Source organism: Lacibacter cauensis (assembly GCF_007830055.1).
In the GTDB taxonomy this organism is placed as follows: domain Bacteria; phylum Bacteroidota; class Bacteroidia; order Chitinophagales; family Chitinophagaceae; genus Lacibacter; species Lacibacter cauensis.
The window spans coordinates 1-51,650 of sequence record NZ_VLLE01000009.1 but is presented as its reverse complement, the minus strand read 5'-3'; the positions used below and the strand labels follow the sequence as shown (position 1 = coordinate 51,650).

At 38.8% G+C, this 51,650-nt stretch carries 46 protein-coding genes and 1 pseudogene; 42 read left to right on the top strand and 5 right to left on the bottom strand.

The window, feature by feature from the left end; translation table 11 throughout:
• The first annotated feature begins 66 nt into the window (after window positions 1-66).
• From IQ13_RS21235 to IQ13_RS21215, 5 genes are all read left to right on the top strand, one after another.
• Complete coding sequence (locus tag IQ13_RS21235) at window positions 67-465, top strand: single-stranded DNA-binding protein (RefSeq protein ID WP_144884992.1); 399 nt, start codon at window positions 67-69, stop codon at window positions 463-465.
• A 66-nt stretch (window positions 466-531) separates the two neighbouring features.
• Window positions 532-1,566: a DUF932 domain-containing protein gene (locus IQ13_RS21230; RefSeq protein ID WP_144888757.1), complete on the top strand. Its 1,035-nt coding sequence runs from the start codon at window positions 532-534 to the stop codon at window positions 1,564-1,566.
• A gap of 134 nt (window positions 1,567-1,700) precedes the next feature.
• Entirely contained in the window at window positions 1,701-2,579 is an 879-nt protein-coding gene (locus IQ13_RS21225; protein ID WP_144884989.1) for a caspase family protein, read from the top strand.
• Window positions 2,580-2,774: 195 nt separating this feature from the next.
• On the top strand, window positions 2,775-3,248 hold the full coding sequence (locus IQ13_RS21220) for a JAB domain-containing protein (RefSeq protein WP_144888756.1): 474 nt from the start codon (window positions 2,775-2,777) through the stop codon (window positions 3,246-3,248).
• A gap of 54 nt (window positions 3,249-3,302) precedes the next feature.
• Entirely contained in the window at window positions 3,303-4,472 is a 1,170-nt protein-coding gene (locus IQ13_RS21215; protein ID WP_144888755.1) for a DUF3375 family protein, read from the top strand.
• On the opposite strand, the pseudogene IQ13_RS21210 reads toward IQ13_RS21215, so the two are convergent.
• Window positions 4,462-5,840, bottom strand: a pseudogene (locus tag IQ13_RS21210) (IS3 family transposase). The gene IQ13_RS21215 and the pseudogene IQ13_RS21210 sit on opposite strands and share 11 nt — an antisense overlap.
• Window positions 5,841-5,903: 63 nt before the next feature.
• On the bottom strand, window positions 5,904-6,638 hold the full coding sequence (locus tag IQ13_RS21205; protein ID WP_144888754.1) for a hypothetical protein: 735 nt from the start codon (window positions 6,636-6,638) through the stop codon (window positions 5,904-5,906).
• Between the two features lie 281 nt (window positions 6,639-6,919).
• On the opposite strand from IQ13_RS21205, the gene IQ13_RS21200 reads away from it, so the two are divergent.
• The 13 genes from IQ13_RS21200 (at window position 6,920) to IQ13_RS21140 (ending at window position 19,969) form a co-directional block, all read left to right on the top strand.
• The gene (locus IQ13_RS21200) at window positions 6,920-7,489 is read left to right on the top strand and encodes a helix-turn-helix domain-containing protein (protein WP_144888753.1); all 570 of its coding nucleotides are present in this window, start codon (window positions 6,920-6,922) and stop codon (window positions 7,487-7,489) included.
• 76 nt (window positions 7,490-7,565) lie between these two features.
• Window positions 7,566-8,306 carry a heavy-metal-associated domain-containing protein gene (locus IQ13_RS21195; protein WP_144888752.1) on the top strand — a complete coding sequence of 247 codons (741 nt, stop codon included), beginning with the start codon at window positions 7,566-7,568 and terminating at the stop codon, window positions 8,304-8,306.
• 226 nt (window positions 8,307-8,532) lie between these two features.
• Window positions 8,533-8,931, top strand: coding sequence for an HYC_CC_PP family protein (locus IQ13_RS21190; protein WP_144888751.1), 399 nt, complete (start codon window positions 8,533-8,535; stop codon window positions 8,929-8,931).
• Between the two features lie 95 nt (window positions 8,932-9,026).
• Window positions 9,027-9,398 (top strand): ATPase, encoded by a 372-nt coding sequence (locus IQ13_RS21185; RefSeq protein ID WP_144888750.1) that lies wholly within the window; start codon window positions 9,027-9,029, stop codon window positions 9,396-9,398.
• Between the two features lie 15 nt (window positions 9,399-9,413).
• Window positions 9,414-9,878, top strand: coding sequence for a heavy metal-binding domain-containing protein (locus IQ13_RS21180; RefSeq protein ID WP_144888749.1), 465 nt, complete (start codon window positions 9,414-9,416; stop codon window positions 9,876-9,878).
• A 37-nt stretch (window positions 9,879-9,915) separates the two neighbouring features.
• The gene (locus IQ13_RS21175) at window positions 9,916-11,205 is read left to right on the top strand and encodes an efflux RND transporter permease subunit (protein WP_144888748.1); all 1,290 of its coding nucleotides are present in this window, start codon (window positions 9,916-9,918) and stop codon (window positions 11,203-11,205) included.
• 2 nt (window positions 11,206-11,207) lie between these two features.
• Window positions 11,208-13,133, top strand: coding sequence for an efflux RND transporter permease subunit (locus tag IQ13_RS21170; protein WP_144888747.1), 1,926 nt, complete (start codon window positions 11,208-11,210; stop codon window positions 13,131-13,133).
• Between the two features lie 6 nt (window positions 13,134-13,139).
• Window positions 13,140-13,349, top strand: a complete 210-nt coding sequence (locus IQ13_RS21165; RefSeq protein WP_144888746.1) for a GDCCVxC domain-containing (seleno)protein — start codon at window positions 13,140-13,142, stop codon at window positions 13,347-13,349.
• 11 nt (window positions 13,350-13,360) lie between these two features.
• Window positions 13,361-14,626 carry a TolC family protein gene (locus tag IQ13_RS21160; protein ID WP_144888745.1) on the top strand — a complete coding sequence of 422 codons (1,266 nt, stop codon included), beginning with the start codon at window positions 13,361-13,363 and terminating at the stop codon, window positions 14,624-14,626.
• Window positions 14,623-16,002: a heavy metal-binding domain-containing protein gene (locus IQ13_RS21155; protein ID WP_242009599.1), complete on the top strand. Its 1,380-nt coding sequence runs from the start codon at window positions 14,623-14,625 to the stop codon at window positions 16,000-16,002. The genes IQ13_RS21160 and IQ13_RS21155 overlap by 4 nt, the downstream gene beginning before the upstream one ends.
• A 2-nt stretch (window positions 16,003-16,004) precedes the next feature.
• Window positions 16,005-17,201, top strand: coding sequence for an efflux RND transporter periplasmic adaptor subunit (locus IQ13_RS21150; RefSeq protein ID WP_144888744.1), 1,197 nt, complete (start codon window positions 16,005-16,007; stop codon window positions 17,199-17,201).
• Between the two features lie 431 nt (window positions 17,202-17,632).
• Entirely contained in the window at window positions 17,633-18,484 is an 852-nt protein-coding gene (locus IQ13_RS21545; protein WP_199758332.1) for a tyrosinase family protein, read from the top strand.
• Between the two features lie 237 nt (window positions 18,485-18,721).
• A complete protein-coding gene (locus IQ13_RS21140) occupies window positions 18,722-19,969 on the top strand; it encodes a type II restriction enzyme NmeDI-related protein (protein ID WP_144888743.1) in 1,248 nt (415 codons plus the stop codon).
• A gap of 38 nt (window positions 19,970-20,007) precedes the next feature.
• Here IQ13_RS21140 and IQ13_RS21135 read toward each other — a convergent pair whose 3' ends face one another.
• Complete coding sequence (locus tag IQ13_RS21135; protein ID WP_144888742.1) at window positions 20,008-22,212, bottom strand: TonB-dependent receptor family protein; 2,205 nt, start codon at window positions 22,210-22,212, stop codon at window positions 20,008-20,010.
• 199 nt (window positions 22,213-22,411) lie between these two features.
• Here IQ13_RS21135 and IQ13_RS21130 point away from each other — a divergent pair, with 199 nt between their 5' ends.
• The 24 genes from IQ13_RS21130 to IQ13_RS21680 all read left to right on the top strand — a co-directional run bounded on the left by IQ13_RS21130 (window position 22,412) and on the right by IQ13_RS21680 (window position 50,341).
• Window positions 22,412-22,939, top strand: a complete 528-nt coding sequence (locus IQ13_RS21130; RefSeq protein WP_144888741.1) for a hypothetical protein — start codon at window positions 22,412-22,414, stop codon at window positions 22,937-22,939.
• 93 nt (window positions 22,940-23,032) lie between these two features.
• Entirely contained in the window at window positions 23,033-24,223 is a 1,191-nt protein-coding gene (locus IQ13_RS21125; protein ID WP_144888740.1) for a TolC family protein, read from the top strand.
• On the top strand, window positions 24,220-25,887 hold the full coding sequence (locus IQ13_RS21120; protein WP_144888739.1) for an efflux RND transporter periplasmic adaptor subunit: 1,668 nt from the start codon (window positions 24,220-24,222) through the stop codon (window positions 25,885-25,887). The genes IQ13_RS21125 and IQ13_RS21120 overlap by 4 nt, the downstream gene beginning before the upstream one ends.
• Before the next feature lie 15 nt (window positions 25,888-25,902).
• Window positions 25,903-26,352: a YybH family protein gene (locus IQ13_RS21115; RefSeq protein ID WP_144888738.1), complete on the top strand. Its 450-nt coding sequence runs from the start codon at window positions 25,903-25,905 to the stop codon at window positions 26,350-26,352.
• A gap of 23 nt (window positions 26,353-26,375) precedes the next feature.
• A complete protein-coding gene (locus tag IQ13_RS21540; RefSeq protein ID WP_199758331.1) occupies window positions 26,376-26,732 on the top strand; it encodes a heavy metal-binding domain-containing protein in 357 nt (118 codons plus the stop codon).
• A 25-nt stretch (window positions 26,733-26,757) separates the two neighbouring features.
• Window positions 26,758-27,756 (top strand): DUF8832 domain-containing protein, encoded by a 999-nt coding sequence (locus IQ13_RS21105; RefSeq protein ID WP_144888737.1) that lies wholly within the window; start codon window positions 26,758-26,760, stop codon window positions 27,754-27,756.
• Window positions 27,757-27,792: 36 nt separating this feature from the next.
• Entirely contained in the window at window positions 27,793-28,221 is a 429-nt protein-coding gene (locus tag IQ13_RS21100) for a hypothetical protein (protein ID WP_144888736.1), read from the top strand.
• Window positions 28,222-28,313: 92 nt separating this feature from the next.
• Window positions 28,314-31,481: an efflux RND transporter permease subunit gene (locus tag IQ13_RS21095; protein ID WP_144888735.1), complete on the top strand. Its 3,168-nt coding sequence runs from the start codon at window positions 28,314-28,316 to the stop codon at window positions 31,479-31,481.
• A gap of 40 nt (window positions 31,482-31,521) precedes the next feature.
• A complete protein-coding gene (locus tag IQ13_RS21090) occupies window positions 31,522-32,172 on the top strand; it encodes a class I SAM-dependent methyltransferase (RefSeq protein WP_144888734.1) in 651 nt (216 codons plus the stop codon).
• A 13-nt stretch (window positions 32,173-32,185) separates the two neighbouring features.
• Window positions 32,186-32,755: a DUF2911 domain-containing protein gene (locus IQ13_RS21085; protein ID WP_144888733.1), complete on the top strand. Its 570-nt coding sequence runs from the start codon at window positions 32,186-32,188 to the stop codon at window positions 32,753-32,755.
• Between the two features lie 24 nt (window positions 32,756-32,779).
• Window positions 32,780-33,739: a DUF2231 domain-containing protein gene (locus IQ13_RS21080; protein WP_144888732.1), complete on the top strand. Its 960-nt coding sequence runs from the start codon at window positions 32,780-32,782 to the stop codon at window positions 33,737-33,739.
• Between the two features lie 11 nt (window positions 33,740-33,750).
• Window positions 33,751-36,012, top strand: a complete 2,262-nt coding sequence (locus IQ13_RS21075; RefSeq protein WP_144888731.1) for a multicopper oxidase domain-containing protein — start codon at window positions 33,751-33,753, stop codon at window positions 36,010-36,012.
• A gap of 27 nt (window positions 36,013-36,039) precedes the next feature.
• Window positions 36,040-38,325: a copper-translocating P-type ATPase gene (locus tag IQ13_RS21070; RefSeq protein WP_242009598.1), complete on the top strand. Its 2,286-nt coding sequence runs from the start codon at window positions 36,040-36,042 to the stop codon at window positions 38,323-38,325.
• A gap of 16 nt (window positions 38,326-38,341) precedes the next feature.
• Window positions 38,342-38,671: a DUF6122 family protein gene (locus IQ13_RS21740; protein WP_144888730.1), complete on the top strand. Its 330-nt coding sequence runs from the start codon at window positions 38,342-38,344 to the stop codon at window positions 38,669-38,671.
• Between the two features lie 11 nt (window positions 38,672-38,682).
• Window positions 38,683-39,456: a hypothetical protein gene (locus IQ13_RS21060; protein ID WP_144888729.1), complete on the top strand. Its 774-nt coding sequence runs from the start codon at window positions 38,683-38,685 to the stop codon at window positions 39,454-39,456.
• 94 nt (window positions 39,457-39,550) lie between these two features.
• Window positions 39,551-39,871 (top strand): DUF6660 family protein, encoded by a 321-nt coding sequence (locus IQ13_RS21055; RefSeq protein WP_144888728.1) that lies wholly within the window; start codon window positions 39,551-39,553, stop codon window positions 39,869-39,871.
• 262 nt (window positions 39,872-40,133) lie between these two features.
• Complete coding sequence (locus IQ13_RS21050; RefSeq protein ID WP_144888727.1) at window positions 40,134-44,507, top strand: CusA/CzcA family heavy metal efflux RND transporter; 4,374 nt, start codon at window positions 40,134-40,136, stop codon at window positions 44,505-44,507.
• Window positions 44,508-44,533: 26 nt separating this feature from the next.
• Window positions 44,534-45,748 carry an efflux RND transporter periplasmic adaptor subunit gene (locus IQ13_RS21045; protein ID WP_144888726.1) on the top strand — a complete coding sequence of 405 codons (1,215 nt, stop codon included), beginning with the start codon at window positions 44,534-44,536 and terminating at the stop codon, window positions 45,746-45,748.
• Between the two features lie 108 nt (window positions 45,749-45,856).
• A complete protein-coding gene (locus tag IQ13_RS21040) occupies window positions 45,857-46,324 on the top strand; it encodes an MgtC/SapB family protein (protein ID WP_144888725.1) in 468 nt (155 codons plus the stop codon).
• 38 nt (window positions 46,325-46,362) lie between these two features.
• Window positions 46,363-46,980 carry a hypothetical protein gene (locus IQ13_RS21035; RefSeq protein WP_144888724.1) on the top strand — a complete coding sequence of 206 codons (618 nt, stop codon included), beginning with the start codon at window positions 46,363-46,365 and terminating at the stop codon, window positions 46,978-46,980.
• A gap of 10 nt (window positions 46,981-46,990) precedes the next feature.
• Complete coding sequence (locus IQ13_RS21030; RefSeq protein WP_144888723.1) at window positions 46,991-48,985, top strand: heavy metal translocating P-type ATPase; 1,995 nt, start codon at window positions 46,991-46,993, stop codon at window positions 48,983-48,985.
• Between the two features lie 71 nt (window positions 48,986-49,056).
• The gene (locus IQ13_RS21025; RefSeq protein ID WP_144888722.1) at window positions 49,057-49,434 is read left to right on the top strand and encodes an ArsR/SmtB family transcription factor; all 378 of its coding nucleotides are present in this window, start codon (window positions 49,057-49,059) and stop codon (window positions 49,432-49,434) included.
• On the top strand, window positions 49,431-50,120 hold the full coding sequence (gene merTP / locus IQ13_RS21020) for a mercuric transport protein MerTP (protein WP_144888721.1): 690 nt from the start codon (window positions 49,431-49,433) through the stop codon (window positions 50,118-50,120). Before IQ13_RS21025 ends, merTP begins: the two co-directional genes overlap by 4 nt.
• A gap of 5 nt (window positions 50,121-50,125) precedes the next feature.
• Window positions 50,126-50,341, top strand: coding sequence for a GDCCVxC domain-containing (seleno)protein (locus IQ13_RS21680; RefSeq protein WP_144888720.1), 216 nt, complete (start codon window positions 50,126-50,128; stop codon window positions 50,339-50,341).
• Window positions 50,342-50,363: 22 nt separating this feature from the next.
• Here the strand turns inward: IQ13_RS21680 and IQ13_RS21010 are convergent, their stop codons facing one another.
• Both IQ13_RS21010 and IQ13_RS21005 read right to left on the bottom strand, forming a co-directional pair.
• The gene (locus tag IQ13_RS21010) at window positions 50,364-50,798 is read right to left on the bottom strand and encodes a hypothetical protein (protein WP_144888719.1); all 435 of its coding nucleotides are present in this window, start codon (window positions 50,796-50,798) and stop codon (window positions 50,364-50,366) included.
• A 52-nt stretch (window positions 50,799-50,850) separates the two neighbouring features.
• Window positions 50,851-51,650: DUF1524 domain-containing protein (locus tag IQ13_RS21005; protein WP_144888718.1), on the bottom strand; the 800-nt coding region annotated here is incomplete at its 5' end.

Sequence of the window (51,650 nt, the reverse complement as noted above, 5' to 3'; positions counted from 1 at the left end):
ACAATTTTTTTTTCATCATCAGAACACAGTTAAACAATCATTTTTTAAACATTTAAAATTTCAGTTATGGAAATCATCGGAAGAATTACAGCAGACGCAACCGTTAGCGAAACAAAAGCAGGGAAAAAAGTAGTGAACTTTTCCATTGCGATCAATGACACTTACAAAACAAAAGGAAGCACGGAGGTACAAAAGTTTACGACGTATGTAAACTGTTCGTACTGGATTAATCCGGGTGTATCGGCGTATTTAACCAAAGGCACGTTGGTGGAGTGTTATGGCCGCATTGGTGCAAATGCCTGGACAAACAAAGAAGGGGAAGTAAAGGCCAGTCTTACATTTCATGTAAACACAATCAAACTGCATGGCCGTTCCACAGGGGGCAATACAGCATCTGCACCGGTAGTGCCAATGAACACCGCACCGGCAGCAGTTTCAGAAGTTGCAGAGGACTTACCATTTTAACTTTCATGGCATCCCGTTAAATGGCGGGATGCTTTCATTTTTTTTAAACAATCAAAATTTACAACTATGGCACACAATATTAATTTCAATGAACAGACAGGTAAACACAGTTTCTTTTCAGTAAAAGAAAAAGCATGGCATGGTTTGGGGCAAATTGTGGAAGACTATCCCAACAGTAAAGAAGCATTGCAATTTGCAGGGCTTGATTTTGAAGTATTGAAACGACCCAATACACACCGTTTAGATGATGGTACAGAAGTGATCTCTAAAAGTTCATTCTACACTTACCGTCCTGATACGGGTGCAGTATTGGGCGACCGATTGGGTAAGGATTATGAAGTGGTGCAAAATGCAGATGCTTTCAGTTTCTTTGATGCTATTGTAGAAGGTGACGGCATTCAATACGAAACTGCCGGAGCATTGGGCAAAGGCGAAAAGATTTTTATTACAGCTAAACTGCCCGGTTATATTAAAGTGGGTAATGACGATATGATTGAAAAGTATTTATTCCTTACCACTTCGCATGACGGGTTTGGTAGTATCATGGCGGCCTTTACACCTACAAGAATTGTTTGTAACAATACTCTCAATGCTGCTTTGAAAAACTGTAGTAATTCCATTAAGATCCGTCATACTGCCAATGCTAAAGAACGATTAGAAGAAGCTCACAAAGTAATGGGTATAACTAACCTGATTTCTGTACAGTTAGAAGGGATTTTTAATCAATGGGCAAAGGTTCGTATTACAGATAAAGAAGTACAGAAATTGATACAACTCGCAATGGTTCCCAATAAAGAAGTATTGCAGAATATTGAAAAAGGTGAATTGGATGAATTAAGCACCTGTTTTAAAAATATGTGCGATGATGTATATGAATACAACGTGAGCAGCCCATCCCAGCAATATGAAACAACAAAGGGAACAGTGTTTGGCGCTTATAATGCTATCACTGGCTATTTTCAAAATGTAAGAAATTACAAAGATGACGAAGCCAAAATGAAATCATTGTTATATGGCGGCACAGCACAGTTAAGAACACAAAAAGCCTTTCAGCTTTGTGAAGACTTTGTAAAGAGTGAAATGGTGGGTATTTATAATTAATGGTTATTAAGGGGCATTGCAAAATGCCCCTTAAACTTGCAAAAAAGCTGCCCCGCAACATTATGGTAGAGTTTAGAAAATGGCGGGGCAGCTTGGGGTTTGGTGAAGATTAATTGTATCGGTAAATTTGGATAATGCGCTATACTAATCAAATAGAACCCGTCAGGAAAGCCCTGATAATTGGTAGCCCTGGTACTGAGGGTGTGGATTATTTGTATAGTGCCTCAACAGATGTTACGAATATCACCAATCACTTGCTTTCTTCAAGAGGAGGTAAATGGAAGGATAACGAGATACAAGTGCTATGGAATCCGGGCATTGCAGAATTAGCTGCAATTATTGAGAACATAATCGCAGATTATCTTTTTGTTTATTATGCCGGTCATGGTTATGAGAATACTATCGGAGAAAGAAAAATATGCTTATGTGATGCAGATGTTTCTGACTTTTTTCTGCTGAATAATAGCCCCCGGCAATTAATAGTAATTGACGCCTGCCGTGAAAAAGAATATCCTGCAATCAGTGGTATTCCGGAGGAGGAAGAATGGTTGCCATTTGATGGTTATTATCCGGAAAGAGAGGCTTTTGATAATTATATTTTACAATCGCCGGTTGGAAAGAAAATAATCCATGCTACAAAAAGCGGGTTTGCCTCATGGGAGGATAAAAAAGGGAAAGGTGGTGTATTCACCACAAACCTCATATTAAGTACAAGGAAGATCCAGTGTAATGATTTATATGCACCCATTAGTATAGAGCAGTCAATTTGGAAAGCCAGGAAAATGATTAAACAGGCAGGCGATGAACAAGAACCCGAAATTGTTTATTCAATCGGCAATCTCCAGGTTCCGTTTGCTGTGTATGTTAAAAGCGAAGCAAAGACAGTTTATTCAAATCCCTCCAATTACAATAAACCCCGAACGATGCCACGAAGAGAGCCATCAAATTCCGGAGCATTAACCTTTGGCTTACTCTTAATTGGGATTGCTTTAATAGCAAATAATTCTGATTAATAGGTTCTGATTTTCCCTTTCATTAATTCCTCACAAAGTTCGCCTTTTGTCTCCGTGGCGGCAATGAAATTCCGGCATAAGGAAAACTATTCCTGCATTCTATCAGATACTATTTATTCCGTTGCTTCATTGCCTTGGTCGCCAAAAGGCGGATGATGTTCCATAATTAATTTTTAAATCATTAAATGAAATGTTATGGAACAGTTAGCAATGCAATTTCCGGAATGGACAAGAGTAGCAGAAGTAGAATTGGTTTATAAAACAAAAGTGAAAGCTTCCGAACGACCCAAAGTAAATTCTTCAAAGGATATTTATAACATACTCAAGCAGGTTTGGGATGAAAACAAAATTGACATGCTGGAAGAGTTTAAAGTAATATTTCTGAACAGGGCTAACAGGGTTACCGGCGTTTACGATGCCTCATCAGGCGGCATTACGGGCACAGTAGCTGATCCAAGATTGATTTTAGCCGCCGCTATTAAGTCCCTGTCTGTATCAATTGTATTATCGCATAACCATCCCAGCGGCAACTTAAAGCCCAGCCGTGCCGACGAGGAATTAACGCTTAAAATAAAAGAAGCGGCCAGCTACCACGATATTAAGGTGCTGGACCACATAATCATATCCAGTGAAGGTTACTATTCCTTTGCTGATGAGGGGCTTATATAGCTCCTTTAAACCATTCTATTTCATTCTTTTAATCAAAATTTGCTATTTTGAGGAATGACCTTTGAGGAAATCCTTCTACAGTTTAAAACTGCTAAACCTTTATTGCTTTTACGGGCAAAAAATGCTGCGTTTATTATTTCTTTTTTTCAAAAAGTATTTTCTGATGCTAACATAACTACTATTACCAATAGCGAACTGCGAAGTAAACTGGAAGGCTACATGGAAGAACTGTCGTATGAAGAAAGAGATGAAGAACTGGAGGCAGGGACACTATTTGATGATTTTTCGGTAAGAGCCGCTCAGTATATCGATAAATGGAGCAATAGCGGTTTTTTAAGAAAATACCCCAATGACGAAGGAGAAGATCTGCATGAGTTAACGCCTGATACCATCAAAGCTTTGAAATGGCTTTCTGATCTCGAACGCAGAGAGCATGTTGGAACCAACAGCCGGTTCAAGGATATTTTTTTCAAGCTTCAGAAAATGATTGAACAAACCAATGAAGATGCAGAAGCAAGAATAGAAGAACTTCAAAAGAAAAAATGGGCCATTGAAGATGAAATAAACCTGCTGAAATCAGGAAAGAAGCCGTCGGTATTTGACGAAACGGAAATAAAGGAACAGTTTTACGATTTAAATAAAATGGCAAGGGAACTGCTTGCCGACTTTAGCGAAGTAGAACAAAACTTTGAGCAAATACGAAAAGATATTCAACGGAAATACACGGAAAAGGATGTAGCTAAAGGAACACTGTTAGTATTTGCCCTTGATGCTCTCGATGATATTGACCAGAAACCGCAAGGAAAAAGCTTCAAAGCATTTTGGGAGTTTTTGATGGATGAAAGAAGGCAACAAGAATTTACACAACTTACAGAAAGGCTTTACCAACTTTTAAATGAACACAATATTGATTATAATAATGATCGATTTTTAAAACACCTGAAACGTTTCCTGCATGTGTCTGGCCGAAAAGTGATTGATTCTAACCGGAAGCTAAGTGAAAAAATTAGCCGGGTGCTTTCTGAAAAAAATCTTTTGGAAAGAAGAAGGGCTATGGAATTGATTGGTGATATACGACAGATGGCGTATTCCCTTATTGAAACAAAAATTAAGGACGATGATTTTATAGTTATTGAAGATGAGCCATACATTAATCTTTTTGACAGATGGGAACCTGGTGAGGAGAAAGTGTATGTCGTCAAACCAAAGTGTACTAGTTGTTAGAGAGTATTTCTTTGTTTAAATGTAAAAGTTTTTGTTGTAAAAAAAGTTGTCTCCTTTTTTTTAATGATGCTTTTTTTATTCGTTCACGTTCTTTTAAAACCTCTTCCTGTCTCCCAAAATATACATCTGCAGGCGTTACGTTGCTCAGTGATTCATGATAACGTTGGTTGTTGTAGTACTCTACAAATTCGCTGATAGCTTCTTTCAGTTGTTCAGGATGATAATAGTTGTCCAGCTTAACTACATTTTTCATGGATCGATGATACCGTTCAATTTTCCCCTGTGTTTGCGGATGAGCAACTCGTCCGTGAATTGATTTTATTTTAACCGCAGAAAGATAATCTTTCAACTCACCTGATACATAACAGGCACCGTTGTCGCTCAACAAAACAGGTCGTTGTCTTTTGCCGAGCTTTGCTTTTTTGATCGCCTGTTTAACGGTTAATTGAACATCTTCTGCCTTCATCGTATTACACAACTCCCAGTGAACAATGTAGCGGCTGTAATCATCCAGAATCGTACTCAGGTAATACCAGCCCCAGCCAAGTATTTTGAAGTACGTAAAATCGGTTTGCCACATCTCATGTACAAACAGCGTTTTCTTGTCGAACTCATTACCTGCTGCTAACAGAATATGAGCCGGAGATGTAATTAAGCCCTTTGCTTTCAGGACCCTGTATACACTTGATTCAGAGATAAAAATCTTTTGCTCATCACTTAGCTTACAAGACAGCTCCCTGGGTGACAGTTCACTGAACTCAAGAGCAATTGAAACAACCAAATTCTTTTCGACCTGTGGGATTGTATTCCACTGTTGACGGCTTCCTGTATTTTTATATTCCAAGCCAATTAGTCCATTCGCTATATATGCCCTGTACCACTTGTAAAAAGTGCTTTTCGGTATACCAAGCTGATGAAGTGTTCGGTTTACCCCAAGATCAGATCGTTCAACCATCCAGATGATTTCCTGCTTTTCTGCTGCTGTCAATCGCATATGCTTCTGATAGTTTTCGTTTAGTCCAGCATGTCCAAGCTTTTTTTTACAATTGTATACCGCAGCATTAAATCTGCAACCATTTCTTTTAGCCGTTGATTTTCTTTACGCAGATCGGCCACTTCATCGCTGGTTGCTTCTCTGGCTGTATCACCGGCCAGTCTTTTTTTCCCAGCTTCCATAAACTCTTTATTCCATTTGTAAAATACACTCTGAGCAATTGAATGGTTACGACAGATCTCTGCAACGGAAGATTCTCCACGTTGTGCTTCCATTACAATCATGATCTTTTGTTCTGAGGAAAATATCCTGCGTGTTTTACGGCGGATATCCTTAATGAAGTTTTCTGTGGACTGCTTGACTTTCTTTTCCATGTTACTCTTTTTAAAAATGAATAATGGAAACACTCTCTTAAAATTAAACCTATTTAGTCCACTTTATGCTGACGATTTACAGATAGAAGGTGGTTTCTTAGATATGTATGATTCAAGAATATCTCTTACTTCGTGAATACGGGCTATTTCAAATGGCGTAAAGTATTGCTGTGAGGGATTTTTTTTAAATGTTGTTTCGAGTAATTGATACAAAAGTTCCCTCACTTTCAAATCAAAATAAAATTGCCTGGTAGCTTTATCATAAGGGCAATTAAGAACTTGGTTGATAATTTCTTTCATACATGGCAGGCTCCAGCACGGTTTCCCAGGTAATATTATTCCCGATGATGAAAGCAACACATTCTTCAGTTCAGGAAAGAAAGGCAGCAGTTCTTCTAACAATTTTGGCGAATAAAAAACATCGAGTGCCCTGAATTCATTAGTCTTTTCAAATACTGCACTGCAGTCTGAAGATTCTGTATAGAAACAGGCATATTGATCTTGCCTTATGTGCAGGTTCCCGATAGTATTGATCCGTTTGCGGGTTCCATTCTTAAGCATAAAGTAACTGTACAGCCCGTTGGAATGTATCCAACCTTTTGCATTAACTTTTTTCAAAAACTTTCCAATAAGAAAACGAATCGTATAATACTCCCCGTGCAATTCCTGGATAACCAGCTCCGCAAGATTTGATTTGGCTTGAAATGAAGTAGCTCCACGAAGAATTGGTCCGGAGTAATCAGAAGGTAATCCAGATTCAAATTTCAGGGGATTCCCATTGGATAAAGTTAATTCCATACTCAAGTATTTTCATTTAGCAACAAACAACTAATCAAAACCCTATAACAGTCAGGTGTGTTATGTTCACGGATTTACAATATGGAACAACCGATTCAAAATTAATATTTCTGATTGAAAGCTTATAGGGTAATGGAAATTGTTTATTTATTTTAATAGCTCTGCCTAAGAAGACTGCGCTTTGGATTTCTTTAGTTTTTTGCTGTTTAAAGGGGTTGAAATTCAACTAATTAACGGGAGCCATAGACTTAGTATCTTCGCCTCCTTAATAAATAGTATCAATGATCCTGTATATCAAAAACATGGTCTGCAATCGTTGTATCCTGGTTGTAAGACAAGAACTGGAAAAACTACATCTTCAAATCAATAATATCAGTTTGGGAGAAGCAGAACTTGCAAAAGTTCCAACGAAAAAACAAATCGAACAGCTTAACGAAGCCTTGGAAAAGTTGGGTTTCGAATTATTAGATAACCAGAAGCAGAAACAAATTGAACAAATAAAAAACCTGCTGATCAAGAAAGTGCAGTCTGGTGAGGTAGAAGAACATTTTAGCATTAGCGGTTTTCTAAGCAAATCACTGAATAAAGATTATAGTTATATCTCCCGTTTGTTTTCTGAAGTTGAAGGCATTACGATTGAACAGTTTTTTATTTTGCAAAAGATAGAAAAGGTAAAAGAATGGATTGTATATGGAGAATTAAACCTTAGTGAAATTTCTTACAGGTTAGGTTATAGCAGCGTTTCTCATTTATCTGCACAGTTTAAGAAAGTGACCGGCCTTACGCCACGTCATTTTAAAAAAATTGGTAGTACCCATCGCCAATCATTGGATAAGGTTCATTACAAATAGGTATAACTCTTTCCCATAATTCTATAACATTGTTACGGCCCTGCTGCGGGAACTTTGTGTCATTAATATTATTACTATGACACATACTTATAACGTTAGCGGAATGACCTGCGGTGGTTGCCAGGCTAAAGTGCAGGGACTTTTATCAAAAGTCTCAGGAGTTAAAAATGTTAGTATTGATTTATCAAAAGGAGAAGCGGTTATTGATATGGATAAGCATATAGCAACTGAGGATTTGAAAGCTGCCCTAAATGATTATCCTAAATACCAATTATCAGAAACGCATCCTCAAATTCATACTGTTGTTTCGGCGATAGAAAAAGAAGAGGGAAAGTCATGGATAGCGACTTATAAACCAATCTTGTTGATATTCGGTTATATTACGGGTGTTACTTTTCTTACAGAGTATATAAATGGAAATTTTATCTGGATGCGTTGGATGAATCATTTTATGGCCGGGTTTTTCTTGGTGTTTTCATTTTTTAAGCTGCTTAACCTGAAAGGTTTTGCTGAGAGCTACAGCATGTATGATATTGTTGCAAAAAAATGGAATGGCTGGGGTTACGTGTATGCTTTCACTGAACTGGCTTTGGGTATAGCCTTTCTTGTCGGCTTCAATCCCATCCTCACCAATTCTGTTACCTTTGTGGTGATGACGGTAAGCATTATTGGAGTTTTACAAAGTGTTTTAAATAAACGTAAAATAAAATGTGCCTGCCTTGGTGATGTATTTAATTTGCCTATGAGCACCGTCACTATTATTGAAGATGCACTTATGATTGGTATGAGTGCAATTATGTTAACAACAATGCTGTAATGACCATAGCAAAATCAATAGGACAATTTTTCTGGAAAGTATTCAAAGCGATCTTTGTAAGAAAGAAGGATTGCTGTAAATAATTGTCTTATAGTCGATATACTTACAAAACTCATGTGCCGGGCTGATATTTGTCATATACTTAATAGAGTTAAATTTATCCCTTTGTATCGGGGTAATAGAAATGGGGGAAAAATCTAAATAGATTATTATAACTTTGATATAGATGAAAAAGTTCGCAGCAGTCATATTAGCAGTCTTGTACATCAGTACTTCCGCTGGTGCTACTGTGCATATGCACTACTGTATGGGCAAGCTTTCTGAATGGGGTTTGGGGCATAAAGAATCCAAAACCTGTGGCAGCTGCGGAATGAAAACCAGTGAGGCCAAAGAAAAGGGGTGCTGCAAGGATGAACTTAAATTTGTAAAGAATAGCAGCGATCAGAAAATTGTCGAATCTTCATTTCAGTTGATGGGAATAATGGGAACAGCCTTTATTCCTGAATATGTTGAATTACCTTCTATAAAAATTTCTTCTGTAACTGAAGAAAACCCCGTCAGCAATGCACCTCCCCGAAGTAATGCTGTTGCTGTTTATATTCTCCACAGAACTTTCCTGATTTAAAGATTATATTTTTTTAGAAGCCGGACAATCCCTTTGTCGGGCTATTGGCATTTCCATGTGTCAAAAAAAATTTCCTAACATTTAAAATTTAAAAAATGAAAACGCTAAAAACGCTTTTTACTGTAGCCGTTTTAGTAGTTACAGTGTCATTTGCCAATGCACAAAGCGACAAAACAGAAAGAACCATTGGCATCAAAACAGAAAAAATAAAAGTCTCTGGTACATGCGGTATGGATAAAAGACGAATTGAAACTGCGGCATATTCTGTAGATGGAGTGAAGTCGGCTGTATGGAATGAGTACACACAAATACTTGTTTTGAAGTACAGCGTATTCAAAAAAGATGCTGGAGATAAAGCCCAAAGAAGCATAGCATCTGCGGGTAATGATACCGAAAAGTACAAAGCTGAAGATGCAGTTTACAACAAGCTGCCAGATTGTTGCCATTACAGAACTATGAAAATGTAACAATTCAAGATTGAGATGAATAACTTAAAAAATAAATTATCAAACAACATGAAAGCTTTCAAAATGCTGGTGATGGCAGCGTTAACCATCATGACCGTTTCTGCCCATGCCCAAGAAAAAGCAGGCAAAAAAGACACACTAAAACATGTTACACTTTATAGTTGCCCAATGCATGATACAGTCGCTATGAAGAAACCAGGCAATTGTCCTGTTTGCGGCATGAAGCTGGAACGTTCGAAAAAAGAACAAATGAAGGCAGCGGTAACAAAGAATTACTCATGCCCTATGCATGCTGAAGTTACCAGTAATAAACCCGGAAAGTGTTCTAAATGCGGCATGGATCTTAACTTATCACCGAAAGAAAAAATGAAAAGGGAGGTAATGAAAACGTACTCATGCCCCATGCATTCAGATATTACAAGTGATAAACCAGGCAAGTGTTCCAAATGCGGCATGGACTTAAAAAAGAAAACTAACTAAGTACGGTTGTACTGCTTTGAATACCTAAAATCAAGTTATGGTTCAAAAATTTATTGAGCTGGCTTTACGCAACAGGCTTATAGTTCTGCTCCTGGCAGGCGGCCTGTTTGCGTATGGCATTTACTCGGTCAGGCAAAACCCCATTGATGCCATTCCTGATTTGAGTGAGAACCAGGTAATCGTTTTTACAGAGTGGATGGGTCGCAGTCCGCAGGTGATGGAAGACCAGGTAACATATCCGTTGGTGAGCAATTTGCAGGGCATTCCGAAAATCAAAAACATCCGGGGCTCTTCCATGTTCGGGATGAGTTTCGTGTATGTGATTTTTGAAGACAATGTTGATATCTATTGGGCGAGAACAAGAGTATTGGAACGTTTAAATTTTGCACAACGTCTATTGCCGCAAGGAGTAACACCATCACTTGGACCTGATGGAACAGGGGTTGGTCATATCTATTGGTATCATCTTGATGCACCGAAAATGGATTTGGGCGAACAACGTGCATTGCAGGATTGGTACATCAAGTTTGCATTACAAACAGTGCCGGGTGTTGCTGAAGTTGCATCATTCGGTGGTTTTGAAAAACAATACCAGTTAATCGTTGACCCGGTGAAGTTGCAGTATTATAATATTTCGCTGATGGATGTAATGAACAAAGTAAAAGCAAATAACAATGACGTTGGCGGCAGGAAATTTGAAATGGCTGATATGGCTTATATCATCCGGGGGTTGGGCTATATCAAAAACAAAGAGGATGTAGAGAATATTGCATTGAGCAACTACAATGGCATTCCTGTTCGTGTAAAAGATATTGGTTCTGTACAAATGGGTGGTGATTTACGTCTTGGCATTTTTGACATGGACGGCAAGGGCGAAGTGGTAGGTGGTATTGTAGTTATGCGTTATAATGAAAATGCCAATAAAGTAATTGAAACAGTAAAAGCAAAAATGAAAGAAGTTGAGAAAGGACTACCTGACGGCGTAACCTTTAAAACTTCCTATGATCGCAGCACCTTAATTCAGGAAGCCATTGATTCTGTAAAAGGGACGTTGATTGAGGAGATGATTGCAGTTTCCTTAATAGTGCTCATCTTTCTTTTCCATTGGCGCAGTGCAGTTATCATTCTTATCCAATTGCCCATTTCAGTTGCCGCCGGTTTCATTTTTCTTGAACTATTTGGTATCTCTTCCAACATCATGTCATTAACTGGTATTGCACTCGCAATTGGTGTTGTGGTAGATGATGGCATTGTGATGGTAGAAAATGCGTACAGGCATATCAGCGAGTCACAAACAGCTAAAATTAATTCATCAGATAAAGCATAAACATGGCAAAGTGGTTCAAACGAAATAAAGACCCGCTGACATCAGAAGAAAGAAATGACATTATTGAAAAGTCATCTAAACAAGTAGGCCCTGGTGTTTTCTATTCTACCATTATTGTGGTTACTTCTTTCCTTCCTGTTTTCCTGCTTACAGGCATGGAGGGCAAACTATTCCATCCGCTGGCCTGGACTAAAACTTTCATCCTTTTAATAGATGCCTTTTTAGCAATTACATTGACACCGGTATTGATTTCCTTTTTTTTGAAGGGTCGATTAAAACCAGAAAGCGCCAATCCAATTACAAGAACATTGGAAAGAATTTATACACCGATATTGAAATGGTGTTTGAAATGGCGTAAAACAACCATTGGTATCAATATAGTCGCACTCACTGTGGGCATTGTTATGATGACCCGCCTGGGTTCAGAATTTATGCCACCATTAGATGAAGGTTCTTTGTTGTTCATGCCGGTTACCTTGCCGGATGTTTCTAACTCAGAAGCAAAACGATTGTTGCAGGTACAGGATAAACTCATTCGCACAATTCCTGAAGTAGTACATGTGTTGGGTAAAGCTGGGCGTGCTAATACTGCAACCGATAATTCTCCCATCAGCATGATTGAAACCATCATTCTCTTAAAACCAAAAAGTGAATGGCGGAATGGCATGACCAAAGATGGCATCATCAATGAGCTGAATGCAAAAATGCAGATACCCGGTGTTACCAACGGATGGACACAGCCCATCATCAACCGTATCAATATGCTTTCCACAGGTATCCGTACCGATGTAGGATTGAAAGTATACGGACAAAACCTCGACAGTATTTATGTATTTGCGCAAACCATCAAAAAACAACTGGAAGGAATTGATGGTGTGAAAGATCTGTATGTTGAACCGATCACCGGCGGTAAATACATCGATATTGAAGTGAAGCGTGAAGAGATCGGACGTTATGGCTTGAGTGTTGATGATGTAAATCTTGTCATTGAAAGTGCATTGGGTGGTATGAAACTCACAACAACGATTGAAGGCCGCCAACGCTTCTCTGTAAATGCTCGCTATGGACAGGATTTCCGTAATAATCTCTCAGCATTAAAACGTTTACAGGTACAAACAATGGACTTCGGCCCCATTCCATTAGAAGCAGTGGCAGATATTAAATTGAGTGATGGCCCACCGATGATCAACTCAGAAAACGCAATGTTAAGAGGAACCGTATTGTTCAATGTTCGTGAAAGAGATTTGGGCAGCACTGTTAAAGAAGCGCAGACAAAGCTGAACCAAATGATCACTAAACTACCCAAAGGTTATTTTCTTGAATGGAGCGGTCAATGGGAAAACCAGATTCGGGCCAACCAAACGTTAAAGACGATTCTGCCCATTGTGCTTATCATCATCTTCATGGTGTTATATTTCACGTATCATTCATTTAAAGAAGCAGCAGTAACCATGCTCACTGTTCCGTTTGCATTAATCGGCGGTGTGTTTATGGTGTACTTCTATGGTATTAATTTATCAGTGGCTGTTGCTGTTGGCTTCATCGCTTTATTTGGTATGGCCATTGAAACAGCGATGCTGATGACGATCTATCTCAATGAAGCCATGCAGAACATGGTGGCCAAACATGGTAACAGTAAGGCAACACTTACACCGGCCATCATTCGTGAATTTGTAATTGAAGGTTCTGCAAAAAGATTAAGGCCCAAACTAATGACGGTATCTGTTGGGCTGTTTGGTTTGATCCCCATTCTTTGGGCTACAGGGGTAGGCAGTGATATTATGCGCCCAATCACCATCCCATTAATTGGCGGCACCATTTCATCTACTATTTATGTGCTACTAATTACTCCGGTGATTTTTGAAATGATAAAGGAAAGAGAATTAAAACGTAACGGTAAAATTGATTTGATTGATGTTAAAGAATAATAACCAATGAAGATGTTACTTACATCAACCATTACCTGTCCTTATTGCAAACATCAGCAAGAGGAAGAAATGCCCGTTGGTGCTTGTCAATATTTTTATGAGTGTAAAAATTGCAAAACGATTTTAATGCCAAAGCAGGGTGATTGTTGTGTGTTTTGTTCTTTTGGTTCCGCCGCATGTCCGCCTGTTCAAAAAGATAAAGATTGTTGTTCTTAAATTAGTTACTAATGAAGAAGATCCTATTCATGCTTTTGTTTATTCTATCTGTTTCAACCATTTCGGCTCAGCAGGTAATGAGCCTGCGTGAGATAACAGACAGCATCAGGACACAACATCCTGTTGTAAAAATGTACAACTATGAGATCCGCTCGATGGATGAAGCAGCAAAAGGTGCAAAAAGCTGGATGCCGCCTGAATTCAGTAGTGGCTTGTGGATGACGCCATACAATCCCAATCGTTGGAAAAAAATGGATGATGGCATGGGTAGTTTCAAAGAAGGTATGGGTCAGTATATGATCGGTGGGCAACAAATGTTTCCCAATAAACAAAAACAAAATGCCGATGCAAAGTATATGGAAGCCATGTCATCTGTGGAGAAAGAAAAAAAGAATGCGTCGCTTAACGAATTGATAAATGATGCAAAGCAGTTTTATTATGAATGGATCATTTTGAAAAAGAAACTGGTAATTCTTGATCAAAACGAGAAGCTGCTGGATTTCATGATCAAAAATGCGGAGATACGTTATAAAAATGGTTTAGAAAAAATAAGTGCTTATTACAAAGCCAAAGCTGCATTGGGTAATGTGCAGAACATGCGTTTGATGTTTGAAAACGACATTAAAGAAAAACGCATTCGCATCAACTCATTAATGGGTCGAAATGCAATGATCAATTTCGATATTGATACTACTTATAAACTGAACGATTACTCATCACTTGTATTTGACAGCACACTCCTGTACAACAACCGAAGTGATCTGAAAGCAATTGATAAAGACATTACGCTTACATGGTTAAAGCAGGAAACAGAAAAGCAAAGTCTCAAACCCCAATTCGGTATCCGCTATGAACACATGTTTGGCTTTGGAGGGTTACCCATGCAATTTTCATTAATGGGCATGATGAAATTGCCACTTACCAAATGGTCATCCAAAATGAATAAAGCAAATATGGAGAGTTTGAAGTGGAAAGCCAGCGCCCTTCAATCGCAAAAAGAAATGATGTTAAATGAATATAGTGGCATGGCTTATGGCATGCGCAACGAACTGGAGTTGAAAAGCAAACAACTCAAGCTCTATGATGATAACATTATTCCTGCATTGAAGAATAATTACAAAACCATGCAGTTGGGCTATGAACAAAATACAGAAGAACTGTTTATGCTTTATGATGCATGGGAAACTTTGTATATGACGCAACTGGAATATACAGAGTTGCTCAACCAGGCTTTGAAACTGCAGGTAACAATTGAACGGTTAATTGAAAAGAAATGAAACAACTGATTTATATAACAGCAATTCTCTTTGTATTCATTGCAGGTGCCTGCAAGAATAACAAAGACCCGCATGACAGCCATCAGCAAGAGGTTACAAAAGACATGTACACATGTCCCATGCCAGAGGATTCCGTATTCAGAGATAAGCCTGGCACTTGCCCCAAGTGTGGAATGGAATTGGTAAAGATGAAGCAACCTGCTATGCCGCAAAATCATGAGCAGGAGAATAAAGCAGTGGAATATACCTGTCCCATGCATCCGGAAGTTATTCGGGATAAACCCGGGCAATGCCCTATTTGCGGAATGGATTTGGTCAAGAAAGAAACTGGTGGCACAGCATCAACTGAAATTGGTTTGGATGCCTTACTTAAACCAACCAACGAGTTTGTAGTTTCTTCCATTCCTGTTACTGCAATTGAAAAAAGAGAGGAGCAGATTGAAATAGAAGCATTGGGAACCATTGCTTACGACACAAAAGAAGTTGGAACTATTTCAGCGAGAGTAAACGGACGGATTGAAAAACTGTACGTACGTCACCGTTACCAGAAGATTAGTAAAGGACAGCGCATCATGGATATCTATAGTCCGGAAATATTGACGGCTCAACAGAATTTATTGTTCCTGTTGAAGAATGATGCAGCTAACGAAACGATGATTGAAGCAGCGAAAGAAAAATTATTATTACTGGGCATGAGCAGCCGGCAATTGCAAGAGGTGATACAAACCAAACAAACTGCTTTTACAATTGCTGTGTACAGTAATTACAGCGGACATATTCATGAATCAGCCGGTGCTTCAATGAATTTATCACCCGAACGAATGAAAGATGTATCGCAATTAACAGAAGAGCTTTCACTAAAAGAAGGCATGTATGTAAACAAAGGCCAATCGGTTTTTATCGTCTACAACCCAAATAAAGCATGGGCATTACTAAACATTTTTGGAGACAACCAGGGCTTGGTTAAAAAAGGAAACAGCGTAAGAATAGTTCCCGAAACAGCACCCAACAAAGATTTCAGGGCAAGTGTTGATTTTATTGAACCTTTCTACCGGAAAGAGAGTAAAACTTTAACAGCAAGAGTGTACTTTAATAACAACAATTTAAAAATTCCTATCGGCAGCCAGGTAAGAGCCTTCATTTATGGTAATTCAAAAGATGCTTACTGGTTACCTAAAGAAGCAGTGTTATCACTTGGGCTTGACAAAGTGGTGTTTCAAAAAGTGGACGGAGGGTTTAAAGCACACAAAGTGAACACCGGGATTTTACACATGGAACATATTCAAATCATCAGCGGATTAACATCAACTGATTCGGTTGCTGTTAATGCTCAATATTTAATGGACAGCGAAAGCTTTATTAAAGTAAAACAATAATTATGCGGTATCTTTTTATACTTCTGATTTCTGCTTCTGTTCTTTTTTCATGCAAGAGCAAATCTCATGAGCATACAGAAAGCGATGTGTACTATACCTGCTCAATGGACCCGCAGGTGATTGAACATAAGCCCGGCAAATGCCCCATCTGTAAAATGGATCTTACGCCAGTTAAGAAAAGCAACGGGGAAAAGAAAGATGAAATACAGTTGAGTGAACAACAGATACAGTTGGGCAATATTCAAACCGACACTATTCGCAGTGGTACAATCGGTGATCAGTTGGTATTAACTGCCAGCCTCAACTTCGACCAGATGAAAACATCATCTGTGAGTTCAAGAGTAATGGGAAGAGTTGAAAAGCTATATTTCAAAAACCTGGGCGATTATGTAAGCAAGGGGGCAGCGTTATATGCGATCTACAGCGAAGACCTCAACAACGCCAAGCAGGAATACCTTCTTGCATTGGATCGGAAGGGAACATTTGCTAATGAAACAGCTATCGACTTCGATCAGTTATTGCAGAGTGCCAAAAACAAATTACTGTTGTGGGGATTGAGTGAATCCCAAATCAATGAACTGGCGAAAATAAAGAAAAACCCGGCTCTTACAACGTTTTACAGTACGGCATCTGGCTACATCACTGCACTCGATATTCGTGAAGGCGATTATGTGATGGAAGGAGGAACTATTGTAAAGCTGGCTGATCTCTCTACTCTCTGGGCAGAAGCACAAGTGTACACTTCGCAACTTTCAGAAATTGATCTCAACGGAACAGCTACTGTTCAATTGCCCGATATAGAGGACAAAGAAATTAAAGGACGTATTGAATTTGTAAACCCTGAGATCAACCCTGATACAAGAATCAATCTCATTCGTGTATCTATTCCAAACACCGGCAATCAATTGAAACCCGGCATGCCAGCTTATGTGTTACTGAAAAGTTCGCAACGCAAAACACTTGCATTACCTATCAATGCTGTCATCCGTGATGGAAAGGGTGCAACAGTATGGATACAAACAACCAGCAAAACCTATAAAAGTGTGATGGTTGAAACTGGTTTGGAAAGTGATGACAGAATAGAGATAAAATCCGGATTAAATGTTGGCGATGTGGTAGTAATAACAGGTGCTTACCTGTTGCAAAGCGAATATATTTTTAAAAAAGGAGCCAACCCGATGGAGGGTATGAAGATGTAAAACCGGACATAAGTATTATTGGATTAATGTTGTTGAAAAAACTTACAGCATTATTTCTTTTTTTTTGATTTATATGAACAACTGATAAAAGAAATTGAATTTTTAAAGCTATTATATCAGGCTAAAAAATGCTACTGCTGCATCTGCACCGACTATCATTAAATGAGAATGTTTGAGAAAAAGAAGACCCCGCTACAAGCAAAATATACCACTTTCGTGGTATTGATATCTTCATACATCGGTGGTATATTTAAGTTTCGAATAGTGTAATGTCGCTTGACACCCCTTCTTCGCTATAAGTAATACGAGACGTTTATTCTTTTTTAGCATTAAAATAACGTAAACCTTAAACCTTTCATATCATGGCACACGGTAAATTATTCCCCCGCAAAACAAAAAGTATAAAGGAATGGACAATCAGCCCAGTTCAAATGAGGCAACTTTTAAAAGAAGCTCCAAAAGAAATTGGCAAACAAAAAATCAAATCACCTGGATTAAAAATCGACGTTGAAGATTTACAGTTTATTCCTGAAAAGTTTTCGCATAAAGATTTACTTGACCCACATTGGTTTTGGCATAAATATTTTTGCAGGCCAAAATACCGCCGTCGGAAAAATCAAAAAAATCTTACTCCATTAGAATGGAGTCGTTTTATTTATGCTATTGAAGCATTAGCCGATACGGATACACCTGCACCAACTTACCAGGAATTTGTACAAATACATGTGCAGGCAATGACAACACCTGCCGGGCACATGTGGGGTGCACATGGAGGTGTAAATTTTTTAACATGGCACAGGGAATACATGGCAAAATTGGAAGCAAGATTAATAGCTATCAATCCCTTGGTAACAATTCCTTACTGGAACTGGATAGAAGACAGGTATATACCACCTCAGTTAAACAACAGTGCTGACTTTACCCGTTGGGGAATTACAAGAGGCGGTTCATTCAACGATACTTTATTGCCAACGGCCGCCCAGCATGCTGCCCTTATGACGAATACCGCTTTTGCTTCTTTTTCTTCTCAGTTAGAAGCATCACCTTTCCATAACAGGCTGCATGGTTTAGTAGGCGGCACCATGGGAACGGCTTCATCACCTGCCGATCCAATCTTCTGGTTACATCATGGTTTTATAGATAAGTTATTTGCAGACTGGCAGGTGTTAAACCCCGCTGCTACACATCCTAATCCTTCAGAAGTATTAAAGCCATCGCCCATTATGACAAGAACAAATGCACAAGTATGGAGCACATTGGCATTAGGATATGTATATGCTTAATCTTTAAAAAAATAAAGCCAGGTGCAGACTTATTTTAGAACAGGTAATTCTTATTATAAAAACATTTATTCAGGTAGCCAGGGATATAGCAAGAACAGTTTGTGAATGGGCATGAAGTTCAAGATCTGTAACATTCTGCTTAATGGATATTTATAACTGATACAAAAGATTTACTTAAATTACCGCTGTTTAAAAGGAGCGGTAATTTTTTTAAATGCTAACTTATTAAGTAGTCAAATGTCTGAAAATCCTTCCCAACTCATACGGCAATACAAAGAGGATAAACAATCAGTTTACAATACCTGGTTTATCAATAATGAAGAAAGACTTAAAGCTTTTCGTTCCATCCGGCGAGGAGTAATGCAGGTGATTGAGGATATTAAGAGTAAAAAATTCCCCAACGATTTCAAAGGTTCCTCCCTTGAGTTTGTCCTTACCTGCATCACTGAGCAAAAGCAGGTATTTGAAGGAGCATCTCATCCGTTTTACTGGAAGCCTAAACTTAGGATACCCGATATATATGAGAACGAAAACAATAAGCAGGCTTTCGGACAGTTTTTAGAAAACTGTTTGAATGCAAAATCAGAAGAACAGATTATTAAAGAAATCATCAGGCTTGATAGTTTAAAAATAAAAGGACTTGGACCTGCAGTTGCAAGCATTCTTTATTTTCTGCATCCCACTATTATTCCCCCGTTTAACACAGCTATCATTAACGGCTTTAATTTTTTATACAAAGACAAAAAGAAATTAGGTAGCTGGAGTGAATACCTGAAGCTGAGAGAGGTAATGATTGATACCAATAGCCAGCACCGATCCGAATTATCATCCGATCTGGGAGCTATTGCAGGCTTATTGTTTGAGATTGGAACACAGAAACTGATTTTAGGAAGTGATGTATATTTATCAGAACCCGAACGCAAAAAGTTAGAAAAACTAATAGAGAAGCGTCAGGAAAGTGTGCAGCAGGAAAAAGACGAAGAAAATCTGCATACAGAAATGCAATATCATTTGTTAAAAATTGGGAATGCTTTGGGCTATGACGTTATTGCTGCATCGAATGACCGTTCCAAATCACATTGTGGTAACAGTTTTTCATTTATGAGTTTACCGCAATTCCCTGAAATTGATTTGGAAAGAGACACTTTGAATACGGTAAAGCTGATTGATGTATTGTGGTTTCAGAAAGGAACTAATAATGTTACCGCAGCTTTTGAAGTGGAAAAAAGTACCAGTATTTATTCAGGTATTTTGCGGCTGACCGATTTAAGCTATACTATAGCCGATGGTGATGAAGTATTCTACCTGATAGTACCTGATAAAAGAGAGAAGGACGTTTGCCTTCAACTTTCCCGCCCTGCAATTAAACAAAACAATGTAGTAATTAAATACATCCTGTTTTCGGAACTCCGCAGTCATTGCGATGCACTTTGTAAGTTTGGAGAAAGTCATCACATTATGGAAAAAATAGCGAAGGCTGTATAAATAAAAAAGCGGCAGTAAATATTTCTGCCGCTTTTCTTTTAGAGTTTTGCCCCGACTGATATAAAGAACGTTCTTCCATCTGCCGGTAAAGCCCCCGGCCCCGGATAACCACCTGCACGACGGGTAAAATATCTTTCATCAAATAAATTATTTATTCCTGCTTTAAGATTTAACCCTTTTGAAAATTTGTATGTAGCTGTTAAGTCAGTTACAGTATAAGATGGAATCAAACCTGTATTTCCATTAGCAGAAGCAGCAACCGTATTATTCGCATCGCTGAATGTTTCTCCAACACTGCTTATCTGTGCTGTTAATAAAAATCCTTTATAACCGCCGGTTATACCACCCCTGAAAATATGGGCAGGCGCATTTTCTACCTTCTTACCCTTTGTATTGGCATCTTTATGGTCGCCGCTGTATTTGGCATCTGTGTATCCATAAGATCCGAAAATAATTACATCTGTATGTTTGCTTTTTGTAAATGCCCTGATGGGATTAAATTCAACATAACCTTCAAAACCCTTACTGGTGCTGGCTCCCACATTTGTAATTAAACGGTAAGTAGCCCCGGTTGGTGTAATAGTGCCTACACGGTTATTGTATTGTAAATAAAACCCGCTTACATCAAATTGAATAAAACTTTTCAATTTGCCCCGATAGCCTAAGTCAATATTATAACCTTTGGCATCTTTCAAATCAGGATCAACTACATCTGTTGTTGGTGGCGCCTGCAGGTTTGCAAATTGAATAGGGCGATATGCCTGTGAAATATTTGCATATACTTCCGTAGCTTTTGTAACATGGAATTCTGCACCCACACCTGCCAATACGAAACTGCGGCTGCGTGTAATATTTTGCAAAATTATTTCTGCACCACCGGAAGTGTATCCGTTTCGTCCTGAAGAAGAACCTTCCAGCCACTCATAGCGAATGCCCGGAATAATCAACAACTTATCTGTAACACGAAAAATATTTTCTGCAAAAGCGGCAGCATTTTTAGAATTAAATTCTATATCCCTGGGATAGTTGCCTGACACAGTTACATCATACCCTGTACCGGTAGTTCCTTTACCATCTGCTTGCCTTGTGGTAGTACCGGTATATAAACGAATGCCGCCTGAAAAAGTATTTTTCATTTTACCAATGGCATAATCAGTTATGATGCGGCTTTCTAAACCATAATTTCTGTATTGGTCAAGGTTAACAACCCTGTTATTATAATTAAGAGTTGTTGCATTAATGCTGTCCCTTGTGGTTATTGATTGCAAAAAACCTACGCTGTTTCTGTCGCCAACTGTACCAAAGAGTTTTGTATTCCACCGGGTCTTTTCATTTATTTGATAGTTGGCGATTAATGCAGGCGTTGTCCATGTTATGTCAAACCAGTTGCGGCTGCGGAAACTTTGTTGTGCATCCTGTTTTATTTGTGCATCTGTTAAGCCACCGGGCTGTTGGCTACGGATATGCGAACGCATAATTTCAGCAGTTAAAGAAAATTTAGAACTGAAATTGTAGGTTACTGTTCCATAACCTGCATTGGTATAGTATTGACTGTTCTCTCTCCAGCCATTTCCATTGCGATGATCAAAAAAAGTATAGTAATGAACTTTCCCTTTTTTACCGCCTATCGCATTATAACTATTAAACAGTCCATTGCTGCCAACTGTTTGCTGTGTTTCAAATTCAAAGGGTTTGTTGATCTCATTACCATTACGCAAAATATAGTTTATCAATCCACCAAACTGAGGGCCGTATTGGAGAGAGCCTTGCCCCCGAACAATTTCAATGCGCTGTACCGCCTGTAGCTGTGGATTATAATAAGCTTCAGGATAGCCAAAAGGATCTGCTGCGATATCGTAGCCATTTTGCCGCACGTTAAATTCCCAGCTACGATTAGGGCTTAATCCACGGGCAGCAATACCAATTTGAATACCGCTTGGATCGCTTTCCCAAATATGGATACCAGGCACTTTTGCAAGTACCTGACGCATGGTATTGGTCACTACATTTCCCTGTACATTATCCAACACTATCAACGCATTTTTCTTACCAGCATAAATATTAGTGCCTACAATTTCCGGCATTTGCTGATAATCGCTTTTGCTGTTTCTACCAACAACAGTCACATCAGGTAAATACTTCAAATGGTTTGTATCAGCATTTTGTACCTTTTCCTTTGTTTGCGCTTTTGCTACACTAAAAATTGACAGAGCAATAACTACTATAACACCTTTCTTTCTCATGAGCCTTTTTTTAGGCTGCAAATTGCTGTATAACAAAGTATTAGCCGTTACGCAATTAGGAAATGCGTTTACGTATTCGGGAAAACAATTTTATAAGTTTTTTTCAAAATTCTGTAACTTTCCAATCATAAGCCCTGTTACCTTTACACTTCGGCAAGTATTGTCATTCAAAGAATTGCCCTATTTTTACAGCGTCTAAATGAAACGTAGATTATCCATACAACTAAAAGCATTATTTCTGCTGATTGTATTTGCATCAAATACAGCGGTAGGATTTGCCTGTGCTTTGGGTGTGGAAATGGGCTTCAATACTTCTAACCATAATGCTGTTGAAGAAGCAACTGAAATACATATACATGCAGATGGTAAAAAACATGTGCATGAGAAAGAGGCGTCAGCAACTATAACTCATGAGCATCAGGATGGTACTAAATATCAGCATGATAGTGAGCCTGCAAAACAAATCCAAACCGAAGATAGCAAATCGTTCACCAAAAGTCCTGGTGGATGCTGCAGTGATGACGTACAAAAATTTCAAAACTTAGATAAGAATCTGAATCAAAATGTGAATGCTGGTATTGATGTGCCGGTGTTTGTTGCAATTGTAAGCACATTTTTGGGAATTGATTTATCACAGGGAAATAAGGACTTTCCTCCAAAATACAAAGACAGGTTTTTTTATCCTCCTCCTGATATACGTATAGCGATACAGAGTTTTCAGATTTGATTACAGTAAAACAGGTGAAGCTTTAATGGCTTCATCCACCTGCATTTTGCATCCGGCAAACTGAGGTTATTTGTTTTACCGTAATCATTTTTTATGCTCAGAAATAGTATCATAGTTTTTCTTATCGGAATTAGTGCATTACCGGCTACAGCACAGCAAGTGCTTACTGAAAGTGAAGCTGTAAGTAAAGCTTTAGCCAATAATAAAAATATTCAGTCTGCTTCATTGCAGGTTAAGCAGCAGCAACAATTGCTGAAGTCAGCTATTAACCTGCCAAACCCGGAGTTCTTTTGGGAAAGCCCTACTGGCAATTTTTACACAGGTAGTATCACACAGTCATTTGAGTTCCCCACTGTTTACAGCAATCAATACCGTTTGCAAAAGCAGCAAATTGGTGTAGCCCAAAAGGAACAACAAATTACACAAGCCGATTTGAAGTATAGAATAAAAGCCCTCTACCTCGAAGCTCAGTTTACAGATTCACTGGTAAAGCAATTGTATATACAAGATACACTGTATGAAAAAATTAAGTTGTCAGCGATCCGCCAGTTTAATGCAGGGCAGATAGATTACCTGCAACAAACATTTGCTGAAACACAATACGGCGAAATTCATAACCTGTACCTGCAATCCATCACAAGATCAAAAGCAATAAAAGCACAGTTGCGATGGCTGACCGGTATTAAAGATTCCATTATAGTAGAGCCATTGGTAATTAATATCACGCAGGCTCCATTTCCAATCGTTCCGGATTCAATGGCTTTACTTGCTAATCCGACAGTACAATTATTACAACAACAGCAAGCGGTAGCAAAGCAAAATATAGCCTTGCAAAAAAGTAAAGCATTACCCGGTTTGGCATTTGGCTATTTTAACCAGGGTGAACGGGATACTAAGTGGAATAACCGTTTTCGCTTTGGTATTACCATACCGCTGTGGTTTGGCCAGTATAAGAGTAATATCAGTGCTGCCAAAACTGAACAGCAGGTTATACAAAGCAGACAGGAAGGTTTGCAGCAGGAACTATCTGCACAGGTTATTAATGCAAGCAGCGAAATGAATGCTAACTGGCAATCGGTACAATATTATCAGCAAACGGGTTTAAGAAAAGCTCAGGAAGTAATTACAACTTCACAACGGTTTTTTGTAAGCGGCGAAATAGACTATATCAGTTTCATGCGGAATAATAACGATGCCTACAGCATTTATCAGAAATACCTCGAAGCCGTAAGAAATTATAATCTAAGTGTCATCAATTATCAATACTTAATGGGTCAGTTATGAAAAGAATAATTATTCTATTACTATTATCATTGCCTGTAATGGCATTTGCACACGGTGGTGAAGACCATGGTGATGCAAAAAAAACAATTGCTGCATCAACCAGCTATTTTTCTGCGGAAGCCTTTTCTGATAAGTATGAGTTGCTGCTCAGGTACAATCCCATTACTCCGGGCAAGGAAACAGTACTTAAATTATTTATCAGTGAATTTGATACGAATAAACCAATCGACAGTGCAACGCTGAATATAACTGTTAGTGGTAATCCAAATTTAAAAGTTGTTGTTTCAAGAATAGAAAAAGGAATTTATGAATTAAAAACAACCTTTCCTGAAAAGAAAGCTTACAGTCTTGTAGTAAGCATAAACAGCTATGCCGGTATTGATTTAATTCAGTTGAATAATATCGAAACGGGTAAGGAACTCACCGTTGCTGCAACTGAAAATACAGCTCATACACACTGGTACAGCAGCAATTGGTTTTTTGGTCTGATTGGTTTGCTTATTGGTTTAATCGTTATGTTTTTCATCAATAAAACCCGGAGCAGAAAAATTATCGCTACGGCAATTATTCTTTTTTGCCTTCTGCCAACAGCCACTTATAACTCAGTATCTGCACACGATGGTCACGATGAAGCTGGTGCAAAAAAAAGCGGAGGCTCATCCACAATATTTATGGTAGAAAAAGAAACACAATTTCTTTTCAATATCCAAACCCAAAAAATCGGCACAGGAGATTTTAACGGGTCATCTGTTTTATTGGGAACTGTAACTGCTGCACCACAAGGAAGAGCGGTAATACAATCACCCCAGGCAGGTAAAATAGTTTCATTGAGGGTTACACCTGGTCAACGGGTTGGCAAGGGCCAGGTAGTGGCGGTAATAGAACAACAGGTGGATGCCGGAACACAGATCAGTATCATTTCTCAAAGCAACTCTGTAAATGCAGAATACGAAGCAGCCAAAGCTCAATATGAAAGATTGAAAGCTATTGAGGATATCGCAGCAAAGAAAGATATAACAGAGGCAAAAGCCCGGTACGAAAGTGCTAAAAGGAACAAAGCCCTCTTTGATGCTAATACCGGCAGAAATACCGGCAATACTAAAGCAATAACACTGACATCACCTGTTAGTGGTGTGGTAGGCACATTTAATTATGCAATAGGTGCAGTAGTGAGTGGCGGCGAAACGTTGTTTGAAATAACCAACCTTGACCAGGTGTTTGTAGAAGCCCAGGTATTTGCAACAGACGCTGAAAAATTGAAATCAGCAACAGGGTTTACCACCATTTCAAATGCGGATACACTGGTTTATAAATTGAAAATGATTAGCACTGCCCAATCTGTTAACAGCGGCAATCAATCTCAAAAAGTAGTATTTGAACTTATCAATCCTAAAGGTCAGTTTAAGATTGGAGAAAATGTAAATGTGCGAATGACAGGAAGTAATGTTATACGACAAGTTGTAATACCCAATGAAGCAATTACAGATGTGAACGGTAAGCCAGCCATTTTTATAAAAGATAAGGCTGAACAGTTTAGCATCAGCTTCGTAGTAAAAGGGCAAAGCAATGACAAGTTTACTGTTATTACCAAAGGCACTGAAGACGGTGAACGGATAGTTACTGCTAATGTGTATCAGATGAAAATGATGTATTTAAATCAATAATTAAAATAAACAAACATGAAAAAAATTTTAATGATGTTTTTGCTGCTGGCAACAGGTACAGTAGCCTTTACACAAACCAGCGATAAAGAAGCTGTAAAGACAGTATTAAACAATTACAAAAAAGCCATTGAAAAATTAGACACCACAGGTGTAGTGAATCTCTTCGTAAAAGATTCCAAAGTATTTGAGCAGGCAAAAGATGAAGGCACCATTGGTCATTACCTGGAGCATCACCTTGGGCCTGAATTAAAAGATTTTAAGTCCTTCACCTTTAGCGACTATAAAGTTGATGTGACTGTAACAGGTGAATACGCCTTCTCAACAGAGACTTATATCTATACCATCATTCTTGCTAAAGATGGCAAAGAAATAAAAAGCCAGGGTGTAGCCACTTCGGTTTTAAGAAAATCAAAAGAAGGCTGGAAAATTGTGCAGACACATTCATCATTCAGAAAAGCAAAATAATTTTTTACTATAAAAGAAGAAAAATGAAACAAATCAGAATCATCCTTTCGATGGCAATAGCGGTTTTTGGTTTCACTGCTATAAATGCGCAATCAACAAAAACAAAAAATAAAACTGCAGTTGCGGATACAGTGGTTTATCAATGCCCGATGAAATGTGAGGGAGATAAAACTTATGATAAAGCAGGTAAATGTCCTAAATGCAATATGGATTTGAAAGCTGTACCAAAACCTGTTGCCGCCATTTATCAATGCCCCATGAAGTGCGAGGGAGATAAAACTTATGATAAGGCCGTCAAATGCCCAAAGTGCAATATGAATCTTACAAAAGTAAAAACAAAGAAAGAAGTACAAAATCACAAGGGACAAAATCATAATTAATTCATCAACCAAAAAAATAAAATCAATGAAAAAAGAATTTAAAATTTCAATGGCTGTTATGGCTCTTGCAACCGTAACTATTTTTAGTGCCTGCAACAATAGCGGTGGCGAAGCGAAAACATCAGACAAGGATTCCTCAAAAATGGAAATGACACATGAAGGTGGCGACCATATTTATGCCTGCCCCATGCATCCCGAAGTTACCGGTAAAGAAGGAGATACCTGTCCTAAATGCGGAATGAAACTGGAGCATAATGACAATGCCGGTGCCCCAAGCAATGTTAGTATGCAGTTTACAAGTAATCCGGCAACTCCAAAACCGGGAGAAGAAGTTACTTTATCCATGACTCCGAAAATAAAAGATAAACCTACTGAGCAGGTTCCTTTGGATGTTGAACACACTAAAAAGATACACCTCATTGTGGTTAGTGATGACCTTAGCTGGTTTGACCACATACATCCTGAGTTGAATGCTGACGGTTCTTATTCGGTAAAAGAAAAATTTCCTGCCCCCGGCAAGTACACGTTGTTTGCTGATTATAAACCAAGCGGCGCCAATCATACTGTTGATTACCTGAATGTAACAGTAGCCGGTACGGTACCTGCCGCAAAAGTTTATGGGGCAGATAAATTAACCGGCACCGCCGGTGATGGGTTCTCTGTTTCACTTACTCCTGAAGGTGGTAAATTTTTAACCAATATGGCCATGCACATTAATGGAGTAGTGATGCTGAATGGCAAAGAAGTGGATGTAACAACCTTAGAAGATTACCTCGGAGCAAAAGCCCACATGGTAGTAGTAAGCCTTGCCGATAAAAAATATTTGCATGTACACCCAAGCGTAGAAGGTGGAAAATTTGATTTACATACTACGTTTGAAAAACCCGGTGTCTATCGTGGCTGGATTCAATTCCAAAGCAAAGGAAAAGTTTACACCAGCGACTTTGTAATGAATGTAGCAGAAGGCAATGCCGACAATATGAAAGGTATGGATATGAAGAAAGACGAACATGCGGAACATTAATATTCAATTTATTTTCTAACAATAAAATTTAAAACAATGAAAAAGATAACAATTCTGATGACAGTAATGCTGATAGCAACTTTTACAACATTTGCTCAGCATAGTGGTGGCAACCATAAACATGGTTCGCCACATGGTGGAACAGTTAAGTCTGCCGGTGATTTTCATATTGAAGTAAGTGTAAAAGACGGCATGGTGATGGCCTATTTGCTGGATGGGAAAGAAAAGACAATAAAGAATACAGGTGTAACCGGAACGGCTGTTATACAAATGGCGGACGGAAAAACTTCAACCATTTCATTAAGTCCAAGCGGCAATGAAGGGTTTATGTACACACTTGACAAGACTAAAAAGTACAATAAGGCAATTGTGACTTTTACCAGTGCCGGAAAAACAGCTTCAGCATCGTTTGACCTTACCACAAAGGCCAAGCCTGCCGCAGATGGACATAACCATCAACATTAAAACGTATAGAAAATCATAGCAGGGTTACTCCCTGCTATGATTTATAATGTTAGTGCCTAACATAGTACAATGGCGATTAAAGATTTTATTTTATGCTGAACAGACTCATTCATTTTTCCCTGAAGAACCGGATGCTGGTAGTATCAATGGCTGCCTTGCTTATGGTGTACGGTGTGTTTACTTTGGTTAATCTTCCGGTGGATGTATTACCCGATTTAAACCGGCCAAGAGTAACTATATTTTTAGAAGCCAATGGTATGGCTCCTGAAGAAGTGGAAAGCCAGGTTAACCTGCCGGTAGAAACACAATTAAATGGTGCGCCGGGTGTGGAAGTAGTCCGTTCTGTAGCAAGTCCCGGATTAGGGATGGTGTTTGTAGAGTTTGATTGGAATACTGATGTGTATCGTGCAAGGCAATTGACTGCTGAGAAACTACAGAACATTCAATTACCAAAAGGGATTACACCGGTGATGGGGCCCATCAGTTCTATCATGGGGCAGATAATGATGGTAGCTGTTACCAGTGATACCACTTCGCCTGCTGACTTAAGAACATTGGCTGATTTTACGATACGCAGAAGGTTGATGAGTGTAAAAGGTGTAAGCCAGGTAATTCCAATTGGCGGGGAAAGAATGCAGTATCAGGTTTTGATTTCAAGTGAAAAATTGAGACAGTATAATCTTGCTATTGACGATATAGATAATGCTTTGCAGCTAACCAATCAAAACACAACCGGTGGTTTTGTTGACAATAAAGGCTCTGAAACACTTATAAGAAATATTGGTCGTGCAAATACATTAGAAGATTTAGCGAATACGGTTGTAAGCAATAGAAATGCAGCACCTGTACTTTTGAAACAGGTAGCGGAAGTAAAATTCGGCGGGCCGATTAAAAGAGGCGATGGTTCGTTTAATGGGAAACCGGCTGTTATCCTTAGTATTGAAAAGCAGCCTGGTTCCAGCACTATTGACGTTACTGATGAAGCCTTAAATGCCATTGAAGAAATCAAAGCATCGCTTCCTAAAGATATTCACATTAATACAGATGTATTTCAGCAAAAAAGCTTTATTGTAAACTCCCTCACCAATGTGGAAGAAGCATTACGGGATGGGTTTATTCTTGTAATTATTATTCTCTTCCTGTTCCTGCTCAATTTCAGGACTACAATCATAACGCTTACAGCAATACCATTATCACTTATAATAACAGCTATCGTTTTCAAATTCTTTAATATTTCCATCAATACGCTTACACTCGGTGGATTAGCCATTGCTATTGGAGAGTTGGTGGACGATGCGATTGTGGACGTAGAAAATGTGTATCGCAGGTTAAAAGAAAATTGGCTTAGCGAAAAACCAAAGCCATTACTTAGAGTAATTTATGATGCCAGCAGTGAGGTAAGAAATTCAATAGTGTATGCCACCATCATTGTTGTACTGGTATTTATTCCATTGTTCTATCTACAGGGAATTGAAGGAAGGATATTTGCCCCTCTTGGAATTGCATATATCACTTCCATTGTTGCGTCATTGATCGTATCACTTACTGTTACACCGGCACTGTGTAGCTATTTGCTGGGAAAGAAAAATCATTTACACCATATCAATCTGGCCTTTTGGAAACGCAAAAAAAAGGAAACCTCTGTTGATGCTGTGCATGAACCTGACAGTGCTTTGGTAAGATGGCTTAAAAAACAAGATATCAAACTGCTGCATTTTGGGCTAAAACGACCAAAGGTAATTACAGGTGTAGCTATTGCATTAATCATCGCTTCCATCAGTATTATCCCATTTTTTGGTACAGAGTTTTTACCGCCTTTTAATGAAGGCAGCTTTACTGTAAACGTATTGGCCCCGGCTGGCACTTCGCTGGAGGAAAGCAATAAGCTTGGCACAATAGCAGAGCAACAAATTTTGAAGGTACCTGAAGTAGCTCTTACCTCCAGACGAACCGGCAGGGCTGAATTAGATGAACATGCCGAACCACCAAGTTACTCAGAAATCGATGTTGCTTTAAAACCCGGAGGCCGAAGCAGAGCAAAAGTGCTTGAAGATATAAGAAACAATTTGTCCGTATTAAAAGGCACTACAGTAAACATTGGACAACCTATTTCTCATCGTCTTGACCATTTACTTTCAGGAGTAAGGGCACAGGTGGCAGTTAAAATATTCGGAAACGATCTATTAACCCTCCGTTCAAATGCCGAACAACTAAAATCAATTATTTCCAATGTACCGGGTGTGGTGGATGTGCAGATTGAAAATCAGGTAATGGTTCCGCAGTTGATGATTAAACTTGACCGTATGGCTGTGCAGCGATACGGCTTGCAGGTAGGAAATGTGGCGGATGAACTGGAAATATTTTACAATGGTAAAGTAGTAAGCCAGATAATTGACGGGCAGAAAAGTTTTGATATTGTATTAAGAACTGATGACAGTACAAGAAAAAATATTGAAGCAATCCGCAATACTCAAATTGCAGCTTCAGATGGTTCATTGATACCGCTGCAACAAATTGCAAAGATTGAATTGGAGAACAGCATCAATGCAGTTAATCATGAAAACACGCAGCGTCGTATTGTTGTTTCTGCCAATGTGCAGGGCCGTGATCTCGGAAGCACTGTAAATGAAATGCAGGAAACAGTAAAGAAAGAATTGCCCTTACAGGAAGGCTATTATCTGCAATGGGGCGGTCAGTTTGAAAGCCAGCAATCAGCATCTAAATTAATTACCATACTCAGCATTTTTTCAGTAGCAGGTATATTCCTTGTTTTGTATAGCCATTTTAAAAGCAGCAGAATTGCGTTGCAGATTATGCTGAACATCCCACTGGCTTTAATCGGCAGTGTAATTGCAGTAATGCTTACCGGTGGTGTTTTTTCTATTGCAACAATGGTGGGCTTTATTACACTTACGGGTATTGCTTCCAGAAACGGCATTATGATGATCAGCCACTACATCCATTTAGTACAGCATGAAGGTGAAACATTTGGAGACAAAATGATCATCCGAGGTTCACTGGAGCGATTAGTGCCGGTTTTGATGACCGCATTAGTTGCCGCTTTTGCATTGATACCGCTAACGATGGATGCAACTGCCCCAGGCAAAGAAATCTTGTATCCTGTCGCCACTGTTATATTGGGCGGATTGGTAAGTTCAACACTGCTGGATATGATCGTTACACCGGTAGTGTTTAAGCTGTTTGGAGAAAAGGCACTTAAAAAATATTTGGAAACGCATCAAAATAAGGATCTGGAATAATCAATCAACAACAGAGTAATATACCGGCTGATATAGTAAAATGAGTAATAGCAAATTCATACCGGCACTCAGGTTCAAATGGCTTACGCCTTTGTATGATTTTTTTCTTGCAGTTACTATGCCTGAGAAAAAAATCAAACAAAATCTCATTAAAGCTGCAAATATCTATGTCGGTGCAAAGCTGCTTGATTTTGGTTGTGGCACTGCTACATTAACTATCATGGCAAAACGATTATCACCGGAGGCAAAAGTAACAGGTATTGATATTGACACAGAGATATTAGATAAAGCAGCAAAAAAGATAAAAGAGGAAAAACTTGATATTTTGTTGCTTGATTATGATGGGAAATATCTTCCCTTTCAGCATAATGCTTTTGACAGAGTAATATCCTGCCTGGTTTTTCATCACCTTGATACAGATATAAAACAAACTATGCTGGCAGAGATCTTCCGGGTTATGAATAAAGATGGTCTGTTACTTATTGCCGACTTTGGCCGTTCCAGATCATGGGTTCAAAGAACGCTTTTTAATATAATAAGAGGCCTGGATGGATTCAAATCAACAGACGCAAATGCCAGAGGATTATTACCTGAAATGATTTCCGATGCCGGGTTTGAAAATGTGGGCATTAAAAACCGTTTTAAAACCATGTTTGGGGAAGTACAAATAATCAGTGCGGAAAAAATATAAATTAAATAGTATCATGAAAAAGAAAATTTATTTACTGCTTTTAATAATTGCGACTGCATTTTCAGTAACAGCACAAGCACAAAAGAAAGAAGAGATTTGTTACAATCCCAACCTTGTTAAAGACACGGCTAAAAAAAGTATCAAGTCTATGGCTTTCGCTATCGTTAATGGCGATAGTATAAAAATCAATTATCACTCTCCCGGTGTTCGTAAAAGAATAATATGGGGCGGTCTTGTTCCTTATGATGAAGTGTGGGTAACAGGGGCACATGATGCCACTACCCTGGAAATGCCAAAGGCATTTGTTGTTAATGGCAAAGAAATACCAGCCGGTAAATATGCTATCTTCACTGTTCCCGGTAAAAAGGAATGGATATTGATTTTAAATAAAAATTGGAAACAGCATCTTGCCACAGAGTATGATGAAAAGGATGATATTATCAGGATTAAGGTGAAACCGAAGAAAGTTAATCATACAGAGCGGCTGCAATATTTTATTGAAACAGGAAATAACAATGCTGGCAGGATTGCAGTAGCATGGGAAAAAATAAGAGTCGGGTTCGATTTCAAGGTTTTAAAATAATTTCAGCAGTAAACTTAATTTATAATGTTTAAAGACTTTCCTTCCTTACATCCATTGGTAGTACATTTTCCTATTGTACTTATTTTATTGGCAGCAGCTTTACAGGCCGTTCTGGTTTGGAAAGACCTGAAGCAGATTAAATGGGTTACACTCATAATTATGGCTGGTGCTTTCTTGTCTTCACTTGCAGCCAGTACCATTTTTCATGCAATGCCTTCTGCCGATGCACCCAAGGCTGCTATGGAAATATTTGAACAACATGAAAAGTATGCACAACTGACGCTTTGGATGAGCGGTATTACTTTTTTGCTGAAAAGCATCGGTGTGTTTTTCAAAATCAACCGGCGTTCATTTGAAATTATCGTATTGATGGCTGCCATAATCGCTGCTATCTTTTTGTCAATTGCGGGGCATCATGGGGCAAAACTTACCCATGTGGCAGGTGTGGGGCCTATGGGCAGGTATTTAATGAAAGGCCATGGTGAAGGTGGCGATATGAAAGACATGAAGAACATGGATATGAAAAATGATACGGAAATGAAAATGAACGATACCATGCCGGGTATGAACGATATGAATAATATGCCGGGAATGGAAAACATGAAAACGGATTCTTCCATGAATATGAAAGACATGAATATGCCCGGTATGGATAAAAATACTGGCATGAACAATATGAAGGACATGAAAAGCATGAAAGGAATGGATAAGATGAAAGGCATGAAGAATATGCCTGGTATGGATAAAATGAAAGACATGAAGGATATGAAAATGGATTCTTCCATGAACATGAAAGATATGAACAACATGCCGGGAATGGATAAGATGAAAATGGATTCATCAATGAATATGAAAGACATGAACAAAATGGACATGCCCGGGATGGACAACATGAAAATGCCGGTGAAAAATCCGATGGATACATTGCGTTTTCCCGACAATAACCCGGCCCGTAAAAAGAATTATAAGCAGCCAAAACAATAAATACTATCATTATGAAGAAACTGCTTTTATTTGTTTTCCTGATTCCTGTTTACACTTTTGCACAGATGAATCACTCCATGCCAGGAGCAATGGATGATGGACCAAAAAAAATAACTTCGTACAATTTCCCTTTAAAGAAAACCCAGCTTGCTCCCGGAAACATATACCAGGGTAAGAAAGTGGAGTACGACTTGTATGTAACCGATACGATGGTAAACTTTACCGGCAAACGACGTCATGCCATTGCAATCAATGGACAGATACCGGCTCCTATTCTTGAATTTACTGAAGGTGATACAGCTATTATCAGGGTACACAACATGATGAAGATGGAAACATCCATCCACTGGCATGGCTTATTATTACCCAATAAAGAAGATGGCGTTCCTTATTTAACAACTTCTCCAGTGGAAGCCGGCAAAACTTATACATTCACTTTTCCATTGATACAAAGCGGTACTTACTGGTACCATTCACACACTATGGTACAGGAGCAAAGCGGTTTGTATGGCTCTATTGTAATCCACCCTGCCCAGCCGGACCCGCAATTGAAAGAGTATGTATTATTATTATCCGACTGGACAGATGAAAACCCGCACCAGGTAATGCGTTACCTGAAACGTGGTGGCGAATGGTATGCCATTAAAAAAGGCGCATTGCAGAGCTATGGAGAAGCTATTGCAGCAGGTGCATTTAAAGATAAACTGAAACAGGAATGGCAGCGCATGCCTGCCATGGATGTATCAGATGTTTATTACAATAAATTCTTATTAAACGGGCATGAAACAAATGAATTTAAAGACGCTAAGCCGGGAGAGATAATCAGGCTAAGGATAATCAATGGTTCGGCTGCCACTTACTTCAACCTGCAGTATGGCAACAGCTATATGCGGATAATTGCCGCTGATGGTATTAATGTAACTCCTGTTAATGTAAATAAACTGGAAATTGCTATTGCAGAAACTTACGACGTATTGATTACAGTGCCCGAAACAGGCGCTGCAGAACTTAGGGCTACATCATGGGACGTAATGGGATATTCGTCTGCTTTCTTTGGCAACGGCCCTGTTATTAAAGCCCCTGATATTCCAAGGTTGGATTATTTTAAAATGATGAAGGAAATGGGTAGCATGAATATGAAAGGAATGGACATGGGCAATATGCAGGGTATGGACATGAAAAATATGAATATGCCCAATGATACTTCATCTCCCAAAAAAGAAATGGACATGAATAGTATGGAGGGCATGAAGATGGATGATATGGCAGGCATGGATATGAAAATGGAAATGCCGGGTGAATTCAATTACAATATGCTGCGGGCATTGCATCCAACCACATTAGATTCCTCTTTAGTACCACGGGAAGTTAAGCTTGCACTTACCGGCAATATGCTCCGGTATGTTTGGTCATTTGATTTTAAGACACTGTCTGTTGCTGATAAAATTCTCATACGAAAAGGTGAACGGGTAAGATTTGTGTTAACCAACAATACCATGATGCGGCACCCGTTGCATTTGCATGGCCACTTTTTTCGGTTCATCAATACTCAAGGTGAATATTCGCCCATGAAACACACATTCGATATTAAGCCAATGGAAACCGTAACTATTGAATTTGATGCCAACGAAGAGCAGGACTGGTTTTTTCATTGCCATATTTTATACCACATGATGGCAGGTATGGCACGGATAGTAAGCTATGAAGGAAGTGAGCAAAATGAATTCGCTAAAACCGGATATAAGAAATTAAAAAAAGAAGATAATGTTCTTTATCCCTGGTATGATTTATCAGTACACTCACAGGGCGCATGGCTGAGTGGAAATATTTCAAACAATAAAATGGCGTTGGAATTTGAAGGAAGGGCAAGCTGGAGAGGAAACTACGAAACAGAAACACATTTACTGCGTTACCTCGATAAAAAACAATACCTCGCCTTTTTTATAGGCTTTGATTACCGGAAAAATAAAACGCTGCCATTAGCAAACAAACCCAACTCAAAAGATAATCGCAGGGTTTTTGATGCTGGCTTTTATTATTTATTGCCTATGCTCATACGTTCTGAATGGCGGATTGACCATACGGGCCGTTTACGGTTGCAATTAGAAAGAAGGGATTTACCATTAAGCAATAATTTCTTTTTTGATTTCAGGGTAAATACCGATAAGGAATATAATGTAGCAGCAAGATATATGATTGCTAAATCATTTTCCATCAGCACAAATTATGACAGCGATTACAAATGGGGAATTGGATTAACATGGCACTATTGATTTATTAAAAACAAATAAAAATGTTTTATGGAACATAATCACTACAATCAACAACGGTACACCTGCCCAATGCATTCTGAAATTGTGAAAAACGAACCCGGCAGTTGTCCCAAATGCGGAATGAATCTCGTTCCTGTTGATGCAAAAGAAAAAGAACATTCTCATTTGCAGCATCAACATACTGAATCCAAAAAAGAAGCAATTGCTTCACATGAAGGTCATGTTGCCCCTGTTGTTGAAATGCGAACGTCACAAGGCTTCCAGAAATACACCTGCCCCATGCATCCGCAGGTTGTGCAGGACGGGCCTGGCAAATGCCCTTTATGTGGAATGACTTTAGTGCCACTTGCAAAACCTGGTAAACACGATGGCCATGATGCTCATTCGTCAGGAATAGCAGATTTTAAAAAACGTTTTTATGTTGTGCTGATTCTTACGATTCCCGTTATGCTGTTATCGGAAATGATTCAGCACTGGTTGAATATTCATTTCAGTTTCCCCGGTTCAAAATATATATTGCTCGTTTTATCTTCTGTTGTATTTTTTTATGGTGGCTGGCCTTTTTTAAAGGGATTGGTTGGTGAAATGAGAGCCAAGAATCCCGGCATGATGACATTGGTAGCATTTGCTATTTCTGTTGCTTACATATACAGCGTAGCTACTGTATTCGGGTTAAAAGGAATGGATTTCTTTTGGGAACTGGCCACTTTGATTTTAATAATGCTGCTGGGCCACTGGATTGAAATGAGATCCGTTGCCGGCGCTTCAAGAGAATTAGAACTCCTTGTACAATTGATGCCGGATGATGCTCATTTAGTCAATGGAGAAAATATAACAGATGTAAAAACAGAATCCCTGAAAGAAAATGATGTGATACTCATTAAGCCCGGTGAGAAGGTTGCAGCAGATGGCGTTATCGTAGATGGGGAAAGTTACCTTAATGAATCCATGCTCACCGGCGAATCAAAACCAGTGGAGAAAACAAAAGGTGATAAAGTGATAGCTGGTTCAATAAATGGAAACGGGGCTATAAAAGTTTCTGTGTCACATAGTGCCGGGAACTCTTACTTATCCCAGGTGATAAAGCTGGTGCAGGATGCACAAAAATCAAAATCCAGAACACAATTAATTGCGGACAAGGCAGCAAGATGGCTTACGCTGATTGCTATTGTAGCAGGCATCACCACATTTCTCGTATGGTATTTATCAGGAAAAGACTTAGCGTTTTCCATTGAGCGGATGGTAACAGTCATTGTGATTTGTTGCCCCCATGCTTTGGGATTGGCGGTGCCGTTGGTAGTGGCAAAATCAACAGCATTATCAGCAAAACATGGTTTACTGATAAAGAACAGGACAGCTTTTGAAAATGCAAGAAAAATAACCACATTAGTATTTGATAAAACAGGAACGCTGACAGTAGGAAAATTTCAGGTAGTACGGTATGTAACGCATAATGATAAATATACACAGGAACAGGTTCTCCAATACGCTGCGGCTCTTGAACAAAATTCAGAACATCCAATAGCAACGGGTATAACAGCGAAAGCAAAAGAATTGAATCTTGAGCTTCCTGTGGTTACAGGTTTTGAAGCCATTACAGGAAAAGGGATAACTGGTATAATTGATAGCAAAGATATAATGGTGGTTAGCCCCGGATACTTAAAAGAAAAATTTACTTTTCTTACAAAGGACAGTGTTGTAAAGGAAGAAGAGACATTAGTCTTTGTATTAATTGATGATGATATTGCCGGTTCCATTGCACTGGCTGATGAAATAAGACCTGAATCTGCAGATGCTATTAAAACATTGCATGAAAATAATATCAAGGCAATCTTATTAACAGGTGATAATGCAACTGTGGCAAAAGGGGTAAGTGAACGGTTGGGGATGGACAGTTTTATTGCGGAAGTACTACCACATCAAAAGTTAGAGAAAATAAAAGAACTCCAAAGTAAAGGTGAATATGTTGCTATGACAGGCGACGGAGTAAATGATGCCCCTGCACTGGCACAGGCCAATGTGGGTATTGCAGTCGGTTCAGGTTCTGATATTGCCGCCGAAACAGCAGGGATTGTATTGGTTAACAGCAATCCGAAAGATGTTGTTTCACTCATTCAGTTTGGTAAAGCCACTTACAGGAAGATGATTCAGAATTTGATTTGGGCCACAGGGTATAATGTGGTGGCTTTACCATTGGCGGCAGGTGTGTTATACAAAATGGGAATATTGTTAAGCCCTGCTGCTGGTGCGGTATTGATGAGTGTAAGTACAGTAGTGGTTGCTATAAATGCAAGTCTTTTGAAAGTAAAATAGCAGTAGCTAAAAGAGAATGGAAATTGTTCAAAAGGTTATTCATTATTTTCTTCATTTTGTTTTTCCCTTAGGAATTACTTTTGTCTTTTTCAGAAAACGATGGAAACAAGCTTACCTGGTATTATTGTTAACAATGTTGATAGATTTTGACCATTTATTGGCAACTCCTTTCTATCATCCCTGCCGTTGTAGTATTGGTTTTCATCCCCTGCATAGTTATATCGCCATAGTTATATATGCTTTGTTGTTTTTATTTCCAAAATTCCGTATCGTATCTGTCGGGTTATTGATGCACATGGCTACTGATTATATTGATTGTATTTTTATTTCTCATACTTGTAAATAATATTACTGTTTATGGCAAAGAGCAAACACTACTACATCCGCAAAACTCATCGCTGGCTGGGAGTTATTCTCGGCATCCAGTTTATGATGTGGGCAATTGGCGGATTATATTTCAGTTGGAGCAATATGGGTGAAGTGCATGGAGATTTTCAAAAGAAAAATGCACCACTACTCTCATCTGATATTTCTCTGGTTAGTCCTACAGTAGTGCTGGATACAATAAAAAAAGTTCACTCCATTGATTCGGTTGTATCTATCCAATTGATTGAAATTCTTGGAAAGCCTTTTTACCAGGTTCGTTGTATAAGTGCCATTCACAATGAATCTAATCATGAACATGACATACAGGCAATGAATCATCTTGCCAATGCAGAAACAGGTAAGCTTCGTGGGTCATTGACAAAAGAAGAAGCAGTTGAAGTAGCCAAAATGAGATTTAATGGTGAACCAAAAGTAAAATCAGTTGAATACCTGACAGGTACAAATGGTCATCACGAATACCGGGAAAGCCCTCTGCCTGCTTATGCCATTACCTTTGAGCATCCTTCAAAAACGACCGTTTACGTTGCCAGTGAATTAGGTACCGTTCAAAAATTCAGGAACAACAAATGGAGAATATTTGATTTTCTGTGGATGATGCACACGATGGATTATGAAAGCCGGGATCATATCGGCAACTGGCTGCTTCGGGCTTTTTCAATATTTGGCCTGGTAACGGTGCTGAGTGGGTTTGCTTTGTTCTTTGTGAGTGCCAAATGGGGCAAAAAAGGGTTGCGAAATCGGTAAAAACAGGTTGATTCTCCGCTTTTTGCAACCACATTACCATTTTAGGAGCCTATTTCTGGTGAATATTGCAACATATCCTGCTATTTTTGCAACAATGAAATTTTTATTTTTCTTTTTAGGCTTTTTCCTGCTCTACCTGTCATGCCTTCCATGCAGCGACAGCACGGAATGTGATGCAAAATCAGAAGTAAAAGTTTCAGCTTCTTCCAATCACCAGGAGCATAATCATTCGAAAGAAGCATGCACACCTTTTTGCACCTGTTCGTGCTGCGCAGCGTCAGCCTTTTATAATCCTTTGAACAAAGTTCAGGTTGCAAAAATCGGTTTCCAATCTGAGAAGTTTCCTCTTTATAACGAAAACTTTAATTCAGAAGTTTCCTATTCTATCTGGCAGCCTCCCAAAATAACTGCTTAACCCCCTCTCGTATCAGTGCAGTTATCATGCGCTGACTTTTGCATTTTTATTATTTCGGCTACCACGAGGTTATGACTAAGAAAAGAAAGTCAAAGACCCGCCGTAAACCAGTTTACAGGAAGATCAAAGACCCTGTAAAGCCATTGTGGATGCGGGTTACAAAAATTGTTACACTGATAGTGCTTGGCATTATTATGCTGATGGCGATAGCCGGAATAATAATTAAGTATTATCGTCTTGTTTCAAAACATTAAATAGAAATATGCTCAATAAAATCATTCAATTCTCCATAAAAAATAAATTGGTCATTGGCCTGTTTACACTTGCATTAATAATATGGGGCGTTTATTCGGCAAAAAAATTGCCGATTGATGCTGTGCCGGATATCACCAACAATCAAGTGCAAATAATTACTATTAGTCCATCATTAGCGGCTCAGGAAGTAGAACAGTTAATATCCTTTCCTGTCGAGCAAACAATGGCTACGATTCCCGAAATCAAGGAAATCCGTTCCATATCAAGGTTTGGATTATCTGTAGTTACTGTTGTATTTCATGATGATGCTAACATATATTGGGCTCGTCAGCAAGTAGGTGAACGGCTTATAGAAGCCCGTAACCAAATACCAAATAATATTGGCAATCCTGAGATGGCTCCTATATCTACGGGATTAGGTGAAATTTATCAATATGTTTTACATGCAAAAAAAGGATATGAAAATAAATACGATGCCATGTCGCTTCGGACAATACAAGACTGGATCGTCCGTCGTCAGTTGCTTGGCACACCCGGTATTGCTGATGTAAGTAGCTTCGGCGGTCTTTTAAAGCAATATGAAATTGCATTGAATGCAGATAAGCTTCGCAGCTATAACCTATCCATAGCAGATATATTTAATGCCCTTGAAAAGAATAATCAGAATACGGGTGGTGCATATATAGATAAAAAGCCCAACGCTTATTTTATCCGCAGCGAAGGCTTTATTAAAACAATCACTGACATAGAAAAAATTGTAGTTACAAGAACTTCCGGTGGTGCACCCGTGCTGGTAAGGGATATTGCTACAGTACAGTTGGGTCATGCTACACAATACGGGGCATTAACCCGTAATGCAGAAGGGGAAGTAGTTGGTGGCATTGTATTAATGCTCAAGGGAGCAAATTCCAGCATTGTAATTAATAGTGTAAAAGATAAAATAATCCAGATTCAGAAAAGCTTGCCGGAAGGTGTGGTCATTGAACCCTTTCTTGACAGAAGTGCTTTAGTTAGCAGGGCTATTGGAACTGTAAAAACTAACCTTATTGAAGGTGCCTTGATTGTAATTTTTGTATTGGTGGTTTTTCTTGGCAATATCCGTTCCGGGTTGATAGTGGCTTCCGTAATTCCTCTTGCCATGCTTTTTGCTATTTCGTTGATGAACCTGTTTGGTGTGTCTGGCAACCTGATGAGTTTAGGCGCAATTGACTTTGGTTTGATTGTGGACGGAGCCGTGATTATTGTTGAAGCAACCATGCATCAGTTAGGCCATCGAAAGCCTGGAAGAATGACACAAGACCAATTGAATGATGAAGTATATAAATCAGCAGGCAAAATGATGAACTCGGCTGCGTTCGGGCAAATCATCATCTTAATTGTATACCTGCCTATTCTCGCACTGGTTGGCATTGAAGGAAAAATGTTTGGTCCAATGGCACAAACAGTTTCATTCGCCATACTTGGTGCATTCCTGCTTTCACTTACTTATGTGCCCATGATGAGTGCCCTTGCATTAAGCAAGAAAATCAGCCACAAAGAAAACCTTTCAGATAAAATGATGAAGTTTTTCCAACGGCTTTACACACCATTAATACGTGGTGCATTAAAGATGAAATTATTGGTGGTAAGCATTGCTGTGGGAGTATTTGTAATCAGCCTTATCATTTTTAAAACCTTAGGTGGTGAATTTATTCCCACCTTGGAAGAAGGAGATTTTGCGGTAGAAACAAGGTTGCTTACAGGTAGCTCGTTAAGCCAAACGATTGAAAAAATAACGCAGGCTTCTGATTTACTGATGAAAAAATTCCCTGAAGTAAAAGAGGTGATTGGAAAGATAGGTGCCTCTGAGATACCAACCGACCCTATGCCCATAGAAGCATGTGACATTACCATTCTTTTAAAAGATAAAAAGGAATGGACCAGTGCACATAACCGGGAAGAACTGGCTGAACTGATGCAAAAGGAACTGGAAAAAATTCCCGGTGTTTCCTATGGGTTGTCGCAGCCTATACAACTTCGTTTTAATGAATTGATTTCAGGTGTTCGCCAGGATGTAGGTATTAAAATATTTGGAGAAGACCTGGATGTGCTGGCAGACCTGGCAAAAAAAATTGGTGTGATTGTACCTACGGTAAAAGGTGCAGAAGATTTATATGTAGAACAGGTAACCGGGCTTCCACAGATTGTCGTTAAACTAAACAGGGATAAGATTGCACAGTTTGGTTTAAATGTAGAAGATATAAACCGCACCATTAGTGCTGCTTTTGCAGGAGAATCTGCCGGCATTGTTTACGAGGGTGAAAAAAGGTTTGACATGGTAGTGCGTTTGGAAAAAGCAAACCGCCAGAGTATTGATGATGTAAAAGGATTATTTGTTGCGGCTCCTGATGGTAACCAGATTCCATTGGAACAGGTAGCAGATGTCAATTTGCAGTTAGGCCCTAACCAGATACAACGTGAAGATGCAAAGAGGAGAATCATTGTCGGCTTTAATACAAGAGGCAGGGACATCTCATCGGTTGTAAAAGAAATGCAGGAAAAAATTGAGAAGCAGGTAAAAATGCCCCCCGGTTATTTTATTACTTATGGAGGACAATTTAAAAATCTTGAAGAAGCTAACAAAAGGTTATCCGTTGCAGTCCCAGTTGCATTAGCATTAATCCTGCTGCTTCTATTCTTTACGTTTGGTTCAATTAAATATTCCTTACTCATTTTTACAGCTATACCCATGAGTGCAATAGGCGGTGTATTTGCCTTATGGTTCAGGGGTATGCCATTCAGTATTTCGGCAGGTGTTGGTTTTATCGCACTGTTTGGAGTGGCGGTACTAAATGGCATCGTACTTATCAGTGAGTTTAACCGGTTGAAAAAAGGAGGCATGACTGACATAAATGCCATTATTTTAAAAGGGACCTCTGTGCGGTTGCGACCGGTGTTAATGACTGCAGCAGTTGCTTCATTGGGCTTCCTTCCAATGGCTTTATCAAGAGGTTCGGGTGCGGAAGTACAACGGCCATTAGCAACAGTTGTAATAGGTGGATTGATAACAGCTACTTTTCTTACGTTGGTGGTGCTACCGGTGTTATATACCTGGTTTGAAAAGATAAAACCAAAAGTAAAAAAAATATCTCCGGCTAAGCACTTCCCTTCATTATTCATCCTGTTTTTAGCATCATCCTTTGCCGCAAATGCTCAACAACCAAAGACAGTCATAAATCTTAATGAGGCTGTTACATCAGCTATGAAGAATAATCCTTTGGTAAAAGTAGGAACGCTGGATATAAGTTACCAGCAACAATTGAAAAAAACGGTAAAGGACTATGGCAAAACAAATGTCGGCGTAACTTTTGGCCAGTACAACAGCCGCATTACTTATGATAATAATTTCAGCATTAATCAGGGCATACCTAATCCGGCTTACTTCAAAAGTCTCATAAAGCTATCTGAGTCAAATATCAAAAGCAGTGAGTTGCAATTAAAAGTTTATCAAACTGAACTGGCGGCTAATACAAAAACATCGTACTACCAGTTAAGTTTTTGGATAGAGGAAATAAGATTGCTGAAAGAAATGCTGGCTATTTATGAAAATGTATTGAGGGCATCAGCATTACGGTACAAAACGGGTGAAACAAATGCATTGGAAAATTATAATGCTGAAAGCAAGGTGAATGAGATAAAGGCGCAATTGAGAAATGCAGAAGAAGATTACCGTATTGAATTAAACCGTCTGAAAGTGTTTACTGCAGATTCTTCTGTTACGGCTATTGCCGACACTTTACTTGTTGAAAAACAGATACAGGTAAATTTTGATACTGCTGCCATTGCTGCCAACCCTACACTGGCATTTATTAAACAGCAAATTGATATTGCAAACAGAGAGAAAGCTGTTGAGCAATCGAGATTAAAACCTGATTTCTCAGTAGGCTATTTCAACCAGTCGCTGGTGGGCTATCAAACCGTAAACGGTGTTGATAAATATTATGGAGTTGGCCGCCGTTTCCAGGGTGTTAATTTGGGCATCAGCATTCCCATATTTGCCAGGGCGCAAAAAGAAAAAGTAAAAGCGGCAGAAATAAACCGGGTGCGTCGTGAAGCAGAACTGACCAATTATCAATACAACCTGCAGGCCGAATTGACAAGGCTGTTTGGCGAATTGCAAAAACAAAGAGTTCAAATCAACTACTACCGCAATACTGCTTTACCGCAAGCCAATCTCATCATCACCCAGGCACAAAAAGCTTTTACTGCCGGCGAAATCGGTTATTATGAATTAACGCAATCACTCAATAATGCTGTTGTTGTAAAACAGGAATACACAAAACTTTTAAACCAATACAATCAAACCGTTATTGCTATCGAATTTATCGGCGGCATCAATTAATAAGAACGGGCTAAAATAAAATTAATATGAAACAGAAATTTTTAAGTTCATTGGTTATACTCACTACGGCCGCTATATGCCTTTCATCCTGCTCTTCCAAAGGAAGTGCCGAAGCTGCCCCGGCAGAAGAAACGAAAACCGAAGAAGCAGACATGGTGGATTTGTCTGAAGACCAGTTTAAAACCGTCAACATACAATATGGCGCTGTTGAAGATAAAAATCTCAGCAGTATTATCCGGGCATCGGGAGTACTCGATGTTCCTCCGCAGCAGTTATTAACTGTTTCTTCTCCCTATGGAGGTACTTTAAAAAATACTGATTTGTTACAAGGCAAGCCAGTAGTAAAAGGCGAAGTAATAGCCGTACTCGAAAACCCTGAATTTATCCAGCTTCAGCAAGATTACCTGGACTATAAAAGCCAGTTGGTTTACCTGAAAGAAGAATTAGAACGGCAACAGGAACTGGCAAAAGAAAATGTAAATGCAAAAAAAACAGTGCAAAAAGCCAGCAGCGAATACAATAGTATGATGGCAAGGGTGCAGGGTTTAAAATCAAAGCTGCAACTCATCAATATTAATCCTGATAAAATCAATCCGGGAAACATCTCCGGCAGGGCAAATATTTATGCTCCTATAACAGGCTATGTTACTAAGGTATTGGTGAACATAGGCAAGTTTGTAAACGCTAACCAGGAGCTATTTGAAATTGTAGATACCCGCCACCTTCATGCAGAGCTTATCATTTTTGAAAAGGATGTTCCGAAATTAAAAATCGGCCAAAAAATTCGTTTTGTGTTGAATAATGAAACAAAGGAACGATTTGCAGAAGTGCATTTGATTGGCCGTGAAATCAGTGCTGAGCGAACGGTTCGGGTACATGGTCATTTGTTGCAGGAAGATAAAAACCTATTACCTGGCATGTACCTGAAAGCAATAGTCGAAACTGGTGTTGCTACCACTACTGCTCTGCCTGATAAGGCGATTGTACAATCGGCAGGCAAGTCATACATTTTTATTGCATCAGAAGAAATGAAAGAGGAAAAAAAGCCAGATGATGCTGATAAAAATGCAACTGTTGAAAAACATATTGCTTTCAAAAGAATTGAAGTAACCACTGATATTTCGGAAAATGGTTATACCGAAGTGATTTTGCCCGAAGGTTTTGACAGGAATAGCAAAGTAGTAGTAAATGGAGCTTATGATTTATTGTCGAAAATGAATAATGTGGAAGAGGAAGAATAGATTTTACATGGGTCGGAGCCCTGCCTTGTTTGTCCCGTTTTAAAAATGGAAAACCTTGAGTGGCAGGGTTTCCGTACCCACCAATAATTAGATAATAATAAATACAGTATGGATATACAAATTGAGTTAATTATTGTTGCCAAACTTGTCATCTCATTTCTGCTTGGTGCTTTTATCGGTCTTGACAGGGAAAAGCATGGCCGGGATGCCGGTATAAGAACCTATGCCGCCGTTTGTATCGGAGCTACGTTATTTACTGCTGTTGCGGCACATCTTGTAAGCGATGTAGCCGCTGTATCAAGAGTGACAGCTAATATTGTTACAGGAGTAGGGTTCCTGGGGGCTGGTATCATATATCGAAACAGCAGTGCCGGAACATCGCATGGGTTAACAACAGCAGCCACTGTTTGGTGTACCGCAGCAGTTGGTGTGGCAGTAGGCCTCAACATGTTCATTATCGCAATTGTTGGGGCAATTGCATTGTATTTTCTGCTTTCATTACATCACCAGCATTGGTATATAGAATGGAAGAAGAAAATGATAAATAAGCATAACGAAAAAGACAACGCTGATTAATTGTTTAAAATTAAATTGTATAATAACATTATTGTGACATGTATAGTATAATAACAGGCACTATATTATTAGGCATTACTCATGCACTTATTCCAAACCACTGGTTGCCATTGGTGGCTATTGCCAAGTCGGAGAAATGGGAAAAGTATGAATTGATGCTGGTAGCATCTATCACAGCATCTGCACATGTGCTGGGCACTGTTATTCTTGGTTTTGCATTGGGAATGGTTGGTTCAAAACTGGCACATCAATATGAAGGATATGTGCATGTAATTGCACCGGTACTATTGATAATATTCGGATTAATCTATTTTACAGTAAACCTGCCGCACCATCATCATGCTGCCAACAAGGATGTACAGCAATATAAAAAATCGAAAACCAAATGGGTGCTGATATTCGCAGCAACGATGTTTCTATCTCCCTGCCTGGAAGTGGAAAGTCTTTTTCTTGCAGCAGGAGCCTATGGTTGGGATGATATTTTACTACTTGCCTTAGTGTATGCAGCAATCAGCATCACCGGAATTATCACTCTTGTAATGCTTGCTTTTAAAGGAGTGCAGATGATGAACTCACAATTTATAGAGCATAACGAAAAACGAATTACCGGAATGGTATTAATTATAGTAGGCATCGTTACATTTTTTTTACATTAAATAAGTTTTTATGGCATATAAACATGATGAAACAAAAATTGCAGAGCAGGAAGCCTGCTGCGACCTGGATGAAAAGTTGAATGAAGCAAAAGTGGTGCCCATGCACAGTAATGATGACGGGCACAATCACGGGGGGCAAGAAAAAGATGAACCCGGATGGAAAACCCATTGGGATTTGCTATTGGCATTGCTTATATTGATCGTATTACTTGTGCTGGAGTATGTATTCAAAATAGAACTGCCTAAAATTGCATCATTGATAATAAACCTGGTTGCCTATTTATTGGCTGGCCGGAAAGTGTTAGACCTTGCTTTCAGAAGATCAAAGCGGGGTGATTTCTTTAATGAGTTTGTATTGATGAGTGTGGCCACCATTGGTGCATTTGTGATTGGAGAATATGAAGAAGGTGTGGCAGTAATGGTATTTTATCAAATTGGGGAATGGTTCCAGGATGCAGCAGTCAACAATGCAAAACGCAGTATTAAGGCCCTGCTCGATGTGAGGCCTGATGAAGTGACAGTAATAAGAAATGGTTCACCGCTTGTTGCTGACCCTTCCATTATAGAATTAGGAGAAACCATTCAAATAAAGCCAGGAGAGAAAGTTGCCTTAGACGGGGAACTGCTTTCAGAAAATGCTTCTTTCAATACCGCCGCATTAACAGGCGAAAGCAAACCCGATACAAAGTATAAAGGAGAAACCATATTAGCCGGGATGATAAATCTCAACACCGTTGCAGAGGTAAAAGTAAACGCACTGTTTAAAGACAGTAAGCTGAGTAAGATATTAGAAATGGTGCAGGATGCTACTGCGAGGAAATCACAAACACAATTATTCATTTCAAAATTTGCAAAGGTTTATACTCCTATTGTATTTTTCTTAGCCGTTGCAGTATGTTTCGTTCCTTACTTCTTTGTATCTGATTACAACTTTCAAACATGGTTTTACAGGGCATTGGTTTTTCTTGTAATCAGTTGCCCCTGTGCATTGGTGGTGTCTATTCCATTGGGGTATTTTGGTGGGATTGGTTTGGCATCAAGAAATGGCATTTTATTTAAAGGAGGAAACTTTTTAGACGTAATGACAAAGGTAAATGCAGTGGTGATGGATAAGACAGGAACATTGACTAAAGGTGTTTTTAAAGTTCAGCAAGTTGTATCAAAAAATATAGAGGAAAAGGAATTGGTGAAACTGACCTCAGCCCTCGAACAAAACTCTACCCATCCTATTGCCAAGGCCGTTACTGAATATGCCGGTGATATTACAAACGGGGTAAAGGCAGAAGGAGTAGAAGAAATTTCAGGACATGGTTTGAAAGGTAAAATTGATGGGAAACAAATACTGGCAGGTAATGTAAAACTTTTGAAGAAATTTAATGTTCCCTATCCGGCAGAAATTGAAAGCATTGTTCATACAATTGTTGTCGTAGCCATCAATAATCAGTATGCAGGTTATATCACAATCGCAGATGAAATTAAAGAAGATGCTGCACAGACGGTTAAAGACATGCACAGTCTTAATATAAAAACTGTCATGCTATCAGGTGATAAGCAATCTGTAGTTGACGAAGTGGCAAAGAAGATTGGTATTGATGAGGCTTATGGTGATTTACTACCGGAAGGTAAAGTTGAGAAAGTGCAGAAACTGAAGGATGAAGGAAGGCATATCGCTTTTGTTGGTGATGGTGTTAATGATGCACCAGTAGTTGCATTGGCAGATGCCGGTATTGCAATGGGTGGTTTAGGTAGTGATGCTACTATTGAAACAGCGGATGTGGTAATTCAAAACGATCAGCCACATAAAATTGTTTCAGCAATCAAAATTGGAAAGATAACCCGGAGCATTGTTTGGCAGAATATCATTATGGCCATGACAGTCAAAATATTTGTGTTGATCTTAGGTGCAGGAGGAATTGCCACTTTATGGGAAGCTGTAATAGCTGATGTAGGCGTTGCCTTACTGGCGATATTGAATGCGGTGAGGATACAGAAGATGAAGGTTTAATAGGTAATGTTATGTGGCTTGGTCCGTATTTAAGAATTTGCTTAAATAATTATTTCTCCTATCTTTGCCTCATGGAAAACAATACTTGTATCAGGTTGTTTGCAGACCAGGAACAAATAAAGAATTGTAAAAGCAAGTTGAGGACTGCACAAAAGTCTTTTGCAAGCCTGTCTAACATATTGGCTTTAGCAGGAAATGAAGTAAGGCTGAAGATTATCTATTTATTGGAAGAAGAAAAAGAATTATGCCCTTGCGACCTTGCTGATATTTTAGGCATGAGTATTCCGGCTGTGTCACAACATTTGCGAAAGTTGAAGGATGGAAACATTGTTGAAACCAGGAAAGAAGGGCAAACAATTTATTATTCACTTACACAGGATAATTTAAAGATTTTAAAGCCATTCTTCAAACATATTAATGTACAAACTCAAAAACTGGAAACAGTATGATAAGTATAAAATCATCAGGCACATTTACCGGCGCAGGTGTTCTTTCTGCTATCGCAGCTTCGCTTTGTTGTATCACCCCTGTTATTGCATTACTTGCCGGTAGCAGCAGCATTGCTGCTAGCTTTTCATGGATAGAGCCGGCAAGACCTTATTTAATAGGACTGTCAATTGCTGTATTAGTTTTTGCATGGTATCTTAAATTAAAACCAGCTAAAGCAAACGATGTAGATTGCAATTGTGAAGCAACTAAGAAGGCTTCATTTCTTCAATCCAAAACCTTTTTAACAATAGTAACTGTTTTTGCTATACTGATGATGACTTTCCCGCTGTATGCAAAAATGTTTTATCCAAAACCAAAAGTACAGGCAACAACACTTGCAGTGGTTGATAACAAACAGCAGATAAACTTCACCATACAAGGCATGACCTGCGAAGCTTGTGAGGAGCATGTAAATAACGAACTGTCTAAAGTAAATGGAGTGTTAGCTTATAAAACTTCTTATACCAACCAGAACAGTTTAATCACATTTGATAAATCAAAAGTAGATGAAAAAACAATTGAGGCAGCAATTAATAAAACAGGATACAAAGTAAAAAGCTATGAACTGATAAATAGTAGCATTATTTCTGAAACAGGAATCAATAAAACTTGCAGTGATTCGTCATCTTGCTGCGACAAAAAATAAATGTAATGGAGAAAACAATTACACTACAGTCAACAATTACTTGTCCGCAATGCGGCTTTCAAAAAGAAGAAATAATGCCAACAGATGCTTGCCAATACTTTTACAAGTGTACAAACTGCGAAACTATACTAAAGCCAAAGCAGGGTGATTGTTGTGTATTTTGCAGCTACGGCACTGTTGCTTGTCCACCTATACAATTGAATAAATCTTGTTGTGCATAGCCTTATTAAAATAGTTTCTTACCTATTTTAAAATTTCGGCCTTAATTTTAATAGCACATTTTTCAAATTCTGAACTCAAAAGTTTTAAAGGGATTTTATCCGGGCAATACTTAGTTGTTTCTATTAAGTAAACTATTCTAAGGTTAGTAAGCGGCTTTAGCCATGCCAAATATTCCCGAAGATGTTCTGCAATTTGCTTAACCGTTGTATTGGGCTTTTCTTTTATTACCAGTATTAGTATGCCCTTCTTTTCCTTGGTCAAATATCTTGCTGCTTTCAGCATTGAACCCAAATATCCCTTTCGGCTTGTTCCTGTGTCACACTCCATAATGATATAATCTTCCCCGCATTTTAAAACCGTGTCGGGCTTATACCCCTTAGTGAGTTGTCCCCCGGAATTGAAAATAGCATACCCTTCGGCACTGTGCAGGAGATTCTTAAATAATTTGTCTTTCATCGCTTCGCTATATAAAGTATAATTCCAAGCATTTAGCAGTCAATTCTAAAAGCTATTTTAAATGCGTCAAAATACAATTCAATATCAGGTTTGCTCTTGCTGTAACAAAGTCTTCAAATCTATCCTCTGTCCACAATGTTTCATCAACTGGAATTAAATGCCGCTTTACAAAAGCTGCTTTGTCCGCTACATGGCTATTAATCCAATCTTTGAAAGGACTTGCATTCTTCAATCCCCTGTTAGTGCTGAAATCTATCAATTGAAAATTTTTGATGCTATTGATTTTTGCTGATTCAATCTTTAAAGATTCTAATATTGATTTAGGCATGATGTGGTCAATATCGTTTATTCTTATGGTCTGTCCTCTGTCATACATAAGGTAATAAACAAATGAACTTTCCAATTCATCGAGATTGCCAATACTATAGGCTCGGGTAAATGTTATTGGATGGTAAGTATAAACCTGGAACAATTCATCGGTTGGAAAATCTTTGTTCTTAAAATGCTGCATTTTATCTAATAGCTTACGGATGCCTGTTTTATATGGTATCCATCCAGCACCTTTGCTTTTGAATACTCCATTAATCAGAGAATGGTATATCCATTTCTCCATTCTTGGATGTTCTGTATTCTTAGCATCAAAATTGGCAAAGAATTTTTCCAATTCCCCATCGCTTATCTGCTTATGAAAAAGATGATAGGCGATAAAAAACAATGGAATAAAGGAGCGGTTGCCCTCTTTATAGTAATAATACAATTTTGAATTAATGAGAAAGTCTTTGAGACATTTCAGGGTAATTTTTATTCTTTCTCTGTTCTTTATGGCAAACTGTACATCCGCCGCTTCAATTG

Coding starts and splice junctions, on each gene's coding strand:
- IQ13_RS21235 (WP_144884992.1), top strand. CDS start 67: ATGGAAATCATCGGAAGAATTACAGCAGACGCAACCGTTAGCGAAACA.
- IQ13_RS21230 (WP_144888757.1), top strand. CDS start 532: ATGGCACACAATATTAATTTCAATGAACAGACAGGTAAACACAGTTTC.
- IQ13_RS21225 (WP_144884989.1), top strand. CDS start 1,701: ATGCGCTATACTAATCAAATAGAACCCGTCAGGAAAGCCCTGATAATT.
- IQ13_RS21220 (WP_144888756.1), top strand. CDS start 2,775: ATGGAACAGTTAGCAATGCAATTTCCGGAATGGACAAGAGTAGCAGAA.
- IQ13_RS21215 (WP_144888755.1), top strand. CDS start 3,303: ATGACCTTTGAGGAAATCCTTCTACAGTTTAAAACTGCTAAACCTTTA.
- IQ13_RS21205 (WP_144888754.1), bottom strand. CDS start 6,638: ATGGAATTAACTTTATCCAATGGGAATCCCCTGAAATTTGAATCTGGA.
- IQ13_RS21200 (WP_144888753.1), top strand. CDS start 6,920: ATGATCCTGTATATCAAAAACATGGTCTGCAATCGTTGTATCCTGGTT.
- IQ13_RS21195 (WP_144888752.1), top strand. CDS start 7,566: ATGACACATACTTATAACGTTAGCGGAATGACCTGCGGTGGTTGCCAG.
- IQ13_RS21190 (WP_144888751.1), top strand. CDS start 8,533: ATGAAAAAGTTCGCAGCAGTCATATTAGCAGTCTTGTACATCAGTACT.
- IQ13_RS21185 (WP_144888750.1), top strand. CDS start 9,027: ATGAAAACGCTAAAAACGCTTTTTACTGTAGCCGTTTTAGTAGTTACA.
- IQ13_RS21180 (WP_144888749.1), top strand. CDS start 9,414: ATGAATAACTTAAAAAATAAATTATCAAACAACATGAAAGCTTTCAAA.
- IQ13_RS21175 (WP_144888748.1), top strand. CDS start 9,916: ATGGTTCAAAAATTTATTGAGCTGGCTTTACGCAACAGGCTTATAGTT.
- IQ13_RS21170 (WP_144888747.1), top strand. CDS start 11,208: ATGGCAAAGTGGTTCAAACGAAATAAAGACCCGCTGACATCAGAAGAA.
- IQ13_RS21165 (WP_144888746.1), top strand. CDS start 13,140: ATGAAGATGTTACTTACATCAACCATTACCTGTCCTTATTGCAAACAT.
- IQ13_RS21160 (WP_144888745.1), top strand. CDS start 13,361: ATGAAGAAGATCCTATTCATGCTTTTGTTTATTCTATCTGTTTCAACC.
- IQ13_RS21155 (WP_242009599.1), top strand. CDS start 14,623: ATGAAACAACTGATTTATATAACAGCAATTCTCTTTGTATTCATTGCA.
- IQ13_RS21150 (WP_144888744.1), top strand. CDS start 16,005: ATGCGGTATCTTTTTATACTTCTGATTTCTGCTTCTGTTCTTTTTTCA.
- IQ13_RS21545 (WP_199758332.1), top strand. CDS start 17,633: ATGAGGCAACTTTTAAAAGAAGCTCCAAAAGAAATTGGCAAACAAAAA.
- IQ13_RS21140 (WP_144888743.1), top strand. CDS start 18,722: ATGTCTGAAAATCCTTCCCAACTCATACGGCAATACAAAGAGGATAAA.
- IQ13_RS21135 (WP_144888742.1), bottom strand. CDS start 22,212: ATGAGAAAGAAAGGTGTTATAGTAGTTATTGCTCTGTCAATTTTTAGT.
- IQ13_RS21130 (WP_144888741.1), top strand. CDS start 22,412: ATGAAACGTAGATTATCCATACAACTAAAAGCATTATTTCTGCTGATT.
- IQ13_RS21125 (WP_144888740.1), top strand. CDS start 23,033: ATGCTCAGAAATAGTATCATAGTTTTTCTTATCGGAATTAGTGCATTA.
- IQ13_RS21120 (WP_144888739.1), top strand. CDS start 24,220: ATGAAAAGAATAATTATTCTATTACTATTATCATTGCCTGTAATGGCA.
- IQ13_RS21115 (WP_144888738.1), top strand. CDS start 25,903: ATGAAAAAAATTTTAATGATGTTTTTGCTGCTGGCAACAGGTACAGTA.
- IQ13_RS21540 (WP_199758331.1), top strand. CDS start 26,376: ATGAAACAAATCAGAATCATCCTTTCGATGGCAATAGCGGTTTTTGGT.
- IQ13_RS21105 (WP_144888737.1), top strand. CDS start 26,758: ATGAAAAAAGAATTTAAAATTTCAATGGCTGTTATGGCTCTTGCAACC.
- IQ13_RS21100 (WP_144888736.1), top strand. CDS start 27,793: ATGAAAAAGATAACAATTCTGATGACAGTAATGCTGATAGCAACTTTT.
- IQ13_RS21095 (WP_144888735.1), top strand. CDS start 28,314: ATGCTGAACAGACTCATTCATTTTTCCCTGAAGAACCGGATGCTGGTA.
- IQ13_RS21090 (WP_144888734.1), top strand. CDS start 31,522: ATGAGTAATAGCAAATTCATACCGGCACTCAGGTTCAAATGGCTTACG.
- IQ13_RS21085 (WP_144888733.1), top strand. CDS start 32,186: ATGAAAAAGAAAATTTATTTACTGCTTTTAATAATTGCGACTGCATTT.
- IQ13_RS21080 (WP_144888732.1), top strand. CDS start 32,780: ATGTTTAAAGACTTTCCTTCCTTACATCCATTGGTAGTACATTTTCCT.
- IQ13_RS21075 (WP_144888731.1), top strand. CDS start 33,751: ATGAAGAAACTGCTTTTATTTGTTTTCCTGATTCCTGTTTACACTTTT.
- IQ13_RS21070 (WP_242009598.1), top strand. CDS start 36,040: ATGGAACATAATCACTACAATCAACAACGGTACACCTGCCCAATGCAT.
- IQ13_RS21740 (WP_144888730.1), top strand. CDS start 38,342: ATGGAAATTGTTCAAAAGGTTATTCATTATTTTCTTCATTTTGTTTTT.
- IQ13_RS21060 (WP_144888729.1), top strand. CDS start 38,683: ATGGCAAAGAGCAAACACTACTACATCCGCAAAACTCATCGCTGGCTG.
- IQ13_RS21055 (WP_144888728.1), top strand. CDS start 39,551: ATGAAATTTTTATTTTTCTTTTTAGGCTTTTTCCTGCTCTACCTGTCA.
- IQ13_RS21050 (WP_144888727.1), top strand. CDS start 40,134: ATGCTCAATAAAATCATTCAATTCTCCATAAAAAATAAATTGGTCATT.
- IQ13_RS21045 (WP_144888726.1), top strand. CDS start 44,534: ATGAAACAGAAATTTTTAAGTTCATTGGTTATACTCACTACGGCCGCT.
- IQ13_RS21040 (WP_144888725.1), top strand. CDS start 45,857: ATGGATATACAAATTGAGTTAATTATTGTTGCCAAACTTGTCATCTCA.
- IQ13_RS21035 (WP_144888724.1), top strand. CDS start 46,363: ATGTATAGTATAATAACAGGCACTATATTATTAGGCATTACTCATGCA.
- IQ13_RS21030 (WP_144888723.1), top strand. CDS start 46,991: ATGGCATATAAACATGATGAAACAAAAATTGCAGAGCAGGAAGCCTGC.
- IQ13_RS21025 (WP_144888722.1), top strand. CDS start 49,057: ATGGAAAACAATACTTGTATCAGGTTGTTTGCAGACCAGGAACAAATA.
- merTP (WP_144888721.1), top strand. CDS start 49,431: ATGATAAGTATAAAATCATCAGGCACATTTACCGGCGCAGGTGTTCTT.
- IQ13_RS21680 (WP_144888720.1), top strand. CDS start 50,126: ATGGAGAAAACAATTACACTACAGTCAACAATTACTTGTCCGCAATGC.
- IQ13_RS21010 (WP_144888719.1), bottom strand. CDS start 50,798: ATGAAAGACAAATTATTTAAGAATCTCCTGCACAGTGCCGAAGGGTAT.